56 protein-coding genes, 1 tRNA gene and 1 rRNA gene are annotated in these 55,878 nt (G+C 36.8%); 53 read left to right on the top strand and 5 right to left on the bottom strand.

Features of this window, described 5'->3' with window-relative positions; all coding sequences use genetic code 11:
• The first annotated feature begins 162 nt into the window (after positions 1 to 162).
• The 12 genes from rrf to rsmI all read left to right on the top strand — a co-directional run bounded on the left by rrf (position 163) and on the right by rsmI (position 8,234).
• Positions 163 to 278: ribosomal RNA gene (gene rrf / locus DES48_RS14740) — 5S ribosomal RNA — on the top strand.
• A 196-nt stretch (positions 279 to 474) separates the two neighbouring features.
• Positions 475 to 666 carry a sigma factor G inhibitor Gin gene (locus DES48_RS14735; protein WP_079707592.1) on the top strand — a complete coding sequence of 64 codons (192 nt, stop codon included), beginning with the start codon at positions 475 to 477 and terminating at the stop codon, positions 664 to 666.
• A gap of 122 nt (positions 667 to 788) precedes the next feature.
• A complete protein-coding gene (locus DES48_RS14730) occupies positions 789 to 2,240 on the top strand; it encodes an aminotransferase class I/II-fold pyridoxal phosphate-dependent enzyme (RefSeq protein WP_113870075.1) in 1,452 nt (483 codons plus the stop codon).
• A gap of 94 nt (positions 2,241 to 2,334) precedes the next feature.
• Complete coding sequence (gene tmk / locus DES48_RS14725) at positions 2,335 to 2,985, top strand: dTMP kinase (protein ID WP_113870074.1); 651 nt, start codon at positions 2,335 to 2,337, stop codon at positions 2,983 to 2,985.
• 13 nt (positions 2,986 to 2,998) lie between these two features.
• Complete coding sequence (locus DES48_RS14720) at positions 2,999 to 3,328, top strand: cyclic-di-AMP receptor (RefSeq protein ID WP_079707589.1); 330 nt, start codon at positions 2,999 to 3,001, stop codon at positions 3,326 to 3,328.
• 52 nt (positions 3,329 to 3,380) lie between these two features.
• Positions 3,381 to 3,821 carry a YaaR family protein gene (locus DES48_RS14715; RefSeq protein WP_079707588.1) on the top strand — a complete coding sequence of 147 codons (441 nt, stop codon included), beginning with the start codon at positions 3,381 to 3,383 and terminating at the stop codon, positions 3,819 to 3,821.
• Positions 3,822 to 4,016: 195 nt separating this feature from the next.
• Positions 4,017 to 5,003, top strand: a complete 987-nt coding sequence (gene holB, locus DES48_RS14710; RefSeq protein ID WP_113870073.1) for a DNA polymerase III subunit delta' — start codon at positions 4,017 to 4,019, stop codon at positions 5,001 to 5,003.
• A gap of 4 nt (positions 5,004 to 5,007) precedes the next feature.
• A complete protein-coding gene (locus DES48_RS14705) occupies positions 5,008 to 5,835 on the top strand; it encodes a PSP1 domain-containing protein (RefSeq protein WP_113870072.1) in 828 nt (275 codons plus the stop codon).
• Between the two features lie 15 nt (positions 5,836 to 5,850).
• Positions 5,851 to 6,198: a DNA replication initiation control protein YabA gene (yabA, locus tag DES48_RS14700; RefSeq protein ID WP_079707585.1), complete on the top strand. Its 348-nt coding sequence runs from the start codon at positions 5,851 to 5,853 to the stop codon at positions 6,196 to 6,198.
• 153 nt (positions 6,199 to 6,351) lie between these two features.
• Complete coding sequence (locus DES48_RS14695) at positions 6,352 to 7,092, top strand: tRNA1(Val) (adenine(37)-N6)-methyltransferase (RefSeq protein ID WP_113870071.1); 741 nt, start codon at positions 6,352 to 6,354, stop codon at positions 7,090 to 7,092.
• Positions 7,082 to 7,372: a GIY-YIG nuclease family protein gene (locus DES48_RS14690; protein WP_079707601.1), complete on the top strand. Its 291-nt coding sequence runs from the start codon at positions 7,082 to 7,084 to the stop codon at positions 7,370 to 7,372. Before DES48_RS14695 ends, DES48_RS14690 begins: the two co-directional genes overlap by 11 nt.
• A complete protein-coding gene (gene rsmI, locus DES48_RS14685; protein ID WP_113870070.1) occupies positions 7,350 to 8,234 on the top strand; it encodes a 16S rRNA (cytidine(1402)-2'-O)-methyltransferase in 885 nt (294 codons plus the stop codon). The genes DES48_RS14690 and rsmI overlap by 23 nt, the downstream gene beginning before the upstream one ends.
• Before the next feature lie 80 nt (positions 8,235 to 8,314).
• Here rsmI and DES48_RS14680 read toward each other — a convergent pair whose 3' ends face one another.
• Positions 8,315 to 8,593 (bottom strand): transition state genes transcriptional regulator AbrB, encoded by a 279-nt coding sequence (locus tag DES48_RS14680; RefSeq protein ID WP_079707603.1) that lies wholly within the window; start codon positions 8,591 to 8,593, stop codon positions 8,315 to 8,317.
• A 440-nt stretch (positions 8,594 to 9,033) separates the two neighbouring features.
• On the opposite strand from DES48_RS14680, the gene metG reads away from it, so the two are divergent.
• The 29 genes from metG to DES48_RS14535 all read left to right on the top strand — a co-directional run bounded on the left by metG (position 9,034) and on the right by DES48_RS14535 (position 37,554).
• Positions 9,034 to 11,061: a methionine--tRNA ligase gene (gene metG, locus DES48_RS14675; RefSeq protein ID WP_113870069.1), complete on the top strand. Its 2,028-nt coding sequence runs from the start codon at positions 9,034 to 9,036 to the stop codon at positions 11,059 to 11,061.
• 73 nt (positions 11,062 to 11,134) lie between these two features.
• Complete coding sequence (locus DES48_RS14670; protein WP_113870068.1) at positions 11,135 to 11,920, top strand: TatD family hydrolase; 786 nt, start codon at positions 11,135 to 11,137, stop codon at positions 11,918 to 11,920.
• A gap of 197 nt (positions 11,921 to 12,117) precedes the next feature.
• A complete protein-coding gene (locus DES48_RS16465) occupies positions 12,118 to 13,320 on the top strand; it encodes a resuscitation-promoting factor (protein ID WP_113870067.1) in 1,203 nt (400 codons plus the stop codon).
• A gap of 133 nt (positions 13,321 to 13,453) precedes the next feature.
• Positions 13,454 to 14,017: a ribonuclease M5 gene (gene rnmV, locus DES48_RS14660; RefSeq protein ID WP_113870066.1), complete on the top strand. Its 564-nt coding sequence runs from the start codon at positions 13,454 to 13,456 to the stop codon at positions 14,015 to 14,017.
• Positions 14,007 to 14,873, top strand: a complete 867-nt coding sequence (gene rsmA / locus DES48_RS14655; protein ID WP_113870065.1) for a 16S rRNA (adenine(1518)-N(6)/adenine(1519)-N(6))-dimethyltransferase RsmA — start codon at positions 14,007 to 14,009, stop codon at positions 14,871 to 14,873. The genes rnmV and rsmA overlap by 11 nt, the downstream gene beginning before the upstream one ends.
• An 80-nt stretch (positions 14,874 to 14,953) precedes the next feature.
• Positions 14,954 to 15,844, top strand: coding sequence for a sporulation peptidase YabG (gene yabG, locus DES48_RS14650; RefSeq protein ID WP_113870064.1), 891 nt, complete (start codon positions 14,954 to 14,956; stop codon positions 15,842 to 15,844).
• 173 nt (positions 15,845 to 16,017) lie between these two features.
• Positions 16,018 to 16,284, top strand: a complete 267-nt coding sequence (gene veg / locus DES48_RS14645) for a biofilm formation stimulator Veg (protein WP_079707610.1) — start codon at positions 16,018 to 16,020, stop codon at positions 16,282 to 16,284.
• Between the two features lie 134 nt (positions 16,285 to 16,418).
• The gene (locus DES48_RS14640; RefSeq protein WP_079707611.1) at positions 16,419 to 16,598 is read left to right on the top strand and encodes a small, acid-soluble spore protein, alpha/beta type; all 180 of its coding nucleotides are present in this window, start codon (positions 16,419 to 16,421) and stop codon (positions 16,596 to 16,598) included.
• A gap of 127 nt (positions 16,599 to 16,725) precedes the next feature.
• The gene (gene purR, locus DES48_RS14635) at positions 16,726 to 17,547 is read left to right on the top strand and encodes a pur operon repressor (RefSeq protein ID WP_113870063.1); all 822 of its coding nucleotides are present in this window, start codon (positions 16,726 to 16,728) and stop codon (positions 17,545 to 17,547) included.
• Between the two features lie 163 nt (positions 17,548 to 17,710).
• Positions 17,711 to 18,001, top strand: coding sequence for a septation regulator SpoVG (gene spoVG / locus DES48_RS14630; RefSeq protein ID WP_079707613.1), 291 nt, complete (start codon positions 17,711 to 17,713; stop codon positions 17,999 to 18,001).
• 233 nt (positions 18,002 to 18,234) lie between these two features.
• The gene (gene glmU, locus DES48_RS14625) at positions 18,235 to 19,608 is read left to right on the top strand and encodes a bifunctional UDP-N-acetylglucosamine diphosphorylase/glucosamine-1-phosphate N-acetyltransferase GlmU (protein ID WP_113870062.1); all 1,374 of its coding nucleotides are present in this window, start codon (positions 18,235 to 18,237) and stop codon (positions 19,606 to 19,608) included.
• Between the two features lie 22 nt (positions 19,609 to 19,630).
• Positions 19,631 to 20,584: a ribose-phosphate diphosphokinase gene (locus tag DES48_RS14620; RefSeq protein ID WP_079707615.1), complete on the top strand. Its 954-nt coding sequence runs from the start codon at positions 19,631 to 19,633 to the stop codon at positions 20,582 to 20,584.
• A 107-nt stretch (positions 20,585 to 20,691) separates the two neighbouring features.
• The gene (locus DES48_RS14615) at positions 20,692 to 21,318 is read left to right on the top strand and encodes a 50S ribosomal protein L25/general stress protein Ctc (RefSeq protein WP_113870061.1); all 627 of its coding nucleotides are present in this window, start codon (positions 20,692 to 20,694) and stop codon (positions 21,316 to 21,318) included.
• 270 nt (positions 21,319 to 21,588) lie between these two features.
• On the top strand, positions 21,589 to 22,152 hold the full coding sequence (gene pth, locus DES48_RS14610; RefSeq protein WP_113870077.1) for an aminoacyl-tRNA hydrolase: 564 nt from the start codon (positions 21,589 to 21,591) through the stop codon (positions 22,150 to 22,152).
• 68 nt (positions 22,153 to 22,220) lie between these two features.
• Complete coding sequence (gene fin / locus DES48_RS14605; protein ID WP_113870060.1) at positions 22,221 to 22,451, top strand: anti-sigma-F factor Fin; 231 nt, start codon at positions 22,221 to 22,223, stop codon at positions 22,449 to 22,451.
• A gap of 148 nt (positions 22,452 to 22,599) precedes the next feature.
• Positions 22,600 to 26,142: a transcription-repair coupling factor gene (gene mfd / locus DES48_RS14600; protein WP_113870059.1), complete on the top strand. Its 3,543-nt coding sequence runs from the start codon at positions 22,600 to 22,602 to the stop codon at positions 26,140 to 26,142.
• A 113-nt stretch (positions 26,143 to 26,255) separates the two neighbouring features.
• On the top strand, positions 26,256 to 26,789 hold the full coding sequence (gene spoVT / locus DES48_RS14595; RefSeq protein WP_079707619.1) for a stage V sporulation protein T: 534 nt from the start codon (positions 26,256 to 26,258) through the stop codon (positions 26,787 to 26,789).
• A gap of 224 nt (positions 26,790 to 27,013) precedes the next feature.
• The gene (gene glcT / locus DES48_RS14590) at positions 27,014 to 27,859 is read left to right on the top strand and encodes a glucose PTS transporter transcription antiterminator GlcT (protein ID WP_113870058.1); all 846 of its coding nucleotides are present in this window, start codon (positions 27,014 to 27,016) and stop codon (positions 27,857 to 27,859) included.
• Between the two features lie 241 nt (positions 27,860 to 28,100).
• Complete coding sequence (gene ptsG / locus DES48_RS14585; protein ID WP_113870057.1) at positions 28,101 to 30,128, top strand: glucose-specific PTS transporter subunit IIBC; 2,028 nt, start codon at positions 28,101 to 28,103, stop codon at positions 30,126 to 30,128.
• Between the two features lie 162 nt (positions 30,129 to 30,290).
• Entirely contained in the window at positions 30,291 to 31,868 is a 1,578-nt protein-coding gene (locus DES48_RS14580; protein WP_113870056.1) for a putative polysaccharide biosynthesis protein, read from the top strand.
• A gap of 5 nt (positions 31,869 to 31,873) precedes the next feature.
• Positions 31,874 to 33,325, top strand: coding sequence for a bifunctional methyltransferase/pyrophosphohydrolase YabN (gene yabN / locus DES48_RS14575; protein ID WP_113870055.1), 1,452 nt, complete (start codon positions 31,874 to 31,876; stop codon positions 33,323 to 33,325).
• A 24-nt stretch (positions 33,326 to 33,349) separates the two neighbouring features.
• Positions 33,350 to 33,607, top strand: a complete 258-nt coding sequence (locus DES48_RS14570) for an RNA-binding S4 domain-containing protein (RefSeq protein ID WP_079707624.1) — start codon at positions 33,350 to 33,352, stop codon at positions 33,605 to 33,607.
• A gap of 64 nt (positions 33,608 to 33,671) precedes the next feature.
• Positions 33,672 to 33,974 carry a sporulation protein YabP gene (yabP, locus tag DES48_RS14565; RefSeq protein ID WP_113870054.1) on the top strand — a complete coding sequence of 101 codons (303 nt, stop codon included), beginning with the start codon at positions 33,672 to 33,674 and terminating at the stop codon, positions 33,972 to 33,974.
• On the top strand, positions 33,971 to 34,570 hold the full coding sequence (gene yabQ, locus DES48_RS16655) for a spore cortex biosynthesis protein YabQ (protein WP_113870053.1): 600 nt from the start codon (positions 33,971 to 33,973) through the stop codon (positions 34,568 to 34,570). Before yabP ends, yabQ begins: the two co-directional genes overlap by 4 nt.
• Before the next feature lie 7 nt (positions 34,571 to 34,577).
• Positions 34,578 to 34,961 (top strand): FtsB family cell division protein, encoded by a 384-nt coding sequence (locus tag DES48_RS14555; protein WP_079707627.1) that lies wholly within the window; start codon positions 34,578 to 34,580, stop codon positions 34,959 to 34,961.
• Between the two features lie 75 nt (positions 34,962 to 35,036).
• A complete protein-coding gene (locus tag DES48_RS14550; protein WP_079707628.1) occupies positions 35,037 to 35,447 on the top strand; it encodes a S1 domain-containing RNA-binding protein in 411 nt (136 codons plus the stop codon).
• Positions 35,448 to 35,836: 389 nt separating this feature from the next.
• Positions 35,837 to 36,400: a hypothetical protein gene (locus DES48_RS14545; protein WP_079707629.1), complete on the top strand. Its 564-nt coding sequence runs from the start codon at positions 35,837 to 35,839 to the stop codon at positions 36,398 to 36,400.
• A gap of 222 nt (positions 36,401 to 36,622) precedes the next feature.
• On the top strand, positions 36,623 to 36,853 hold the full coding sequence (locus DES48_RS16300; RefSeq protein WP_113870052.1) for a hypothetical protein: 231 nt from the start codon (positions 36,623 to 36,625) through the stop codon (positions 36,851 to 36,853).
• Between the two features lie 392 nt (positions 36,854 to 37,245).
• Positions 37,246 to 37,554 carry a HesB/YadR/YfhF family protein gene (locus DES48_RS14535; protein ID WP_113870051.1) on the top strand — a complete coding sequence of 103 codons (309 nt, stop codon included), beginning with the start codon at positions 37,246 to 37,248 and terminating at the stop codon, positions 37,552 to 37,554.
• Between the two features lie 25 nt (positions 37,555 to 37,579).
• On the opposite strand, the gene DES48_RS14530 is transcribed toward DES48_RS14535, so the two are convergent.
• The 3 genes from DES48_RS14530 to DES48_RS14520 all read right to left on the bottom strand — a co-directional run bounded on the left by DES48_RS14530 (position 37,580) and on the right by DES48_RS14520 (position 41,310).
• Positions 37,580 to 38,560 carry a polyprenyl synthetase family protein gene (locus DES48_RS14530; RefSeq protein WP_079707634.1) on the bottom strand — a complete coding sequence of 327 codons (981 nt, stop codon included), beginning with the start codon at positions 38,558 to 38,560 and terminating at the stop codon, positions 37,580 to 37,582.
• A gap of 31 nt (positions 38,561 to 38,591) precedes the next feature.
• Positions 38,592 to 39,128 carry a Gx transporter family protein gene (locus DES48_RS14525; RefSeq protein WP_113870050.1) on the bottom strand — a complete coding sequence of 179 codons (537 nt, stop codon included), beginning with the start codon at positions 39,126 to 39,128 and terminating at the stop codon, positions 38,592 to 38,594.
• A gap of 313 nt (positions 39,129 to 39,441) precedes the next feature.
• Entirely contained in the window at positions 39,442 to 41,310 is a 1,869-nt protein-coding gene (locus DES48_RS14520) for an NAD(P)/FAD-dependent oxidoreductase (RefSeq protein WP_113870049.1), read from the bottom strand.
• Between the two features lie 389 nt (positions 41,311 to 41,699).
• Between DES48_RS14520 and DES48_RS14515 the strand changes: the two genes are divergently transcribed.
• From DES48_RS14515 to DES48_RS14495, 5 genes are read left to right on the top strand one after another with little or no spacing between them, the layout of a single operon-like run.
• The gene (locus DES48_RS14515) at positions 41,700 to 42,746 is read left to right on the top strand and encodes an FAD:protein FMN transferase (RefSeq protein WP_113870048.1); all 1,047 of its coding nucleotides are present in this window, start codon (positions 41,700 to 41,702) and stop codon (positions 42,744 to 42,746) included.
• 15 nt (positions 42,747 to 42,761) lie between these two features.
• Positions 42,762 to 43,703: a 1,4-dihydroxy-2-naphthoate polyprenyltransferase gene (gene menA / locus DES48_RS14510; RefSeq protein WP_113870076.1), complete on the top strand. Its 942-nt coding sequence runs from the start codon at positions 42,762 to 42,764 to the stop codon at positions 43,701 to 43,703.
• A 25-nt stretch (positions 43,704 to 43,728) separates the two neighbouring features.
• Positions 43,729 to 44,547: an energy-coupling factor transporter ATPase gene (locus DES48_RS14505; RefSeq protein WP_113870047.1), complete on the top strand. Its 819-nt coding sequence runs from the start codon at positions 43,729 to 43,731 to the stop codon at positions 44,545 to 44,547.
• Positions 44,538 to 45,395 (top strand): energy-coupling factor transporter ATPase, encoded by an 858-nt coding sequence (locus DES48_RS14500; RefSeq protein WP_245911485.1) that lies wholly within the window; start codon positions 44,538 to 44,540, stop codon positions 45,393 to 45,395. The genes DES48_RS14505 and DES48_RS14500 overlap by 10 nt, the downstream gene beginning before the upstream one ends.
• On the top strand, positions 45,392 to 46,204 hold the full coding sequence (locus DES48_RS14495; RefSeq protein ID WP_113870045.1) for an energy-coupling factor transporter transmembrane component T family protein: 813 nt from the start codon (positions 45,392 to 45,394) through the stop codon (positions 46,202 to 46,204). Before DES48_RS14500 ends, DES48_RS14495 begins: the two co-directional genes overlap by 4 nt.
• Positions 46,205 to 46,352: 148 nt before the next feature.
• Here the strand turns inward: DES48_RS14495 and DES48_RS14490 are convergent.
• A tRNA-Met gene (locus tag DES48_RS14490) sits at positions 46,353 to 46,429 on the bottom strand.
• 106 nt (positions 46,430 to 46,535) lie between these two features.
• Between DES48_RS14490 and DES48_RS14485 the strand changes: the two genes are divergently transcribed.
• From DES48_RS14485 to ftsH, 7 genes are all read left to right on the top strand, one after another.
• Positions 46,536 to 47,102, top strand: a complete 567-nt coding sequence (locus tag DES48_RS14485; protein ID WP_113870044.1) for a histidine phosphatase family protein — start codon at positions 46,536 to 46,538, stop codon at positions 47,100 to 47,102.
• Positions 47,103 to 47,312: 210 nt separating this feature from the next.
• Positions 47,313 to 49,751 (top strand): stage II sporulation protein E, encoded by a 2,439-nt coding sequence (gene spoIIE, locus DES48_RS14480; RefSeq protein ID WP_079707658.1) that lies wholly within the window; start codon positions 47,313 to 47,315, stop codon positions 49,749 to 49,751.
• Between the two features lie 104 nt (positions 49,752 to 49,855).
• On the top strand, positions 49,856 to 50,596 hold the full coding sequence (locus tag DES48_RS14475; RefSeq protein ID WP_113870043.1) for a VWA domain-containing protein: 741 nt from the start codon (positions 49,856 to 49,858) through the stop codon (positions 50,594 to 50,596).
• A complete protein-coding gene (locus DES48_RS14470; RefSeq protein ID WP_113870042.1) occupies positions 50,565 to 51,515 on the top strand; it encodes a serine/threonine protein kinase in 951 nt (316 codons plus the stop codon). Before DES48_RS14475 ends, DES48_RS14470 begins: the two co-directional genes overlap by 32 nt.
• Before the next feature lie 115 nt (positions 51,516 to 51,630).
• Positions 51,631 to 53,031 carry a tRNA lysidine(34) synthetase TilS gene (tilS, locus tag DES48_RS14465; RefSeq protein WP_113870041.1) on the top strand — a complete coding sequence of 467 codons (1,401 nt, stop codon included), beginning with the start codon at positions 51,631 to 51,633 and terminating at the stop codon, positions 53,029 to 53,031.
• Positions 53,032 to 53,047: 16 nt separating this feature from the next.
• Positions 53,048 to 53,590, top strand: coding sequence for a hypoxanthine phosphoribosyltransferase (hpt, locus tag DES48_RS14460; RefSeq protein WP_079707644.1), 543 nt, complete (start codon positions 53,048 to 53,050; stop codon positions 53,588 to 53,590).
• Positions 53,591 to 53,765: 175 nt separating this feature from the next.
• Positions 53,766 to 55,748 (top strand): ATP-dependent zinc metalloprotease FtsH, encoded by a 1,983-nt coding sequence (gene ftsH / locus DES48_RS14455; protein WP_113870040.1) that lies wholly within the window; start codon positions 53,766 to 53,768, stop codon positions 55,746 to 55,748.
• Positions 55,749 to 55,878: the final 130 nt, after the last annotated feature.

The following is a 55,878-nucleotide window of genomic DNA, read 5'->3' as shown; positions in this document are numbered from 1 at the left end:
GTGACACGTGCAGCTGACGAATACTAATCGATCGAGGACTTAACTAAATAACAAAAGTGGAAACGACCACAACAGTGGGAGTTGAAACTGGATGATATTCTAACGTTTGATACCCTTGTCTTTCTTATCTAGTTTTGAAGGTACATGCCTTTAAAACAAAGGTTTAGTGACAATAGCGAAGAGGTCACACCTGTTCCCATGCCGAACACAGCAGTTAAGCTCTTCAGCGCCAATGGTAGTTGGGGCTTTGCCCCTGCGAGAGTAGGACGTCGCTAAGCAAATGACAAAGCCCGTTGGATATTAATTCAATGGGTTTTTTTGTTTATTATAAAATGAACTGATCTTTATACCATTCAAACACAATTACTCTCTACATCTCTATTTTTACAAGCATAACAAAATAATAGAATCTTGATTTAAGAATGAATAAAAATTCTATTAATGGGTAAGCTAGAGGTATTGGAGGTGGAGCTAATGGAAGAAATAGAGAAATTGGAAACATGCGATGTTTGTCACAAAGGGCAGAAGGCCGGCATTCATCTTTATCATCTATTTATTTGTGAATCTTGCGAGCAAAAAATAATTAAAACCAACCCAGAAGACCCTTCCTATGCTTACTTTGTTAATAAACTAAAACAATTGAAAAAGAGAAAACAATATTCATAATCTATAAAACTCGTATGTTACTAAATACGAGTTTTTCTTTTTAATTTGATTTTTCCTAGGGCAATATTTGATAAGATATAGAAATAAAGATATAAAAAGAAAAAACTAAGGATGAACAAATAATGGATATGAACCAAGAGAAGACCCCCTTATTTAATAAATTAATGGAATTCCAAAAGCACAAACCAATTTCCTTACATGTACCTGGTCATAAAAATGGAACGGTTATTCCAACAGGATCAAAAGAGATCTATCAACGTATTATGTCGATTGATATGACAGAGCTAAATGGCTTAGATGATCTCCATGCACCAGAAGGAATTATTGCGGAAGCCCAAGATTTAGCGAGTGATTACTTTCAATCGCAAAAAACGTTTTTTTTAATCGGAGGTAGCACAGTAGGTAATTTAGCAATGATTTTAGCTACCTGTGGTGAGGGAGATAAGGTTATCATTCAACGAAATTGTCACAAATCTGTATGGAATGGACTGGAACTAAGTGGGGCAACACCAATTTTAGTTTCACCAGCTTTTGATAACGAAGTTGGGAGATATACTGTACCTAACAAAGGACAGCTCATAAAAGTGATTAACCAAAATCCAGAAGCTAGAGCAATTCTTTTAACTTATCCTGATTACTTTGGTCGCACCTATGATTTAAAGCCTATCATTGAAGCTGCTCATGAACAGCAAATCGCTGTGTTAATTGATGAAGCGCATGGTGTTCATTTTTCCATACCACATTCTTCTGTTCCTAAATCAGCTTTGGAACTAGGAGCAGACGCTGTCGTTCAATCAGCACATAAAATGGCACCTGCAATGACGATGACGGCTTTTCTACATATTGGTTTATCTACCAAATTACTGAATAGCGCTACCATCAGTCACTATTTAGCGATCCTACAATCAAGCAGTCCATCTTATCCATTACTAGCAAGTTTAGATACCGCACGGCATTATTTAGCAACACGAACCACAGAAGATATTGATTTCGTGTTAAATAGTGTGTTATCCATGCGTTCTATTCTGGCTACCAACGATGTTTGGAAACTGTTACCGTTTCATATTACAATTGATGATCCATTAAAAATTACGATTGAAGTTAGATCAGGATATGATGTCAATCAAGTAATCCGTTTGTTTGAAGAAAATCATATCTATGCAGAATTACAGACAGAAAACCAAATTCTGTTCATTCATGGTCTTGAAGTATTCAATGAATGGAGAAGACTTAAAACTACTGTAGAAAAAGTGACAAGGGAATTAAAAATAAATGAAAAACATGCTACAATAGAAAAGCATACAAATATATTTCCAAAACAAATTTCAAGTCTCCATTATTCGTATAAACAAATGAAGGAGTTAAATCAAGTATTTGTTTCTTGGGAGGAATCAATAGGAAAAGTTGCTGCCCAGCACATAACTCCCTACCCTCCGGGTATCCCAATCATTGGGAAGGGTGAGGTTATTGAAGTGGCCCATGTCCACCATATTAAGCAGTTACTAAATGCAAAAATCAAATTTCAACAACATAACATACAGCACATACAGCAAGGATTATATGTCTTTCTGTAACCATAGATGACTAGATATAAACGAATGTACAACAACAATACAGCGTGAATCAATTGTATCTGGGGCACATTGGCGTTTTTAAAGGAGAATGAACGTGGCAGGACTTTTTATCACATTTGAAGGTGGAGAAGGTGCAGGTAAAACCTCTGTTTTACAAGAAGTAACCACTAAACTAAAACAACATGGCTATAAAGTAGTAACAACAAGGGAACCAGGTGGTATTGCAATTGCCGAACAAATTAGAAATATTATTTTAGATCCTACTCACACAGAGATGGATGCACGAACAGAAGCATTGCTTTATGCAGCGGCAAGAAGGCAGCACTTAGTAGAAAAAGTGATTCCTGCTTTATCAGAAGGTAACATTGTTTTGTGCGATCGATTTATCGATAGTAGTTTGGCTTATCAAGGATACGCACGTGGTATAGGTATGGATGAAGTATGGAAGATCAATCAATTTGCAATTGATAATCGAATGCCTGATCTAACATTATTTTTTGATATTAAACCAGAAGACGGTTTAAAGCGAATTGGGCAAAATGAAAATAGAGAGCAAAACCGTTTGGATCTAGAAAACGTAACTTTTCATCAGTCCGTATATCAGGCGTATCAAATATTGCTTGATCGTTTTGCTGACCGAATGATAGTTATGGATGCCAATCCAACGTTAAATATTGTAGTAAATAACACTTTGCATGTTATTTTAGAAAAGATAAAAGAAAAACAAGCTAGTCACAATCGATAGGAGGAATAGGAAAATGAAATTAATCTTAGCTGTTTTACAAGACAAAGATAGTAATCGATTAACCGACGCCTTAGGTGAAAAAGACTTTAAAACAACCAAGCTATCGACGACAGGCGGTTTTTTAAAAGAAGGAAACACCACTCTAATGATAGGTTGTAATGACGATGCAGTAGATGATGCCTTAGAGATCATTAGAGATAATTGTAGTCAACGGGAACAAATGGTGGCACCAATTTCACCGATGGGTGGCAATGCGGATTCATATATACCAAGACCAATCAATGTAGAAGTTGGTGGAGCTACTGTATTTGTCTTACCAATCGACTCTTTTTTCCAGTTTTAAATGAAAACAATTGTACCTTTTGGCCAAATAAGCTATGAAGGAGCTAATATAGGTGAAAATTAATCAAGAAATGCGTGCGCAACTAGAAGCTACGAAAACAAAAGCAGTCACCAATCAAACGAATGGAAAAAGTTTTGATGCCATGGTTATTTCGCAAACACAAAAGCTACAACATGGGCAACTAACCGAATTGGTCAAAAACATTACCTTACAAGGTGAGCGATTAGCACGCTATCGCTCATTTAAGGACTTAGCAAAGTATAAACGCTTAGTAAAAGATTTTGTAAAAGAAGCGGTTCAGTACGGTATGGATCTTAATCATTCCCACAGTTTTAATTTCCACGGTAATAATCGAAAGTTAACACTTGTCAAAGAAGTAGATGAAAAGTTAGTACGTTTAACAGAAGTTGTATTGGAACAAGAAAAACGTTCGATTGATATTCTTGATTTAATTGGAGAAATTAAAGGATTACTAATTAATTTATATTCGTAATCGTATTCCGATAGCGAGCATGTTAATATGTAGGAGAAAACAGAGTTGAAATTCATTGAATTTCACTCTTTTTTTAGGATTTAAACTACATTAACACACTTTGATATCAGAAGTACGTTTTTTCTAGCATGTATTTAAATTATATAAATGCGTTTTTACACACTATTAATTCTGATAATGAAAAGGAAGTACACTATGGAGACTTGGAAGCAATTAGCAGCTGTTCAACCAGTGGCTACAAAAATGATGATGAATATGATTAACCAGGAACGAATTTCTCACGCTTACTTATTTCACGGACAAAAAGGAACAGGCAAGCAAGCTGTTAGTACACTCCTGGCAAAAAGCATATTTTGCACCAATAAAGTAGGGGAAGAACCTTGTCACACGTGCAAGAATTGTGTTCGAATTGCATCAGGAAACCATCCTGATGTTCATCACATTATTCCTGATGGAGCTTCGATTAAAAAAGATCAGATTTTGCATTTACAAAAAGAATTTACTTACACTGGATTAGAGTCAAATAGAAAAGTATATATTATTACGGATGCTGACAAAATGACGGTAAACGCGGCTAACCGTTTGTTGAAATTTTTGGAAGAGCCCAGTAAACAAACAACAGCGATCTTGTTAACGGAGAATGTTCATGGAATAATAAATACCATACGTTCTAGATGTCAAATTATTGCATTACGACCGCTTGACGAAAAGCAGATGCAATTATTGTTACAACGCAAGGGAATTTCTGAATTAAATGCTCGTTTATTTGCTGCACTCACGCATAATTTAGATGAAGCAGAAGCGTTGGATCAAGATGAGTGGTTTGCGCAGGCACGAAATTTAGTGGTACAATTAATTGACTTGCTTCAATTTAAAAGTGAGGAAGCACTATTGTTTATTCAAAAACAATGGATGCCTCATTTTGCAAATAGAGAGCAATTACAGCTAGGCTTAGACTTATTAGTTTTATGGTTTAAAGATATGATCTATCTTCATGTAGGGAAGGAAGAAAGCCTTGTTTACACCTCCTATAAAGAAAAAGTAGAAAAAAGTGTCATGTACTGGTCAAAAGACGATACAACAGAAGTGCTTTATGCTATGATGGAGGCAAAGAAAAAATTGGAACAAAATATCCATCCTACATTGTTGATGGAGCAACTAACACTGCGAATGCAGAGGTGAAAAAATGGTAGTAGTTATCGGAGTTCGCTTTAAAAAAGCGGGTAAAATATATTATTTCGACCCAGGAAAATTGACGATAGCAAAGGATGATTATGTTATTGTCGAGACGGTAAGAGGGGTTGAGTTTGGTAAAGTTGTTATTGCCAATAAGGATGTGGATGAAGAAGATGTAGTGCTTCCTCTAAAAAAAGTGATCCGTACGGCAACGGTAAAAGACAAACGCACGGTTGCAGAAAATCAAGAAAATGCTGCGGAAGCCTATCAAGTATGTGATACTAAAATTCAAGAGCATGAATTAGATATGAATTTGGTCGATGTAGAATATACGTTTGATCGTAATAAAGTCATTTTCTATTTTACTGCTGATGGGCGAGTGGACTTTCGTAACTTGGTGAAAGATCTAGCGGCCGTGTTTAAAACACGTATTGAATTACGTCAGATTGGTGTAAGAGATGAAGCCAAGTTATTAGGGGGCATTGGCCCTTGTGGTAGAATGCTTTGCTGTTCCACATTTTTAGGAGATTTTGAGCCGGTCTCAATTAAAATGGCCAAAGACCAAAACTTATCTTTAAATCCTGCCAAAATATCTGGTTTGTGTGGTCGTTTGATGTGCTGTTTAAAATACGAAAATGACGACTATGAAACAGCAAAAAAAGAACTTCCTGACTTGGGACAAACAATTAAAACACCACATGGAAGAGGAAAAGTAGTAGGTTTGAATATTTTAGAACGTATGATTCAAATAGAAATTCCCGAAAAAGAAAGAGTCATTGAGTATACGTTAGATGAGCTAATCGATGAGGGAGTTATTCATACGGAAGCCACGAAGTAATGGGGTGGAGGTAACGTGAATAAGAAAGAAGTATTTGAGCAAGTGTCTGATATGGAAGAACAGATTGGCCAACTCTATCAACAACTAGGGGATTTAAAAAATCATATGAGTGAGCTTTTAGAAGAAAATCATCGATTATCACTAGAAAATCATCACCTGCGTAATCGTTTAGATCATGAAATAGCAAACGAACAGGCTGGAGATGGCGAAGATGCAAATGGTGAAGTTTCTATTGGTGAAGGATATGATAATTTAGCCCGTCTATATGAAGAAGGATTCCATATTTGTAATGTTCATTTTGGGAGCCCTAGGCAGGATGAAGACTGCTTGTTTTGTTTATTGTTTCTAAACAAAACAAAATAATCGCAAGCAAAGGCTGATCATTTTAGGTAGATAACCTTAAAAGGTCAGCTTTTTTTATATGATAATATGTTCAATCGCTAAGTTGAAAAAGATAATAAAAAATAAAGCAGGATTAGACCTTCAGTTGTTTGCTTTAGAGGGGATGGAGAAAGAATGCAATTGAAAGCTGATGAACGAATGGATTATTTAACAGCTGATGGATCAATGCGAATTATTCAGAGCCCAACCGTATTTTCTTACTCTATTGATGCCATACTTCTAGCTGATTTCGCTCGAATACCATTGAAAAGAGGGAAAATTTTAGATTTATGTACGGGGAATGGCGTGATCCCTTTATTATTGAGTAATCGTTCGCAAGCGACTATTACTGGTGTAGAGTTGCAATCACGTCTATATGATATGGCCGAACGAAGTGTAGCAATGAATCAAAAGGAAGAGCAAATTGGGCTTATTCATGGTGATTTAAAAGAAATGCCAGCACGATTTGGCAATGATAAATTTGATACGGTTACGGTAAATCCACCGTATTTTCAAACAGAACATACGGCGCATCACAATAAAAATGAATATTTAACAATTGCCCGCCATGAAGTATATTGCTCCCTAGAGGATGTGATCAAGGCTTGTAGCAAGTTGGTCAAATCAGGTGGTAAACTAGCCATGGTTCATCGTCCCAATCGACTGGTTGAAATTTTAACGTTACTTAAAATGTATAAATTAGAGCCAAAGCGAATGCAACTTGTCTATCCGAGAGAAGGAAAAGAAGCAAATATATTATTAATTGAAGCAATCAGAGATGGCAATCCCGACTTACATATTCTATCTCCTCTTTATACTTTTGATCAACAAGGCCAATACACAAAGGAGCTCCATCGAATTATTTATGGAAAATAAACACGTAGTCTACATACTGGAGTGTAAAGATGGTACATTGTACACCGGTTATACCAATAACCTTATGCGTCGATTAGCGATGCACAAAGCAGGTAAAGGTGCTAAATATACCAGAGGAAGAGGGCCGCTCAAGCTTCGATATTATCAAGAATATGTAAGCAAACAAGCGGCAATGCAAGCGGAGTATGAGATGAAACAATTGAATCGTTTAGAGAAATTAAAACGAATCCGTGCTTTTGAAGAGAAGGAGGGGTATGATGCAGATACAGAAAAGTTTTGATCCAGTCGTCCGTACCATAGGGACTTTATATGTAGTACCGACGCCAATTGGTAATCTTGAGGACATCACAATCCGTGCATTGAATATCTTGAAACAAGTAGATTTGGTTGCAGCAGAGGATACAAGAAATACAAGAAAAATATTAAACCATTATGAGATCAGCCAGCCACTTGTTAGTTATCATGAGCATAGTGGGGACAAAAAAGAGCAAAAGGTAGTCCAAGAGCTATTAGCAGGAAAGCACGTAGCACTAGTAAGTGATGCTGGTATGCCAGCTGTTTCCGACCCTGGGAATCCATTAATAGATACAGCTATCAATGAATCGATTCCAGTAGTTGTATTACCTGGAGCAACAGCAGGATTATGTGCATTAGTGGCATCCGGATTGGATACGAGTCATTTTTATTTTTATGGCTTTTTACCAAGAAAAAATAAAGACAAGAAAGAAGCACTATCTTGGTTGGGCAAACTCCCAGATACGATTGTATTGTATGAATCACCTTATCGCATAAAAGATACATTAGCTGATTTATACACCTATTGTGGCAATCGACAAATAGCCATTGGAAGAGAGTTAACCAAACGATTTGAAGAATATATTCGTGGTAGTTTGGAAGAAGCAATGACCTGGGCAGAAACAGGTACGCTAAAGGGTGAGTTTTGTATCGTTATTGAAGGAAACGTCGGCACCGAAGAACTACTCAACAACGATACTTGGTGGGAAGGTCTTTCGTTAGTTGAACATGTACAACATTACATCAATCAAGAAGAATTATCTAGTAAAGCAGCAATAAAACAAGTTGCTGCCGAACGTGACCTCCCAAAGCGTGAAGTGTATCAAGCGTATCATGTCGAAAATTAGCAAAGCATAAGCGTTTCATTTTATATAAGCAAACAAAAAGAAGATGCCTTATCATAAGGCATCTTCTTCGTCTCTAGCATTTACTTGTTTAAGCGAGAGTTAATTTCATCAACAAGTGCTTGGGCACCTTCTGGGCTTAATACAAGTTTACCATCAGCTAATGATAGGTTATCATCAGAGATTTCTCCAGTAACTTGGCAAGTCATGCTTGGTTTATATTTTTGAAGGATGATTCTTTCATCATCAACGTAGATTTCTAGTGCGTCTTTTTCATTGATTCCTAGTGTGCGACGAAGTTCAATTGGAATAACTACGCGTCCTAATTCGTCAACTTTACGTACAATACCTGTAGATTTCATATTATTTCTCCCCTTATTCAAAAATGATTTCGTCATTATTCGACAATTTCTATATTAAACATACCAGGAATTTCTATATGTGTCAATTGATTTATTAAAAAAAGTAAGAAATAAGGAAAAACACTTAATGAAATATAGTTTTTATTTAAATATTAGTGGTTTCTTTTCTTTTATATATAAAAACAACACAAATTTTACGCTTTTTAATTTTACATAGCAAATAATTGAATTGGAAATTTTTTAAATAGATAAAACAGTTTTGTAATTATTTATATGTCGATATATGCGCTTTTTCCTATTCGAAAACCGTTTAGTGATGGAAAAATCATTTTAAAACCGATACAATAGGAAGAAATGATTATTACAGACAAAAAATAACCATCTGTTTTGCATGACAAATAAAAATGGTGGATAAGCTGTAGAATTAGGAGGTAGTGTACATGGCCGAAGAAAAAAATACATTTTATATTACAACACCCATTTATTATCCTAGTGGGAAATTACACATTGGAAATGCCTATACAACGATCGCGTGTGATGTTGTTTCGCGTTATAAACGTATGAAAGGATTTGACACGTTTTACTTAACAGGGACAGATGAGCATGGACAAAAAATTGAGAAGAAAGCGCAAGAGCTTGGTCAATCTCCACAAGAATATGTGGATGGAATGGCGCAAAACATTCAAGATCTTTGGAAGTTATTGAAGATCTCTAATGATAAATTTATTCGAACAACAGATAGCTATCATAAAGAGGTTGTAGCTAAAATCTTTGAAAAATTGAAAGCACAAGGGGACATCTATTTAGATCATTATGCTGGTTGGTATTCGGTGTCAGATGAAGAATTTTTCACTGAAACTCAACTCGCTGAAGTTTACCGTGATGAAGCGGGAAATGTCACTGGCGGTGTAGCACCAAGTGGACATGAAGTAGAATGGGTAAAAGAAGAATCGTATTTCTTCCGCATGAGTAAATACGCAGATCGGTTACTGCAATATTATGAAGATCACCCACACTTTATTCAACCAGAATCTCGTAAAAAAGAAATGATTAATAACTTTATTAAACCAGGATTAGAAGATTTAGCTGTTTCTCGTACAACCTTTGACTGGGGGATTCCGATCTCCTCTAATCCAAAACACGTCATCTATGTTTGGATTGATGCATTAACCAACTATATTACAGCACTTGGTTATGATCCTGATCTAGGTGGTTTTGAACATCAACCAGAATCATTTAAAAAATATTGGCCAGCAGATGTACAAATGGTTGGAAAAGAAATCGTTCGTTTCCACACGATTTATTGGCCAATTATGTTAATGGCGTTAGATTTGCCACTGCCTAAAAAAGTGTTTGGGCATGGTTGGCTATTGATGAAAGATGGGAAAATGTCCAAATCTAAAGGAAATGTCATGTATCCTGAATTTTTAGTGGGGCGTTATGGAATTGATCCAATGCGTTATTACTTAATGCGTGAAGTGCCATTTGGAAATGATGGTATTTTTACGCCAGAAGATTTTGTTTCGCGTATGAACTATGATCTATCCAATGATTTAGGAAACTTATTAAATCGTACAATTGCGATGATTAACAAGTACTTTGATGGAAAAGTCCCTACCTACAACGGAAATGTGACTGCTTATGATCAAGATTTGCGTCAGCTAGCAGAAGAAACAGTGAATACGTATGAAACAGAAATGGATACGATGCAATTCAGTCAAGCACTAGCAGCAGTGTGGAAGTTCATTTCACGTACCAACAAATATATTGATGAGACCCAACCATGGATGTTAGCGAAAGAGGAAGATAAGCGTGAGGAGTTAGCAAGTGTGATGGCACATCTAGCTGAAAGCTTGCGTATCGTAGCGACACTATTACAACCTGTCTTTATAGAAACATCAGAAAAAATCTTTCACCAATTAGGTTTGGATCCAGCACAAGATGGCGTGTGGGATAGGCTGTCATTTGGAGCGTTTCCAGCTGATACTACTGTGGTAGCTAAAGGAGAGCCCGTGTTCCCTCGATTAGATAAAGAAGAAGAAGTAGATGCAATTCAAAATGCAATGACAGGTGGAAGTGGATCAGGACAAGAAAAAGAATGGAAACCCGAAGAAGTAGAGCTTTCCATAAAAAAAGAAATTAAATTTGATGCTTTTGAACAAGTTCAATTGAAAACTGCGGAGGTAATTACTTGTTCGAAAGTAGAAAATGCCGATAAATTGTTGAAATTCCGCTTAGATGCTGGTGACAAAGGCGGACATCGTCAAATTTTATCTGGAATTGCAGAGTACTATAAAGATCCTGAAGCACTAGTAGGCAAAAAAGTAGTCATTGTAGCTAATTTGAAGCCGCGCAAAATACGAGGTGAAATTAGTCAAGGGATGATCTTATCTGCAGAAGATGAAGATGGAAACCTGTCAGTTGTTACTGTTTCTAAAGAACTTCCAAATGGATCAGCTGTAAAATAATAACGACACAAACGCTTATCGATACCAATGGATGAGCGTTTGTTTTTCGAAATGAACTTATAGGAGGGGTAGCGTGTTATTTGATACGCATGTACATTTAAATGTCGAACAATTCGATGAAGATCGAGAAGTCGTTATCCAACGTGCTAAGGAAACAGGCGTGGAGCATATGGTAATTGTCGGTTTTGACCATGAAACAATTCCAAAAGCGATTGAGTTAGCAGAAACATATGAACAGTTTTATGCAGCGGTAGGTTGGCATCCAGTAGATGCGATTGACTTTACTGAAAAAGAGTTAGCATGGCTTGAGGAGTTAGCCAAGCATCCAAAAGTAGTTGCTTTAGGAGAGATGGGATTAGATTACCATTGGGATAAATCCCCGCATGATGTCCAAAAAGAAGTATTTAGAAAGCAAATTCGCTTAGCGCGTAAAGTAGGGATGCCAATTATTATTCATAACCGCGAAGCCACCGAGGATATTATTGCTATTTTACAAGAAGAGAATGCAAAAGAAGTAGGTGGAATCATGCACTGCTATAATGATTCACCAGCATATGTTCCTGCTTGCTTAGATATGAACTTTTACATTTCGTTAGGGGGACCCGTCACGTTTAAGAATGCTAAGTTGCCAAAAGAAGTAGCAAAAATGGTTCCGTTAGATCGACTACTCATTGAAACAGACTGTCCGTTTTTAGCTCCTCATCCCAATAGAGGGAAAAGAAATGAGCCAGCCTATGTTGCATTAGTAGCAGATCAAATTGCTTCTTTACGTGGAATAACAGTCACTGAAGTACAGCGTGCAACAGAAGAAAATGCAAAGCGTTTGTTTGGCATAAAAGATAAGAATGCCACAGGTTGATTTGCTTATTTTACTGAAATGTTACGGAAAAACCGATGTGTAACCTTTTTTTAATATAGATGAAATAAAAGAATGTTTAGCTAGTATAAAGTCTGTTATAGAGCGGTTTTTCCTTGTTACAATGCCGTTTTTGCCTATTTGACTCCCTTTTGTATCGTATATATAATACAACAGCGGGTATGAAGGAGGCAAAAAGCATGAAACACATTTCAAAGCAATTGCCAACGATGATCAATAAAAAGTTGGTAATACCTGTTGTTTCTGTCATGTTGTTGTTTGCGTTTGTAGCGTATGTAACTTATGAAGCAACGAAAGTGCAAGTTGAAGTTACATTAAATGGTGAGACGCAAACAGTAGAAACACATGCTAAAACAGTTGCAGATTTAATGCAAGAACTTGATGTAACCATCGGAAAACACGACGCAATTTCACACAAAAAAGATGAAACGTTAACAACCGATATGAATATAGAATACAAAAAAGCAAATAAGATTGTGTTAACAACAGGAGATCAATCAAAAACTTATTACACAACGGAAGATACCGTTGCAGCGTTTATGAAACAAAAAGGTATTTCTGTAGGTGAACATGATCAATTATCTGTAGATCCATCTGAATCTATTGAAGGTGGAATGGAAATTAATCTTGACAAAGCGATTCAAGTAACGATTAACGATGGTGGAGAAGAATCTAAAGTATGGACGACAACAGATACTGTTGGAGATTTACTTAAAGAAGCATCCATTACGTTAAATGACCTTGATCGTTTAAAGCCTGAAAAAACAAAAGCTGTTACAGCTGATTCAACTGTAACAATCACCCGCGTAGAAAAAGTGACGGATGTTGTAGAAGAAAAAACAGATTATGCAACCGTTAAGAGAAACGACAACTCATTATCAAAAGGGAAAGAGCAAGTCGTTGAATCTGGAAAAGAAGGCTTAGTCGAGAAGAAGTATGAGGTTACCCTAGAGAATGGGAAAGAAGTAGGCAGAGAATTACTTTCTGAAGAAGTAAAAAAAGAAAGTGAAAACCAAGTAGTTGCGGTTGGAACAAAGGAAATTCAAAATACCAAACAAAATACGGTGTCTCGTGGAGATAGTAACACAACAAAAACGTTATATATGCATGCCACAGCCTACAATTGGGACTGTAAGACATGTAGTGGTTCTGGTAAAACAGCTACCGGATATAATTTAAAAGATAACCCTAATGGCGTTATTGCGGTTGACCCAAGTGTTATTCCATTAGGTACAAAAGTTTACGTAGAAGGCTACGGTTATGCAGTAGCTAGAGATACTGGTGGAAACATCCAAGGAAATCGTATTGATGTTCATATGCCATCGCAATCTGCTGCAAGAAACTTTGGGTCCAAAGAGGTAAAAGTTAAGATATTAGATTAATTCGTTAAAGGAGTTGCCGATAAAGGCAGCTTCTTTTTTATATGATGCTAATGTATTTTATGTGAGGGATACTTGCTTACTCATTACTGAGAACACTATAATATAACAAGATAATGTGATGGGAGAATAAGTTGTGCAAATTAAAGAAATTATTGTGGTAGAAGGTAAAGATGATACAGCTAAAATTAAACAGGCAGTAACTGCAGATACCATTGAAACAAATGGCTCAGCAGTTAATCAGAAAACAATTGATTTAATCAAGCATGCGCAAGAAAAGCGAGGGGTGATCATATTCACCGATCCGGATTATCCCGGTCAACGTATAAGACACATTGTTTCGCAATCGGTACCAGGTTGTAAGCATGCATTCTTAACAAAGGAAGAGGCGCGAGCCAAGCGAGATAAGGGGATTGGTATTGAGCATGCATCAGTTGATGCTATTCGTGATGCTTTAGGTGCGGTATATGAATTAACAGAGGTGCAGCCTATAGCCATTACGAAAGAAGACTTAATTGCACTTGGTTTAGTGGGAGGCCCTCAAGCAAAAACACGAAGAGAAAAGCTGTCCCAAATGCTACGCATAGGCTATACCAATGGAAAGCAATTATTAAATAGATTACACATGTTTCAAATTTCAAAAGATCAATTAGCAAAAGAAATGTCAGGCATTTTTCAGGAGGAACAAAATGAGTCTTAAGGCAATTGCTACACCAACAAGAACAAAAGAAATATTAGCGAAATACGGCTTTTCATTTAAAAAAAGTCTTGGTCAAAACTTCATTATCGACGTCAATGTATTAAAGAATATTATTGAAACAGCAGAAATTGATCAACAAACAGGTGTGATGGAGATCGGACCAGGTATGGGAGCTCTGACGGAACAGTTAGCACTTTATAGCAATCATGTAGTTGCATTTGAAATTGATCAGCGGTTAACACCAATCTTAGAAGAGACATTAAACCCTTATCAAAACATCTCCATTGTTTATCAAGATGTGTTGCAAGCAGATGTAGCTAACATTATTGCTACTCACTTCTCACCTGAACAAGATGTTAAAGTAGTCGCTAACTTACCGTATTATGTAACAACACCGATATTGATGCGATTATTAATGGATCGGTTACCAATCTCCAGTATAACGGTAATGATTCAAAAAGAGGTAGCAGATCGTATGGCAGCCAGGCCAAATACGAAAAGCTACGGTTCATTATCAATCGCTGTGCAATATTATACAGAGGCTAAAGTTGCTTTAAACGTACCAAAAACAGTTTTTATGCCGCAACCAAATGTTGATTCTGCAGTATTACACTTACAAATTCGCACAACGCCATTAGTTAAGGTGAATGATGAGTCGTTCTTTTTTGATCTTGTGCAGGCCTCCTTTGCGCAAAGAAGAAAAACATTACGAAATAACCTTTCACGTCATTTTTCTGAGCAATATACCAAAGAGGAACTAGAAAATAAAATGCTTCAAGCAGGAATTGATGGCACTCGACGTGGGGAATCATTATCTATTCAGGAATTTGCTAATTTAGCTAATGTATTTGTGTAAGACATGACCATATGCACAACTCGCCGACTTTCACATAGGCTATAGTTATAAAGCCTATCGGAATATGAGGTGAGTGAAGAATGGTTTTTGTCGTTGGGGACATTGTCACCAGAAGTTCTTATGATCATGATATTCTTTTTCGAATAAATACGATAAATAATAATACGGCTATCCTTCACGGAGAAGATATCCGTTTAGAGGCAGATGCACTATTATCCGATTTAAGAAAAGCGCAAGAACGGGATATTTTAAGTTGGAAAGAGCAAGAAAAGATGAAACAGGATTATTCATTTCGTTTATTTCGTCAAGACTACCAGTTAATGAAAGATAAACGTCATTATGAATCAACAGGCGGGTACTATCAGACTGAGAATTATTTTCAGCTTCCTGCGCGTGTATTGCATTTAGACGGCGATCGTATGTATTTAAAAAAATGCATTGAGTTATATCAACGTGTTGGTTTGCAAGTCCACGGTCTTTATTGTGACGAAAAAGAGATGCCCCAGGAGGTTGGTCGTTTAATTAAGAAGATACAACCAGATATGATTATCATTACAGGTCATGATGCCTTTTCACGTAATAAAGGTGGAAAGAACGATCTACAAGCATATCGCCACTCCAAATATTTTGCAGAGACAGTAAGAGAAGCGAGAACTATTATACCAAACGTAGATCAATTAGTTATTTTTGCTGGTGCCTGTCAATCACACTTTGAATCATTAATTAGAGCAGGAGCCAATTTTGCAAGCTCGCCATCCAGAATTAATATTCATGCATTAGATCCCGTTTATATTGCTGCTAAAGTGGCGTACACATCGTTTATGGAAAAAGTCAGTGTATATGATGTACTTCGTAATACGCTAACTGGTGAGAAGGGATTAGGGGGCATCGAAACGAAAGGTTTACTTCGGACTGGCATGCCTTATATTGAAGAAGATTTAACAGAATTACGTAAAAAAGAAGGCAAGTAAGAAAACCTTCTTTTTTTGTACATAATTTTAACATTTTTGTGAAACAATAAAAAACAACCAACCCAGTTAGAAAATATTTAGTTGACAAGAAAAACAATGTATTGTTATAATAAAATATTTTATTGACTGTTATACAAGCATGTGGTACACTATATGTAGTGAGGTGGAGTATATTGGCAAAAACATTAGTCGAAATTAAACAAGGTCTTGATTGTCGAATTGGTAAACGTTTAAAATTAACGGCCAATGGTGGAAGAAGAAAGACGGTTGAACGATTTGGCACACTAGCCGAAACCTATCCAGCAGTATTTATTGTTGCTTTAGATCAAGATGAGAATGCGTTTGAACGTGTCTCATATAGTTATGCAGATATTTTGACGGAAACAGTAGAATTAAACTTCATCGAAGACAGAAATGCTATAGCAGTAGGAGAGCAGTAAACCTTGTTTGCTGCTTTTTTTATTACTCAGATATAACTCTAAGCAACCTTACCTTTTATTTTCATAATAAATCTTAACGTGTTGGTCATACTATAGATGTCGGCCTAGTTATTACAAGAAGGGAACGATCTCTAGTGAGCAGACGTCGAGGCATTATGTCCGATCGATTGAAGGAAGAGATTGCCAAAGAATTAGGTTTTTACGACACCGTTCAGAAAGAAGGTTGGGGCGGTATTCGAGCAAGAGATGCTGGTAATATGGTGAAACGAGCAGTGCAAATGGCAGAAGAACAACTAGCAAGAGACAAATCCTAACGGGTTTGTCTCTTTTTATCTTGATAAAGTAAATGAGATAAGAACAGGATATTGTTAACTAGAAACTTGAAAGAAAACGTATGTAATGATATATTTAGTGGAAAACATTCGGTTCTGAGGTGTAGGTATGAAAAGAAGTGATCGTTTAATTGGTATTACCAATTATATTATAGAACATCCAATGCAATTAATTTCTTTGCCATTTTTCGCAGAAACCTATCAAGCGGCAAAATCATCGATTAGTGAAGACTTAACAATTGTTAATAATATGTTGCAAAACGAAGGATTAGGTTACCTAGAGAGTGTAGCAGGGGCTTCTGGAGGTGTGAAATATGTACCACAGTATGATAAACAGCAAAGTGAAACATATATTGAGTCATTATGTCGCCGTCTAGAAGATCCAGAGCGTCTGTTATCAGGTGGCTATTTGTTTATGAGCGATATCCTCGGCGAACCGATCACTGTTCGCATGATTGGTCGTTTGTTTGCAACAAGATTCGCGTCGCTGAATATTGAAGCGGTAGTAACGGTTGCGACCAAAGGAATCCCGATTGCTTATGCTGTTGCGTCTTTCTTAAATGTTCCAGTTGTGATTGTGCGCCGAGATCCTAAAATTACGGAAGGTTCGACTGTTAGTATTAATTACGTTTCTGGCTCATCAAGAAAAATACAAACCATGGTACTAACCAAACGAAGCTTAGAACAAGGTGCTAAAGTGTGTATTATTGATGACTTTATGAAAGCCGGTGGAACGATAGATGGGATCAAAAGTCTGTTAAAAGAATTTGATGCAGAAGTAGCTGGCATCGGTGTACTAGCAGAAGCGGAAGATGAAGAAGATGAACGCGTTGTAACTGACTATACGTCCCTAATTAAAATCTCCAACGTAGATGTGCGTAGTCAACAGATTGACGTACAAAAAGGTAATTATTTTGAAATGGAAGAATAACTATGTCGTTTACCTTTTTTATATAACTACTCTTTATTATGAAAACGCTACTTTTTTAATGAAAATATAAAATTTAACAATTTTTTTTGAAAAATAGGCAGGAATTCCTGCAGATGTGTGGAATTAAGGTAAGTAAGTTATATGGAAAAAGGTGGTGAGCATAATGGAAGTAACAGACGTTAGATTACGCCGCGTAAATACGGAAGGAAGAATGCGAGCAATCGCTTCTATAACGTTAGATCAAGAATTTGTTGTACACGATATTCGTGTGATTGACGGGAATAATGGTTTGTTTGTTGCTATGCCTTCTAAACGTACACCAGATGGTGAATTCAGAGACATTGCACATCCGATTAACTCTAGTACACGTGGAAAGATTCAAGATGCAGTATTAGAGGAGTATCATCGTGCAGGGGAAATGCAAGTACAATATGAGGGAGCGGGAGCTTCGTAAATCACGCACTGCTGTCTTGAGTCTAATCTACATGATTAGACTTTTTTCTTTGCTCAAAAAGATTTGTTACTAACAATACTAGTATTTTTGTTGAAATAGCTTGTATTTTAAGATATATTCGTTAATGGACAATTTATTTAAATAGAAGACCTATGTACATATAAATTAAACACCACTTTTTTATCCTAAATGGTGAAATCGACTTAGATACAGGAAATGGAGGCAAGTGCCTAATGCAAAATAAATATGCAATTGTTCTTGCTGCAGGGCAAGGAACACGAATGAAATCAAAACTTTATAAAGTGTTGCACCCCGTAATGGGACGTCCCATGGTACAACATGTCCTCGATAATCTCCAAGCGCTTGACTTATCAAAAACAATGACTATTGTGGGCCATGGAGCCGAAAAAGTGAAAGAACAGATAGATACAACGACTCAATTTATTCTGCAAGAAGAGCAATTAGGCACCGCGCATGCAGTGAAGCAAGCGGCACCAATGCTTGAGCAAAAAACTGGTGTCACATTAGTCATATGTGGTGATACGCCATTAATTACCAAACAGACTATTGCGGCATTATTTGATCATCATATGGAGTCAAAAGCAAAAGCGACTGTTTTGACGACTACCATTCCCGATCCAACAGGCTACGGTAGAATTATTCGTGGTGAATCAGGCAATGTCGAAAGGATTGTAGAACACAAAGATGCTACTGCAGATCAGCTTGCTGTAAACGAGGTGAATACAGGGACATATTGCTTTGATAACCAACTTTTATTCGAGGCATTAAACCGTGTATCTAATGACAATGCACAAGGCGAATACTATTTACCTGATGTCCTAGAAATTTTAAAAAAATCAGGTGAAAAAATAGCCGCTTATCAAACCAGCGATTCAGACGAGACCATTGGTGTGAATGATCGCGTGGCACTTGCGAAAGCAGAAAAAATAATGAAGCATCGAATAAACATCCAACACATGAAAAATGGTGTTTCCATTATTGATCCAGATCACACTTATATTGAACCAGATGTCTCCATCGAAGCAGATGTCTTGATTGAACCTGGATGTGTGATAAAAGGGAAGACAACGATTGGCACCGGAAGCCATATTGGAGCGCATACTGAGATTAATAATTGCCAGATCGGGGAAAATACGCTAATAAAACAAAGTGTAGCCGCAGATAGTATTATTGGTGATCGTGTAACGATTGGTCCGTTCGCCCATATTCGTCCACAAGCTGCTATTGGTGATGAAGTGAAAATTGGTAATTTTGTCGAAGTGAAAAAAGCTCGTATTGAAGAAAACAGTAAAGTATCTCATTTAAGCTATATTGGTGATGCTGAAATTGGGAAGAACGTCAATGTCGGCTGTGGAACCATTACGGTAAACTATGATGGTGAAAATAAATTTTTAACTAAGATTGAGGATGATGCCTTTATTGGCTGTAATGCGAATCTAATTGCACCTGTTACGATTGGAAAAGGCGCACTTGTAGCTGCTGGTTCAACCATTAATAAAGATGTCCCAGCAGACGCATTATCAATTGCTCGTAGTAAACAAGAAAATAAAGAAGCTTACGCAAAACGACTGAATAAATTAAAATAGATCACATTGGAGGTTTGACTAAATGTCAACGGGATATCAAGATTCATTTTTGAAAGTATTTACTTTGAACTCAAATCCGACTTTAGCAGAAGAGATTGCAGAACAAATAGGTGTAGCATTAGGAGAGTGTTCGGTTACTACTTTTAGCGATGGAGAAATTCAAATTAATATTGAAGAAAGTGTACGAGGTTGCGATGTATATGTCGTGCAGTCGACCAGTGAACCGGTTAACCAGCATTTGATGGAATTATTAATTATGATTGATGCGTTAAAACGTGCATCTGCAAAAACAATTAATATTGTAATGCCTTATTATGGGTATGCGCGCCAAGACCGAAAAGCAAGAGCTCGTGAACCGATTACCGCGAAATTAGTAGCTGACTTATTACAAGTAGCAGGTGCTCAACGTGTGATATCACTAGATCTACATGCACCACAAATACAAGGTTTCTTCAATATCCCTGTTGATCAATTAGTTGGCGTACCAATTTTATCTGATTTTTGGAGCGAAAAAGGTTTAGATGATGTTGTTGTTGTTTCCCCTGACCATGGTGGCGTGACAAGAGCGCGTCAATTAGCAGATCGACTGAAAGCTCCAATTGCCATCATTGATAAACGTCGTCCGCGTCCAAATGTAGCTGAAGTAATGAACATTGTTGGTAATATCGAAGGAAAAACGGCGATTTTAATTGATGATATTATTGATACGGCAGGTACAATCACATTAGGCGCAAATGCATTAATTAAAAATGGCGCAAAAGAAGTATATGCTTGTTGTACTCACCCAGTATTATCAGGCCCAGCAATGGATAGAATTGGTGATTCACCGATCAAGGAATTAGTAGTAACCAATAGTATTCCGCTTCCTGCTGAGAAACAAACAGATAAAGTGAAAACATTATCTGTTGCTCCACTTATTAGTGAAGCAATTATACGGGTACATGAACAACAATCCGTTAGTGTTTTATTTGATTAATATAAATTTTATGTTTAGTTTTACTGTGAAAAGGGAAAACCTTAATTAGACTACGGTTTTTAGTACTAACAATTTCGTACAAGCAAACTATTTGGAGGTTGATGAACTTGGCAGTAAAACTAAAAGCAAATAAAAGAGAAGATTTACACAAAGGAACAACGAGAAGTATTCGAGAAGCTGGTCGTATACCAGCAGTAGTATACGGTAATAAAAAAGGAAACAAAACCATCTCAGTTGATAGTATTGAATTATTAAAGACTGTTCGGGATGAAGGGAAAAATGCAATTATCTCTCTTGATGTAGAAGGTGAATCAGTGGACGTCATGTTACATGACTATCAAATTGAGCCACTTCGAGATGAACTAGTCCATGCTGACTTTTATATTGTCAATATGTCACAAGAAATGGATGTTCAAGTTGCTATTCATTTAGAAGGTGAAGCAGCAGGGTCGAAAGAAGGCGGTGTCTTGCAACAACCTTTATATGAATTATCCGTACGTGCAAAACCTGCTGATATTCCAGAGCAAATTACAATCGATATCTCTGCTCTAAACATTGGCGATAGTATCATGGTTTCTGACTTAAAAGAAGGAAGAAATTATGAAATTCTAGAAGATGAAAATACTACTATTGCAACAGTTACTGCACCGGACACGGCAGAGGAAGAGACAACAGAAGAAGAAGAAACGGAACCAGAAATAATTAATGAAAGATCTACTGAAGAAGAAGAGTGAGAAAAAAATATATAGAATAATTATCAATTAACATGCTCCCCTTAATATAAACAGGTCACAAACCATCCGTTTATGTTAAGGGGAGCTATTTATGCATACAATGTAAATATAGATATACAAATGGTGTGCTAGTACTAAAAGTATTTAATTTTAGTAATTCCCCTTTATTTTTTAGAGGAATATCAGTAAAATATATAACGAAACTTTTAAAAGATGCAAATTAATTATTTTTTTAACAGATGAACAATCGAGAAGAAAGACGTGAACGCAATGAAATGTATTGTTGGGTTAGGTAACCCAGGAAAAAAATATGAAAAAACACGCCATAATGTTGGTTTTATGGTTATTGATGAATTAGTTAAACGTAACGGTTGGCAATTAAATAAGACAAAATTTAACGGCCTTTACACAATGGAAACAATTGATGAAACCAAAGTGATACTCTTAAAACCACAAACATATATGAATTTGTCCGGTGAGTCATTGCGTCCATTAATGGATTTTTATGAGTTAACGGAAGAAGATGTCTTAGTTGTTTATGACGATTTAGATTTACCGACTGGAAAGATCAGATTGCGTCAAAAAGGCGGCCATGGTGGGCATAATGGAATTAGTTCCATTATTGATCAACTAGGTAGTAAAAATTTCAATCGATTACGTATTGGAATAGACCGTCCTACTGGTGAAAAAACAGTTATTGACCATGTATTAGGAAAGTTTGATAAATCTGTAGCAAGTGATGTACAGCAAAGTGTAGAACGTGCAGCAGATGCTTGTGAATCATGGATGAATAAACCTTTTCCGCAAGTGATGAATGACTTTAATCAATCGTAATTGCGTATAAAATACTTTTTAACGGAAATCCTAACAAATAAAGAATTTTTCCGTTGGAGGGACTTGAAATGGCAATTAGATATACGTGTCGTCATTGTAAGAAATTAGTCGGAACGATCGAACAAAAACAGGTGCATGCCCAAGCATTAGGATTAGATTTTTTATCAACTGAAGACAGAAAAGAGATGATCCGTTACGATCCAAATGGTAACATGAACATTTCTGTTATCTGTGAAGACTGTCAAGAGATATTAGAACATTATCCAGATTACCATGCCTTAGATTCGTTCATTCATTAATAGAAATAACGTTGAAGTAGGTGACAGGATGGATCGACACATACAAAAATAATTTTATGCTAATGAGTAGTAGCTTTGGTTATCTAACCAAGGCGTTTTTGTACGTACAGGAGCTAGTGTAGAAAGTGTACTCATAGGGGGAAAACGAATGCAAGGGGTAAAGAAATACTTATCTAACCAGGATGACATTTATTCGGTTATTAACGGTTTATCATCTGGTTTAAATGAGCAGCTCGTTAGTGGCTTAACAGGGCCTGCACGTAGTATGTTAATCACATTGGTGGAAGATGCGACAATGCGACCAATTCTACTTGTTACCAATCAATTAACACAAGCACAACAATTATACGATGATCTAATCGAATTATCATCTGATGACAATGTTTATTTATATCCAGTCAACGAGCTGATATCAACGGAAATGGCGGTAGCTAGTCCAGAACTGAGGAGTCAACGTATTAAAGCATTAACGGAGTGGAGTCAACGCGAACGAGGTATTTTAGTTGCCCCTGTAGCAGCTTTAAAACGAATCCTACCACCAAAGCATTATTGGAAAACGTATCAACTTTCTTTTCGAGTTGGGGAGGAAATTGACGTTGCTTCCTATATCAACGCTTTAAGCGATATGGGTTATGAACGTGTTGATATGGTAGCTAGTCCAGGTGAATTTAGTATACGTGGCGGAATTTTAGACATGTATCCGATTACAGAATCACACCCAATAAGAGTTGAATTATTTGATGAAGAAGTGGATTCTATTCGTTACTTTGATGTGGATTCACAGCGTTCTTTAGAGAAACAAACAAGTCTAACGATTCAACCTGTCACAGAATTACTACTAACTGACCAAGACTTAGTTGCTAGTGCACAACGACTTGAGAATGCGTTAGCAGAAGATTTACAAAAGCTTCATGATCCAACTGCTAAAGAAAAATTATTACAAGTCATTGGGCATGATATTGAACGAATGAAAGAGCAAGAACGATTTCAAGAGTTACTTAAATATAGTAGCTTTTTGTATGAAGAACAGGCTAGTTTGCTAGATTATTTACCAGACAACGGCTGCATTATTTTAGATGAAATGAGTCGTATTCAAGAAACTGCGCTTCATTTGGACCAAGAAGAAGCGACCTGGTATCAGAATTTGTTAGAAGAACACAAAATGATTCGTGATGCGGTCATTTCACACGACTGGCATACGGTTTGGGAAAAGATGGTGCAACCGAAGCTTTACCTGACCGTATTTCTAAAACATATTCCAAATACGACTCCACAAAATATTGTGAATTTTTCCTGTCGAGCGATGCAACAGTTTCATGGACAAATGCACGTGCTACAAAGTGAAATGAAACGTTGGCATAAAGGGGATTATTCGGTCATTGTTTTAACTCCGAATCCTGAGCGAGCAGAAAAGGTTCAATCGATATTACAAGATTATGAGATGGAATCACAAATTGTTGATAATGATACGGCCCTTCCTTTAAAGCAAACATCGATTATGATTAGTGACTTAGCTGGAGGGTTTGAACTCCCGCTTCATAAACTAGCTATCTTAACAGAAAAAGAATTATTTAAAAAAGTAACAAAAAAACCGAAACGCAAACAAAAAATATCGAATGCAGAGCGTATTAAATCGTATCAGGAATTAAAAGTTGGTGATTATGTTGTTCATCTTAACCATGGGATTGGTCGCTTTATCGGTATTGAAACATTAGCTGTCAATCAAGCGCATAAAGATTTTATGCTTATTCAGTATTCTGGTGATGATAAATTATTTGTTCCAATTGATCAAATTGATTTAGTCCAGAAATATGTGGGTTCGGAAGGTAAAGAGCCAAAGTTATACAAGCTTGGCGGTAGCGAATGGAAGAAAGTCAAACGCAAAGTTCAATCAACTGTTGAGGACATTGCAGATGATTTAATTAAGCTTTATGCCGAACGTGAGGCATCAAAGGGGCATGCTTTTTCTGAAGATACCTTTATGCAGCGTGAGTTTGAGGATACTTTTCCTTACCAAGAAACGGAAGATCAATTGCGGTGTATTGAAGAAATTAAGGAGGATATGCAGCGCATTAGACCGATGGATCGGTTGTTATGTGGTGATGTAGGTTATGGTAAAACCGAGGTTGCCATCCGAGCGGCATTTAAAGCTGTAGTTGAGGGCAAACAAGTTGCATTTTTGGTACCAACTACAATCTTAGCGCAGCAGCATTATGAAACGGTGTTAGAACGTTTCCAAGAGTATCCAGTAAATGTAGGTTTATTGAGCCGTTTTCGAACACAAAAGCAACAAAAAGAAACGTTGGAAGGTTTAAAAAAAGGTACGGTAGACTTGGTGATAGGAACCCATCGATTACTTTCTAAAGACGTAATGTATCATGATTTAGGGCTGCTCATTGTCGATGAAGAACAACGTTTTGGTGTTAAACATAAAGAAAAAATAAAACAGTTAAAAGCGAATGTTGATGTGTTAACTTTAACAGCAACACCAATTCCTAGAACATTGCATATGTCGATGCTTGGTGTACGAGATTTATCTGTCATTGAAACACCACCGGCCAACCGATTTCCAATTCAAACCTACGTTATTGAATATAATCCTGTATTTTTGCGTGAAGCAATTGAACGCGAAATGGGAAGAGGGGGACAGGTCTTTTTCCTATACAATCGCGTGGAGAATATTGAGCGAAAAGCACAAGAGATTAGTATGCTTGTGGAAGACGCCCGTGTCGGGGTTGCACATGGTCAAATGAATGAATCTGAACTTGAGAACGTGATGTTAGGCTTCCTTGAAGGAGAGTATGACGTACTAGTTAGTACAACTATTATTGAAACTGGTGTAGACATTCCAAATGTGAATACGTTAATTGTTAATGATGCTGATCGAATGGGGTTAAGCCAACTCTATCAACTGCGTGGACGAGTTGGACGTAGTAACCGCATTGCTTATGCATATTTTACCTATCAAAAAGATAAAGTATTGACAGAAGTAGCTGAGAAACGTTTGCAAGCAATTAAAGAATTTACTGAGTTAGGATCTGGATTTAAAATTGCGATGCGTGATTTATCCATTCGAGGAGCAGGTAATATCCTGGGGGCACAGCAACATGGATTTATCGATTCAGTAGGATTCGATATGTATTCCCAAATGCTTAAAGAAGCTGTTGAAAAACGAAAAGAGGGCAAAACCGAAGAGGAGATCAAGCCGTTTGATCCAGAAATTAACGTCTCCATAGATGCTTACTTACCAGATACTTATATTCCAGATGGTAAGCAAAAGATTGATATCTATAAACGTTTTCAAAGCGCAGACACAGAGGAAGAACTTGATGATATTCGAGAAGAGTTGATTGATCGCTTTGGCGATTATCCAAGTGAAGTAGCCAATTTGTTAGATGTTACACATCTAAGAGTAGAAGCGAAGAATCAGCGAATTGAATCGATTAAAGAGCAAAAGCAAATAATGGAATTGATTATAGAAGAAAGTGCAAGTCAGCAAATTGATGGCGAAAAATTATTCCATTATGCCAACAAATTTGGTCGGATGATGAATCTGGGTACAGATAATCAAAAGTTAAAAATTCGCTTCCAGTGGGATCGAAAAACATATCCTGAGCGTTATCAGAAAACGATTCAATTTATGCGAGAATTAGATAATCTAAAACGCGACGTAGTTAAAAAGAATGTATAGTTTTATTAGTTGGCAACCATACTAACATCACAACTGGTTATTTATGTTTTTACTTTAAGAAAAGTGGAAATACTACCAGCTAACAATCATCAAAGAAAGAGAGGCTGCAGGAAATGAAAGCTACAGGAATTGTTCGTCGTATTGATGATTTAGGAAGAGTGGTTATTCCAAAAGAAATTAGAAGGACCCTGCGTATTCGCGAAGGTGATCCATTAGAAATTTTTGTGGATCGCGAAGGAGAAGTTATTTTAAAAAAATATTCGCCAATAAGAGAATTAAGCACATTTGCAAAAGAGTACGCAGAGGCATTATTTGATTCTGTAGGAAATGTTATATTAATAAGCGATCGTGATACCTTCATTGCAGTTGCAGGAGAACCGAAAAAAGAGTTTATTGGAAAGAACATTGCCCAACCGATTGAGAAAGTAATGGAAGAACGAACAGGTTTGATGAAGCCAGACAAAGTGGCCTTGGAACTAATTGATGATCAAGGTGTTATCGACGCATCTTACGTTATGCAACCGATTGTAGCTAATGGAGATCCGATCGGTTGTGTGATTATCTTTTCGAAAGATGGTGGTGTGTCAACAGTAGAGCAAAAAGCGGCGGAGACCGCAGCAGGATTTTTGGCTCGGCAAATGGAATAGCACTACTATAGCAGTGATAGGCTTGTATGCTTATCACTTTTTTTATGTTAACAAAAAAATAAAAATAGGGACTAGAGCAATTATTATACTTACCTTCAGGTTAGGAGGTGTAGCGCTTTCGTTTGTAGACATATTTTTTTATAATTGTTACTATGTTTGTTATAGTAAGGATATATGCAAAATAATGTATAATGAGTAACATGGCATATCGATGGAGGAGAAAAATGGATCAGAAGGATTTAACAGTGCAAAAAGCCCTAAATAATAATGTCATTATTGCAACACATCCAACCTATCAAGAAGTAGTGCTTATAGGGAAAGGAATTGGTTTTAATAAGAAAAAAGGAGACACCGTTTCATTTGATTCGGCCGATAAAACATTTTTATTAAAAGGACAGCAAGAAAAAGAGCAATATATGCAGTTACTTACTCACATTGATCCTAACATTATTTCCTTTATGAATGATATGCTTGTCTATATTGAAGAGCGCATGGACCAACGTCTGAATGAATATATTCACATTGCCTTAACCGATCATATTGCTTTTGCAATTAATCGAGTGAACAAAGAAATTCAGTTCAATAACCCGTTTTTATTTGAGATTGAATCGTTATATCCTAAAGAATTCCAAATAGCTAGTGAAGTGGTGCAAAAAGTAAAAGAAGAACTTGATGTTGATTTTCCTAGAGGGGAAATCGGGTTCATTGCATTGCATATTCATAGCGCTGTCACAGACCGTTCAGTTAGAGATTTAAGAAAGAATCATACGCTTATTTCACAAATGATTACCGTTATTGAAGACCATTTAGAAATAAGTTTACAAAAAGGGAATGCTGATTATAATCGGTTAATTCAACATTTACATCGTGCTATTGATCGGGTCTATCAAGGAGAAAAATTAGGAAAACAAAAGTCACTGGAAAACGTGCTAAAACAAACTTACCCTTTATGTTATAACTTAGCTTGGAAATTAATTAAAGTGATGCAGAAACAGTTAAATAGGCCTGTAGATGAGACAGAAGTATTATATCTCACTATTCATCTACAACGTTTAACGGATAAAATATAGTTTCATATTACTTTGTGAATATGATTTTCGAATTCGGCATGAGTAGAAAGTTATTTCGTTACTGGAAGGATGGTATAGCCATATCAGTTGCGAAATAACTTTGGTATTCATGCCTATTTATTTGCTAAATTCCAGAATTAATGTGCATGATTTTAAAAAAACAGTATTACGATTAATTATTTTCAGTGTTTTGGCACAAACTACATGCTGTATAACTCGTAAACAGAAGGAGGAAATCGTAATGGCTAAATCAAATGTCTTTGGTACATTACAAAAAGTAGGGAAAGCGTTAATGCTTCCTGTTGCATTATTGCCAGCTGCAGGTATCTTGCTTGCATTTGGTACAAGTTTTGCCCAAGAACAATGGACGGATCAATTTCCGTGGTTTGCTAATCCAGGTGTTTTAAAGGTTCTAGAAGTTATGGAATCAGCCGGGGGGATTGTTTTTGATAACTTACCATTATTATTTGCGGTAGGTGTTGCCATCGGCTTAGCAGGAGGTGATGGTGTAGCAGGCTTAGCTGCAATTATTGGTTATCTCATTATGAATGTAACGATGGGTGTCTTTGCTGGCGTGACACCTGAAATGGCAGCAGATGATCCAGCTTATGCTAATATGTTAGGAATAGATACGGTTCAAACAGGGGTGTTTGGAGGTATTATTGTTGGTTTACTTGCTTCGTATCTCTATAAGAAATTTTTTAATATTCAATTGCCGCAGTTCTTAGGATTTTTTGCCGGAAAACGATTTGTACCAATTATTACGGCATTTAGTTCATTAATTTTAGGAATTATTATGGTATACATTTGGCCGTTTGCACAGGAAGGATTAAATGCATTATCACATGTGATGTTAGAAACAAATCGCACCATTTCTACTTTTGTGTTTGGTGTGATCGAACGTTCATTAATTCCATTTGGTTTGCATCACATTTTTTATTCCCCATTCTGGTTTGAATTTGGGAATTACACAAACGAAGCTGGTGAATTAATACGTGGGGACCAAACAATCTTCTTTGAACAACTAAAAGATGGTGTTCCATTCACAGCGGGTAACTTTATGACTGGTAAATTTCCATTTATGATGTTTGGTCTTCCAGCGGCTGCTTTAGCCATCTATCATACTGCAAAGCCAGAACGGAAGAAAGTAGTTGCAGGTATTATGGGTTCTGCTGCTTTAACTTCTTTTTTAACCGGTATCACCGAACCACTTGAATTCTCATTCTTGTTCGTAGCACCTGTCTTGTTTGGTATTCATGCAGTATTCGCTGGATTATCTTTTATGACGATGTATTTGTTAGATGTGAAGATTGGTATGACTTTTTCTGGTGGGTTAATTGACTTTATCTTATTTGGTATTATGCCCAATCGAACCGACTGGTGGTGGGTTATCTTGGTAGGGCTGGTGTTTGCAGTTATCTACTACTTTGGTTTCCGTTGGGCCATACTTAAATTTAACTTGGCAACGCCAGGCCGTGAAGATGAAGCAGAAGTCGATATAGAAGATGACGTGGAAATAGATGATCGTCCATATGAGATATTACAAGCAATGGGCGGAGAAGAAAATATTACCCATTTAGATGCATGTATTACTCGACTTCGTGTCAGTGTAGATGATAAAAATAGGGTAGATAAAAATCGTTTGAAAAAATTAGGTGCTTCCGGAGTTATGGAAGTAGGTAACAATATTCAAGCCATATTTGGTCCAGTATCCGATACCTTAAGAGGACAAATGCAAGATATCATCAATGGGAAAAAACCACGTAAAAAAGAAGAAGTAGAACAAACGGCAACGGAAGCTTGTGATATACCAACTGGTAAAGTAGATGTAAACAGTCCAATGGCTGGCGAAATTTTATCGATCACTGATGTTCCAGATCAAGTGTTTTCACAAAAAATGATGGGAGACGGATTTGCGATTAAGCCTTCAGATGGAAAAGTAGTTGCACCAGTGAGTGGAAAAATACTTAATATTTTCCCAACCAAACACGCCCTTGGTATGCAATCAGAAGATGGACTTGAAATACTGATCCATATTGGTATTGATACGGTAAAATTAAAAGGAGAAGGTTTTACCCAAAAAGTAGAAGAAGGACAAACTGTGAAACAAGGCGATTTATTAATGGAAGTAGATCTCGATTATATTGCTAACAATGCAGCTTCTACGGTAACACCTGTCATTTTCACAAACTTACAAGAAGGGCAGTCAGTCAATGTGAAAGCTGGAAAGGTCGCTGAAAATCAAGGTGACTTTGTCGAAATCCAATAATATATATCTAAATACATGATAAATGAAATTAGGGAGATAAGATCTAACGGATACTTATCTCCTGATTTTTATGTTAGTCAAAAAAAGCTTTGTAATTTTAGGTAGTAACGTAATCTCCTATGATATAATGGATTACTATCAATCATATGGGAAGGGCTAAACATGAAAGAAAACACAACAAAGGACTTTTTTCAAGGCGCCATGCTATTAACATTAGCTGGTCTGGTTAGCAAAGTGTTAAGTGCAGGTTATCGGATACCATTACAAAATATAACAGGCGATATTGGGTTTTATATCTATCAACAAGTTTATCCATTCTTAGGAATCACAATGATACTTGCGTTGTATGGTTTTCCTTCTGCCATTTCAAAAATGGTTGCAGAAAAGAATGCGCAATCAAACAATCGTGTATCCTCAGCTTTCTTTTATCGTATCTTGTTTGTTATTTTCTTATTTTCTAGTTTTTTAGCAGCAGGTCTCTTTCTATTAGCGCCATTTATTGCGCAACTAATGGGAGATGAGGAATTAACACTTTCGCTGCAGATAGCAGCTTTCGTCTTTTTATTTATTCCATTTGTTTCTAGTTATCGAGGTTTTTTTCAAGGTTTTCACTACATGCAACCAACAGCATTTTCACAAATTGTCGATCAGTTAATTCGTGTATCAGTCATTATTGGACTTTCTATCTATGTGATGAAAACGGGTAATTCTTTATACCAGATAGGCGTTGGAGGAAGTGTCGCGTCGTTATTAGGTGCATTGGGCGCAACCGTATTCTTATATTTTTCTTTTAAACAATCTTCTCTATTACGGCATAACAATGTACCAATGATTTCTTGGCGAGAAGCTTTTCGTGGGATATTGATTTTTGGACTTGTCATGACCATTAATCATATGTTGTTATTGCTATTTCAACTTGTCGATGCGTTTACTTTAGTCGCTGGATTAGAACAGCATGGATATCAATTACAACAGGCAAAAATGTGGAAAGGTATCTTTGATCGTGGGCAACCTTTAATCCAATTGGGCGTTGTATTAGGCTCTTCACTTGCATTAGCGCTACTTCCAACGATTAATTCCCAGCAATTCAAAAATCAATACCAGTTATTTATCAATTATATTCAAGGCACCTGGAAATTTAGCCTATATATATCAAGCGCTGCCGCTAGTGGATTAATTACTATTTTCCCTTACGCAAATCAGCTACTATTCACATCAACTATCGGAACAACAACTTTACAAATACTAGCAATTACAATTGTGTTTGCGGGCTTAAGTATTACGACGGCTTCGATCTTACAAGGACTTGGCTATATGTATCGAACTGCGTTATTTGTTCTTGTTGGTGTCATTGTTAAATTACTATTAAACCTTTGGCTCGTCCCGTTGTTTGGGACAATCGGAGGGGCAATGGCGACGGCGGGTAGTGCATTGTTCGTGTTATTATGTAATGTAGGGCAGTTAAGCTTCATTTTGCGTGGGAAAGTTATTCAAATTCCTTGGATCCGCTTTATTGTTTCATTAACCGGGTTGGTTGCTGTCGTGGCTTTCATCAATCAATTTATTTTTCCATTGTTACATGTGCACTCTAGGTGGGGTTATTGCTTCTATGTTGTAGTAACTATTATGATAGGAGCAAGTATTTACTTTTTATTACTTATTAAACTACGAACATTTACCAAAGAAGAACTAGAATTTTTACCATTTCAAAAGGTAATAAAATACATAGCAGGAGGCTAAGCGTCATGCATACTATTGAAGTAATTGGATTAGGTGCGGGAGATATTAATCAGCTACCTTTAGGTATTTATCGAAAATTAACTAAACAAGAAAATGTAGTTTACGTAAGGACGAAGGATCATCCAGTCATTGAGACGTTAGAGCAAGAAGGTGTGACATTTCATGCATTTGATCCTATCTATGAACAATATGATACATTTGAAGAAGTTTATACCACCATTGCCCAAACGCTTATCACACAAGCGCAAAATAACACGTCATTAGTGTATGCTGTACCAGGGCATCCGATGCTAGCAGAGAAGACAGTGCAATTATTATTGGGAAATTCAGATGTTGAAGTAAAAATATCTGGGGGACAAAGTTATTTAGATCCACTATTCTCTGCGTTAAAAATTGATCCCATTGATGGTTTTCAATTTCTTGACGCAACGAGTTTTACTAGAAATCAAATTGATTATCGGCAACATTTAATTTTTTGTCAGGTGTATGATCGATTTATTGCTTCAGAAGTAAAACTATCCCTGCTCGAAGATTTATCACCGGATCACCCTGTGACAGTTGTAGAAGCAGTTGGCAGTGAACAAGAGAACATCCAAACGATTCCGTTAGTAGCTTTAGATCAAGAAGTAAACTTAAGTAATCTAACTAGTGTTTATGTTCCCCCTGTTCAAGCTGAAGCGTTAAATCATCAATTCTTTCGTCTGCGGGATACTATCGCTATCCTTAGAGGACCAAATGGGTGTCCGTGGGATCAAAAACAAACCAACGTTTCTTTACGAAAGTATTTAATTGAAGAAGCATATGAATTAATTGACGCAATTAATCAAGAAGATGATGATGGCATCATAGAAGAACTCGGAGATGTATTATTACAGGTAATGTTACATAGTCAAATTGGAGAAGATAGTGGTTATTTTACTATTGATGACGTGATTCGTACAGTTACTGAGAAAATGATTCGTAGGCATCCACATGTTTTTGGTACGGCAAACGTGGAAACAGAAGCAGATGTACTAAACAATTGGCAAGCGATCAAAGAAGCAGAGAAAGAGACAGCACAAGCAGTGTCCGTTCTCGATCGAATTCCATCCGCTGCTTCTCCATTAGTAAAAGCAGAAGGATTACAGCGTGAAGCAGCAAAAGTAGGGTTCGATTGGTCAACACCAGCTCCGATATGGGAAAAGATAACAGAGGAGATTAATGAAGTACGAATAGCAATAGAGGAATCGAATGAGATGGAGATAGAAAAAGAATTAGGAGATGTTCTATTTGCTATTGTGAATATAGCGAGATATTATAAAGTTAACGCTAATCTTGCCTTAGAACAAACGAACCAGAAGTTCATTCGTCGATTTCGTTTCATGGAACAAAGAATCGCCATTGAACAGCGTGGAATGAAAGAATTTACGCTTGATGAATTAGATGTACTTTGGAATGAAGCTAAAAAACAAGAATGAGTGCAAAGGAGTGTAGGATAAGTCATGCGATTGGATAAATTTTTAAAGATTTCTCGATTGATTAAGAGACGTACGTTAGCTAAAGAAGTAGCTGATCAAGGAAGAATTACGATTAATGGCAATCAAGCAAAAGCATCGACCAATGTAGCGGTGGGGGATGAATTAACCATTCAATTCGGTCAAAAGCGTCTTACCATTGTAGTTGAATCGCTTAGAGAAACAGTGAAAAAAGATGAAGCTACTACTTTATATAAAATACAAAAAGAAGAAGCAGTTAAGTAATCCTGTTATGTTCTAAACTTGTCCTTCCCGTCATATAGTAGAAATGATAAGGGAGGGATTTTTTATGGTACAAGAACATCAACGTTATCCATCACCAACAATACAAACGGAGCATTTTGTTCGTGTGAATAACCGCCGCACGATCGAGATAAGCGGAGTGAAAGAAGTAGATAGTTTTGATAATGAGGAATTTCTATTACAAACCGTAATGGGTTATATGATGATTCGCGGAGAAAACTTACAAATCAAAAACTTAGATGTTGAGCAAGGAAATGTAGCGATCAAGGGGAAAATTCATGAGTTATCTTACATGGATGAACAACAAGGGGATAAAACTAAAGGGCTCTTTAGTAAGCTGTTTAAATGAGTTTAACTATCCAATTTAGCACGATTATTTCAATGATCGGTGGAGGGTTTTATCTGGGTTGCGCACTTGATACTTTTCGTCGAATAGCAATACATTGGAAAAACCGTTTGCTTATAGCTTATAGTTTAGAAATTTGTTTTTGGCTATTGCAAACTCTTGTGTTATTTTATTTGTTATTCTTAGTGAATCAAGGTACACTCCGAGTCTATATTTTTCTCTCTATTTTTTTGGGTGTTGCCATTTACAAAAGTCTATTTGCTAAGCTCTATCAACGGTTATTGGAGCTCATGCTACAATACATACGTAGAGGGTTCGCTTTTTTAATCCGACTTGTTTATGGTGCAATCATTCGACCGATCAAGGCGCTTCTGCAATTGCTATTAACCATCCTTTTGTTCTTTTTAAGAGTTGTATTTTCTGTTTTACAAATAATCATGCACATAGTAGGTTTTCCATTTCGGTTATTAGGGAAAGGTTTAAAACGGATACTACCAGAAAATGCGAAAAAATACTTAGTTTCATTAAGAGGATTTTATAGTAAAATAGAGAATATTATAATAAAAAGATGGAAGTCTATTTGGTATAAAAGGAGGTAGTAAATTAGTGGGGGCGAAACATCAACGTAATGTATCACGAATCGATTCTACTTATGTAAAAAAATATGATGCCTATGTAGAAAGACAACGAAAAAAGAAAAAGCGGTTAAAACGCCGCCTAGCCCTGTTTGCTATCATTGTTTGTGTGACCTTTGGCGTTATTATTACGTACCACATTAATCAACGGGTGCTTTATGCAGATAAAAAAGCAACTTATCAAGCAAAACAAGAAGAGTTGCAATCGCTGCAAACAGAAGAAGCAGATCTAACGCAAAAAGTTAATCTCCTTAACGATGAAGATTATGTGTTACAAATAGCCAAAACAAACTATTTCTTTACTGAAGAGGGTGAAATTGTGTTTAAACTGCCCGAAACAGATCCGTCTTATTGACACGCTTTTCATTGCTTATATATAATATAACTGTAGTATATCTTTTTTTAAAATCTAAGGAGGAGCATTACTTTTATGTCAATCGAAGTAGGCAGCAAGTTGCAGGGTAAGGTAACAGGAATTACTAATTTTGGGGCATTTGTCGAATTAAAAGAAGGAACGACTGGACTTGTCCATATTAGTGAAGTTGCCGATAATTATGTAAAGGATATTAATGAACATTTAACTGTTGGAGATGAAGTAACCGTTAAAGTCATTAATGTTGAAAAAGATGGTAAAATCGGATTATCTATAAAAAAAGCAAAAGATAATCCAAATCAAGGACAAGGGCGTCGCAAGAATAATAACCAAAAAAATAATCGCGAGCGTACTGAGTCATTTGAATCAAAAATGAATCGATTTTTAAAAGATTCAGAAGATCGTTTAGCAACATTGCGTAAGCATACCGAATCCAAACGTGGAGGTCGAGGTGCTAAGAAAGGTTAAACTTGCTGTCTAACGTATCCAACCCGAATGAAAAAGAATACAGGGTTTGCACTTTATTTTATGGTGTAAACAAACGAGAAAGCTTTTGTTATTATAAATATTATATAAATAGAAGATGTAGTTGCCACTATGAACGATAGTGGCTTTTCTATGCTATACACTGTGCATAACTGATCAAAGTAAAATTGTTATACTTTGTAATAAAAATATAAATTAAAGCGATTTATTTGCGCGTTTTATCTAAAATTTTTTAAAAACAAGGTAAGTTTATTCAAATTTTTTGTTCAATTTTTCACAAAATATACACACATTCCCTTCAAATAAGTCTTTAAAGTATGTTAATATTAACAATGTAAGATACAGTACTAAATAAATAGGGGGAAACAATAATGAAATTTAAATTGTTTTTAGCAATGATTCTTTCTGTATCACTTTTAGCAGCATGTGGATCTGATGATTCTGGAGATAACGCTTCTGGAGATGATACAGCAACAGAAGAAGAGCCAGCAGCAGATGAAGAAACTGATGCCGTAACAACAGCATCAATCGTTGACGAATCACAAGCATTTGTTGATGCAGTATCAACAGAAGGTACTTGGATTATTGCTACACTTAATGATATCACATTAGAAGATGAAGTAGTAGTAGCAGGCGATTTCCATGACAAAGGTGACGAAGCAAACGATCTATATCGTAAAATTGCTCCTTACACACAAGACGAAGACCATAACATTACTGAAGCATTTACAATTACTACACCAAAAATGACCGTACAAAGCCCGAACTTAAACTTTGCTGGTGGTACATTAGCTGGTGATGTGTATGTAGAAGCTGAAGGTTTCCAACTTGGATCAGAAGCAACAATTGATGGAAACTTAACATTTGCAAGTCAAGAATTACAAGATTCAGCTACACTTGAAGGTACAGTTACTGGTGAAACTTCAGCTGAATAATGAATACAAAAAAAGCTATCTTTAAAAAGATAGCTTTTTTTGTATTTATAACAAACAAGATGTAACTTTAGTCTATTATCTTAAAAATGTTTGCTCTATAAGGAATGTGGTGGTGTCTTCTATCACAACGGAGTTTCTACAGTGGGCAAAAAAACATACTCATGCACCTCTCTTTTGTTAACCTAAAGTTGTTGAGATAAAAGGTCAAAGGAGAGGGAAAGAGTGCAAAATCATTTTATTATAGAAATGTTGGGATTAAAGACAAGCATGTGGGTGTTTGGGATATGCATAGTGAATGAGATGTTTTCTTTGTGGTGCTTTGCTTTATACCAAGGTGAAAAAGCAGAAGTGCCCATCTTTATGTATCTTTTTAACAATGGATACATAGAAAATGTCAATAACACGATTAAAGTGGCAAAGCCTTTGTCATATGGCAGTAAAGATTTTGAATGATTGAAAAAGAAAATATTGTGGCGACAAGAGGTTAGAAAGGCTTTAGCGTAAAGGAACTTAGCAGAGAAAATATTCGAGACTCCTGCGGAAAAACGGGTGATCCGAGACCCCACAGCGGGTTTTGCGAGGAGGCTCGGGCGTTCGTCCGCGGAAAGTGAGTATATTCCCTTCTGCGGTTTATGCATAATCCTATTGCCTTTTAGCAAAAGAGATGGTGGAGTGAGATTCACACCACCACATTTGACAGAGAACCTAAATGTTCACTGATACGTTTACCACGTTTGAACGAGCCAAGTACTACGCAAACATAACGGTTGTATTCCAATAGTAAAAAGTGCAGAATAATACTTAAGGAAAACTACACTTTGCATAAGCAAAAAGGGGTGACATAAATGGCAATGCATATGACAGAAGAAGCTGCTAAGTGGTATCAAGAAGAAATGGATTTAGATTCAGGTGATTATGTTCATTTTTATGTGAAATTGTATGGTGGCATACCTACAGCACACCCGAATTATTTCTTGGGAGTATCTATTGGAAAAGATGGAGAGATGAGCCATTATCAAAACTTTGATGGGGTGACCTTTTACTTTAGTGAACAAGATGCTTGGTTTCTAAACCAATATGATTTAGCGATAAAGATGGGGCAAGAAGAAGCGGTTTTTGAATTCACTCCAATTAATAATGATAATGCTAAATAAAAAAATCGGGATTAGATCCCGATTTTTAAAATAGCCGTGTTAATAGTTTCATAGTAATGGTATATAAATAATCTTTATAAGTGCCCTCAGGTAATTTTTTCATTTCTTTTAATGCTTTGTTTGTATAACGTTCAGCTAATTTTCTTGATTTTTCTAGACCTTTTTCTTGTTTAATTGTAGCTAATATCATTTCCATATCATTTGAAGATAGGTCTTCATTTTTTTGTAATAGCGTTTGGAGTTGTTTTGGATTGCTTTGCATGGCATAGATTAATGGCAATGTATATATCCCCTGTTTAACATCGGCCATGATTGGTTTTCCTACCGTTTGTTCTTGTCCTTGATAATCTAAAATGTCATCCATAATTTGAAAAGCCATACCAATATAATGTCCCATATTCCAAGCATTGCGTGCTTGTTTTTTTGTTGCTTTACTTTCTATAGCTCCAGAGTAACAGCTAACTGCAAATAATTGTGCTGTTTTTCCAGATATCCGTGACAGATAACCTTTTACACTCGTTGGCGGTTGAAAACGGGCATTTAATTGGTCTAATTCCCCACTCAAAACTTTTTCCATACTTCGCGAATTAAATTCTAAGTGTGCTAATGATGTCGCATGTCGAGAAAGAATGGTAAAACACACAGAAAATAAATAGTCGCCAGCATAAATGGCAAATTTACTTCCTTCGCTAGTGTGTAACGTTTGTTTCCCATGTCTGGTGGAAGCACCATCAATAACATCATCATGGATTAATGTTGCCATGTGCAACGTTTCTAATGCGGCAGCTACTGCAATAGCACGATCTTTGTCCTTGTCGGGTCCAATATTTGAACATAGTATCGAGTATATCGGGCGTAAGAGCTTACCTCCACCAAAAATTCTATCTTTAATGATCGCATTGACGTTTTTGTCACGCACACGAATATGTTTGTTAATCAATTCTAATACATTGCTTAAGTCTTCTCTTAGCTCAGGATAGCTATCCCACATCGGATGTACTTGCATCATGATAACCTCTTTCTAATAAAAGTAAGTGTCATAGTTGTTTTAGTTCCCGTAAATCCTTATAGTATTGTAGCTTTTCTATATGTGTTAGGAGGTAATTTGCTGCTATTCCAATCGCAATACCTGATAAAATACCAATAAACGATAAAACCGGTAAATAAAGCATCACTGTCCATGTTTGTGCAATCCAGCTGGCGACAACTAGTTGCCCAACATTATGCAAGACTGCCCCAGTTGTACTAACACCAATTAAGCTTACATGGGTACGACCAAGATTCTTAACCAGTAGCATACCAAAGAAACTAAGAAGAGCTCCAGCAGCACTATACATGAAGGTTGATATTGTACCACCTAGTAAGGTTGCTAATACTAAACGAATGCTAACTACCTTAAACGCATCCTTTACGGGTAGGGTGTATATCGCCATACAAGTAATCATGTTTGCAAGCCCCAGTTTGGCTCCTGGTGCAACAGCAAAAGGAAAAGGGATGGCGCGCTCCAATAAACTGATAATCACTGCTTGAGCTGCTAGTAAGGCAATATATACAAGGCGTTGATTTTTCGTCATGCGCTGAACTCCCCCTTTTCTCATAGATAGTTGTTAATCCGACAAACAAGTTGTCTTATTGATTAGAAGATAATAGTATTCTCGCTTCATTACATGGCAATGAATGGCGAGATTTCAAATTGTGATCGGCCAGTATCGGCGATTTTTTTTTTAAAAAACAGCAAAGGGAAAAAAAGAAATGTCTTTCCTTCAATTTTAACATACTAAGAAATTGAGATAGTTTCATTTCTTATCTTCCATTTACTGTTTTATTGCTAAAAAAGAGGATAGCGAAAGGCTCTATTAGGAGCCAATCGCTGTTTTCTCTTATACCTTATTTATCTTGATAGATTGAACGTTCTTTTCCGTACCACCAGTGACCAAGTTTTTGTTGAAGGAATGGAATCACCCAGTAGTCAAGACCGAATGTACGTCCAGAACCATTCATTAATGCAATCGATGCAGGTAATGCCCATACTTTATCCCAACCAAGCATAGCGGAAAGGGTAAACATTACAAGGAATCCAGCACTTGCAGCATTTGCTAACCAAGTAAATAATCCACCTAAGATAGCTAAACCGATTGCTAATTCAATGAATACCATCATTTTCTGCATAAAGATCGCCATATCAGGTGTAGGAAGAACGATTTTCATAAACCATTCAAAAATACCAGGCATTTTACTTAAGATTGGTGTTGACCATTCAGTAGTAGACGCAGCTTCACTTGCCCCACTTGTCGTTGTTTGTAGCCACTCAAACGGCAATCGAACTGTATCGCCAACTAACCAAGAACCTTCGCCTAATCCTTTGAATAGGTTAGGAACAGTTGACCAACTTGAAATTGCGCTTTCAAACGTTTCTTTCCCCCAAATTTTAGAACCGGCCTCAATTAGCCAAAACCCTCCGACAAATACACGCAAAGGTAAGCTCCAAAGTACATTACCGTGTCGAGTTAAGAAATCACGGAAAATATTTCGCTTATCTTTGGTTTCGAAAAATTCATGACGGATATATTGCACCATATAATAGCCACTAAAAATACCCATGAAGTAGTATAAGTTAACCATGTGTTTCATGAAGTTGGCAAACCAACCGCTTAAAGAAACACCCATTAAGTTTGCGACACCGTATCGAGCTCCAATAGAAACCATTGTTCCGTGGTACTTTCCTTCATACGCAACTTTTTCTCCACCACTCATAGCTGCAATAATATTTTTAGCAGCAGTTGTACCTGTTTGCTCTGCAGCTTCAACGATCTGTGGCGTTGGCTTTCCTGGTTCTTCTTCAAAGTAAGCCAAATCACCGATAACATAAACATTCTCGAATTCTTCTGATTCCATGTACTGGTTTACTTTTAATCGGCCCGCACGAGCTGTTTCCATCCCATAATCTTTTGTATCCGAATTGGCTCTAACTCCAGCTGTCCAGATTAGGGTATGAGTTGCAAGTGTATCGCCAGATTTAAGCACAATCTCATCAGCTTTTACTTCAACAATTGGAGAATTTTTAAGTATTTTAACACCTTTTTTATTCAAATATTTCTCTGCTTTGTCTGCATCTTTTCTTTCTAGCATGTTCAAGATGGTTGGCGCGGCTTCGACCACGTAAAGTGAAATCTCCTCAGCATCTAGTTTGTTATCTTTGGCTAAGCGTTCTTTCCATTCAATTAATTCCCCAACCATTTCGATTCCTGTAAAACCAGAACCACAGACAGTAAAACGTAACATTGCCCGGCGTGTTGCTTCGTCGCGAACAGTTGCAGCTTTAGCAACAATATTTTCAATATGTTCGCGCAGTTTAACAGCATCTTCCCAAGACCACAAAGTAAATCCATGTTCGCCTACACCAGGAGTTCCAAAATCGTTCGGTTCTCCTCCCATACCTAGGATTAGGTAATCAAAGGCATATTCTCCATGTTCTGTGGTTACTTTTTTTGCATCGTGGTCAACCTTTGTTACATTATCTGTAACTAAATTCACTTTTGTACGGTTGAAAAGTTTACGTAAGTCAAATTGAATTGCGTCAGGCTCAACGCGATGCGCAGCGACTTCGTGCAACTCAGTCATCATCGTGTGGTATGAGTGACGATCAATTAACGTAATTGTAACTGAATCATCTTTTTTGTACTTCTTGGCAAGTTTTTTCGCTGCGTGTACGCCAGCATAACCAGCACCAATAATGACGATGTCTTTGTTTGCCATAATATAACTCACTCCTTGATAGAATAATAAAATTATAATTGCTTCGTTGTGAAATATTGAACAACCGAGTATAATTGTACCGCTAGTTTCCCGGTGTGTCTATAGTTTTTAAAGATTATATATATTAAATTCTAAAAAGTTCACAAGTTAGTAATAAAATTTATTAAACCAAAAAGTTCAATAAGTTTTCACAACTTGGAAATAATACCTATACAAGTAGTTCAAAGCCATGATATGGTGGTTTTAATACTAGTTACCTTATCTAGACACTTTTTAGTAATGAGTGCTATACTTACATCGACTTAATGTGAATTACATCACATTCACTGGGTAATTGGTTAATGACTAATTCATTTTTATTATTTCATGTTAGAAAGGTTTTGACAACAATGAAAAGAAACTATGTACTGGTAATCGTTGTTTTTTCCTTACTCTTAACAGCATGTGGAAAGAGCAATGCTGTGATGGAAAGCCCGTATAAAAGAACTGAATTTTTAATGGGCACAGTGGTTACCATGAAGATTTATGACGAGGGTAAAGCAGATGTATTAGATCTTGTATTTGATGAAATAGAAACCCTAGCAAATCAGATTGGTGTAGAAGAAGTTGAATCACAAATCGATCAGGTCAATGCTGCAGCTGGTAAACAACCGGTAGAAGTATCTAGTGATATCTTTTCCTTAATACAGGCAGGAAAAGATTACAGTGAAAAAGCGGAAGGCTCATTCGATATTACGATCGGACCATTAACTTCCCTATGGCACATCGGATATGATGATGCGAAGAAGCCTACTCAAAAAGAGATTGATGACGTACTCCCGTTAATTAATTATCAAAAAGTAATATTAGATGAAGACAAGGAAACGGTTTACTTAGAGAATGAAGAAATGCAACTTGATTTAGGTGCAATTGCCAAGGGTTTCATAGCTGATAAAGTTAACGTGTTGCTAGATGAGAATGGAGTTACGACCGCTATTATTGACTTAGGTGGAAACATCTATGTGAAAGGCAACAATCCATCAGGGCGCGAATGGACCGTTGGGGTTCAAGACCCTTTTTCTGAACGAGGCGAAACGGTTGGTAAAATTAATGCAAGTAACAAGTCGATTGTTACATCCGGTATCTATGAACGATATTTAGAAGTGGATGGAAAAAGGTATCACCATATTCTAAATCCACTCGATGGTTATCCATATGAAAATGAAATCGCTGGTGTTACCATTGTTAGTGACTTTTCAATGGATGGAGACGCCCTATCTACATTGATTTTTTCCAAAGGTCTACAAGAAGGTTTGCAATATATTGAGAACCAAAAAGGGGTAGAAGCCATATTTGTCGATAAAGATAAGCAAATATTTATTACAACTGGTCTAGATGATGAATTTGAGTTAACGAATGATCGTTTTACATTAGGTAACCGTGAATCAATTAAATAGGGAGGGGAGACAATGATGTCTTTTTCTACATTTTTAAAGCTTGTTGAGATTCAAACAAAAATTGCAAGTGTGTTCCCATTTTTAGTTGGTTGTTTATTTGTATATTATCGCTATGATACGTTTCATCCATTAAATACAGTAATTTTTTTCGTAGCAATGTTAATCTTTGATTTAACAACAACTGCAATTAACAATTATATGGATTATCGGAAAGCATCCTCCGATGCGTACCGAAAACAATATAATGTAATTGGGCAGCATAATATTACTGAAAAAACTGTTATCATTATTATCATAAGTATGCTAATGTTAGCGACAGGATTAGGCATTTGGTTAGTTTTCCGTACGGATTTATTTGTGTTATTGATAGGTATGGTTTGTTTTGGTATTGGAATTTTTTATACATTTGGTCCAATTCCATTATCAAGAATGCCATTAGGAGAACTTTTTTCTGGTGTAACGATGGGATTTGGAATCGTGTTTTTAGCTGTGTATGTGAATGCTTTTGATCAGGGAATAATTCAATTAGTTTGGGAAGGTCGCATGATTAATTTAGAAGTTGATATCTTACTATTATTAGAGATTGTATTAATATCTGTTCCTTGTATGTTTACGGTTGCTAACTTAATGTTAGCAAATAATATCTGTGATCTTGATGAAGATATTCGCAACCATCGATTCACATTACCTTACTATATTGGTAAAAAGTATGCGGTGTGGTTATTTAATAGTTTGTATATCTTGTCATTTACTGCCATTGTGGTAGCGGTTATCTTAGGCCTGTTACCAGCAATTATGTTAATTGTTTTATTGGTAAGTTATCCTGTTTATCAGCATGTGCGTAAGTTTAATAAAAAACAAGTTAAAGGTGAAACATTTAATGTTGCTGTTAAGAACTTGGTATTAGTAAACGGGTCGCTTGTTGCGATGCTAATTATCATAGTTTTTATTTATTAAGGTTTCAGAGAAGGAGAGAGTGCTAGTGCAAGCTGATCAGTCAATCTTAGAAGTAAATAATCTTACTTTCCGTTATGATTTACGGAAGGATGACAAAACATTATCAGCTGTTTCCTTCTCTATAAAAGAAGGAGAATGGGTAGCGATTGTAGGAGATAATGGGTCAGGTAAGTCCACGTTAGCTCGCTTATTGGTGGGTTTGTTAGAAGCTGAATCTGGTGAGGTTAAGGTTGCTGGAGTCCAGTTAACGGAACAGACTAAGTGGACCATTCGTCAACAAATGGGGCTGGTTTTTCAAAATCCAGAAAATCAATTTATTGGAGCCACTGTACAAGATGATGTGGCTTTCGGTTTAGAAAATAATAATGTATCGTATCAAGAAATGAAACAGAGGGTAAATGAAGCTGTGCAATTGGTCAATATGGAAGCATTCATGGAACATGATCCTTCAAGACTATCTGGTGGTCAGAAACAACGTGTAGCATTAGCGGGTATACTTGCGTTTCAACCAAAGATAATTATTTTAGATGAAGCGCTTGTAATGCTTGACCCTAAGAGTCGAAGACAGGTAATGCGTACATTACAACAACTTCAAGATGAACAAGGTCTTACAATTATCTCGATTACGCATGATATGAATGAAGCAGCGGTAGCAGACCGGCTGTTGGTAATGGACAAGGGGAGATTAAAACAAGACGCTACTCCTGCAACTATCTTTATGGAAAATCCACACTTAGAAGCTCCATTCGCAGAACAACTACGTCGAAAATTAACGGCAAAGGGTAGTGGCATAACTTCCACCTATATGACAGAAGATGAAATGGTGAAATGGCTATGCAAGTAAATTTTAAAACTGTGTCAGCAGATTATCAGATTGGACCAATTCGAAGTGCTAATATTTTGCAAAATGTAAACTTACACCTGCCTAGCCAATCGTTCACGGCTGTGGTAGGTCATACTGGTGCTGGTAAATCAAGCCTACTAAAGACAATCAATGGTTTGTTGCTACCTAAAGAGGGAGATATTCAGGTAGGCGAATTAGAGATACATAAAGAACCGTCAAAACAAGTGTTGAAACAAGTGCGAAAGTCTGTAGGAATGGTGTTTCAATTTCCAGAAGCACAGTTGTTTGCAGAAACCGTAGAACAAGATATTTGTTTTGGCCCGCTTAATTTCGGGGTATCTCGTCAAGAAGCTAAGCAACTCGTTAAAGATGTTTTGCCTTTGGTAGGCTTAACTGAAGACATCTTACAAGCATCCCCCTTCGCTTTATCAGGTGGACAACAACGTAGAGTAGCTATTGCTGGCGTATTAGTAATGAAGCCAGATGTGTTAGTGCTAGATGAACCTGGAGCAGGACTCGATCCTAATGGAAAAGAAGAGATATTAACTTTATTACAAGCACTTCATAATAAGAATGGAACAACCATCATTTTAGTTACCCATGATATGGGTGATGTTGCCCGTTTTGCTGAAGACGTTGTAGTCATGGGGAATGGGACAATTACTACCCATCAGCCAGTCCGTACTTTTTTTGAAGATGTGAAGCAATTACAAGCATGGTCGCTAGATGTACCGGAAGCAAGAAGGTTCCAGCTTCGAATCGAACAAGAAACAAATATACAATTACCATGGACTTGTTTGACCATCGACGATCTAGCAACAGCATTGATTGAGGTGGGACTAGCATGAATAAGTTAATTTTGGGTCGATATTTCCCGGGAAATTCGTTGATCCATCAACTTGACCCAAGGGCAAAGCTACTAGCGGCGATTGGTTTTATTGCTCTGTTGTTTGTTGCGATTAATTGGCAAAGTTACTTGTTGCTTATTGTATGTGCGCTTATCGTTATGCGTATGTCTGGTATCGCCATAAAGATGTACATTCGTGGTGTACGGCCACTTATATGGTTGATTTTGTTTACCGTGACCTTGCAAGTATTGTTTACAGCTGGAGGAACAATTTATTTAGATTGTGGACCAATAACCATATCAAAGTATGGGTTAATTAATGGTGTCTTTATTTTTTGTCGATTTGTGTTGATTATATTTATTTCAACGGTTGTTACGTTAACAACGAAACCTATTGATCTAACGGATGGAATAAATAAACTGCTCTCTCCGCTACGTTTTTTAAAAGTACCAGTTGATGATATTTCCTTAATGCTGACCATCGCTCTGCGTTTTATACCGAATCTTTTAGACGAAACGCAAAAAGTAATGGACGCACAAAGGGCACGTGGTACAACGTTTGGTGAAGGATCACTGGTGGAGCAAATGAAGAAACTTGTACCAATCATCATGCCGCTGTTTGTTAGTTCATTAAACCGCGCGGAAGATATGGCGGATGTGATGGAAGTGCGGGGCTATCAATCTACTAGACCACGGACAAGCTTCCGAAAATTGGCCTGGAAGAAACAAGATACAATAGCGATCGTAATAATGATTATCTTAACAGGCATCATCGTGGTATTGCGTCAATTAGGGGGATATTACCCGTAAAGGCTAACTTTTTTGGAAGTAGATAGGTTTTACAGTGTGTATAAGGCAAGCTAGAGGTTCTCTTTTTAACCAATAAAAAATGGTAGAAACGAATTTTCGTTTCTACCATTTTCTCGCTTATATTTATAATGAAAAAAGGTTTGTAAAATGGTAGCGGTGGAGTGGATCGAACCCACGACCTCACGGGTATGAACCGTACGCTCTCGCCAGCTGAGCTACACCGCCATATACATTTTTTAAAAGTCACAACTGATATATTACAATAGCACTAATAAACTGTCAATAGATAACGCATATATTTTTGCTATACTATCCTAAAAGGGGGAGTAATATGATTTGTTTAATTCGTCACGGAGAAACGGATTGGAATCGGGTGGGTAGAATTCAGGGAAAGACAAACATTCCATTAAATCAAACTGGTATCGAACAGGCAAAAGCTTGTCAATCCTATTTAGCAGGATCGCGATGGGATGTATTAATAACAAGTCCTATGTTACGAGCAAAGCAGACAGCTGAAATAATTAATGAAGTGTTACAAATGGAACTGGAAGAAATCGATGTATTTGAAGAAAGAGGATTTGGGGATGCAGAGGGTTTAACCTTTGATGAAAGAAATCGGTTGTTTCCTGATTTTAATTATCCGAATCAAGAATCGAAGCAGGCCCTAGAAGACCGTGTGATGAAAGGGATGCAAGAAATTGTAGAAAGGTATCCGGATAAAAAAGTACTACTTGTGACACATGGCGCGGTAATTCATGCCGTTTTACGGTATATGACACAAGATTCAATTGATTTTACCAATACTAAACTTCAAAACGCTTGCTTCAATCATGTGCAATTTCTTGATGGTCAGTGGCACGTGCACAACTATAATCAAATCACGCATTCAGATAAATGACTGACAGAGACCCCCTCTGTTGGTTTTTTTATAGCTAAAAACAATTTTAAATTAAAAACTCTAGCTTACGGCTGACTTATTTTTATCATATTGATTTAACAGAAAAACGTCGAACATTTTGATACGGTTGGTGGGAGGTTTTGACAAAAAAATGCATGAAGGTGTGGTTTAATAAACAGCATACTATACAGGGAGTGAAGTGTGTTGGATATGTTATCAGAACCTAAAGTGATCGATAATGATGAAAAAAAAGCCAAACAACTAACTGTACAATGGAAGGACAATATACGTAAATTAATGCTAGAACAGGGTGGGCTGCTATATATCGTTGCATTTCTATTGGGGCGAGCGGTTGTTCTTGAAGTATTGTCTCCATTTGTACTAGCTTTCCTCGCATCCATTTGGCTTTTGCGTCGTGAAAAGATACGTCCGATAATGATTATTGTAGTGGCCAGTAGTTTGACGATTAATGCGCAGCACAGTTTTTATATTGCGATAGCTTCGATAACCTTTGTTTTCTTTGCTGGCTTGAGCAAATCATGGAAGAAACAACAAAAAATCATTCCATTACTCGTCTTCCTTTCAAGTTTATTACCTAGGCTATCAACTTATGCCTTGTTTGAAGAATTAAACTTATTTGGCTGGACACTTGCAGCTACAGAAGCTGTTTTGAGCGCGATTTTAGTATTAATATTTATGCAAAGTGTTCCGCTATTATCACCCAAACGTTATAATCCAACCTTAAAACATGAAGAGATTATCTCGCTAATTATTTTACTGGGTTCTTTACTAACAGGAATGATCGGATGGGAAATTCAAAATATCAGTCTCGAACAAATTGCTTCTCGCTATCTTGTTTTGTGGCTTTCTTACGTTGGAGGTGCAGCTATTGGCTCCACGGTCGGAGTAGTGGCAGGGCTGATCTTAAGCCTTGCAAGTGTAGGTAGCATCTTTCATATGAGTTTGTTAGCCTTTGGTGGGTTATTGGGTGGTTTGTTAAAGGAATGGAAAAAACTTGGCGTTAGCGTCGGTTTAATTATCGGAACCGTTTTGTTAGGTATCTACGGAAGCGGATCAATTATTTTTACTTCTTCTTTATTTGAAACAAGTATTGCTGTCGTATTGTTTATCTTGACCCCAGAGCAATGGATTCGGTTTATGGCAAGATACATACCAGGGACGAATGAACATGAACAAGAACAACAAATCTATGTCCAAAAAGTCCGAGATGCAACAGCGAATCGAATGGAACAGTTTTCCCATGTCTTTGAAGCGTTATCCAAAAGTTTTGATGCGCAAAAAAACAGTAATCATCCAACCACCAAAGAAGAAAAAGAGACAGATTATTTCTTAAGTAATGTCACCGAGCGGACGTGCCAGAGTTGTTTTAAAAAAGAATATTGTTGGGCGAAAAACTTTGATAAAACGTATGGTTTGATGAAAGATGTGAAGCAAGATTTGGAGAAGGGACAAGCGCCTAATAAATTGTTGGATGCAAAGTTTTCGAACCATTGTGTTAAATCAAGCAAAATGTACGGCGTAATGAAAGAAGAATTATCTTATTTTGAAGCAAATCAACGCTTAAAAAAACAAGTTGGTGATAGTCGACGGTTTGTTGCTGATCAACTGTTAGGTGTTTCTGAAGTTATGGGAGATTTTGCAAAAGAAATTGTTAAGGAACGAGAGAACCATGAACAGCAAGAAATTGAAATTATGTCAGCTTTAAAACAAATGGGATTTGAAATTTTAAAATTGGATATTTTCAGCTTGAAAAAAGGTAACATAGATATTGAAATGAATTTGTCAGTCTATCAATATCATGGAGAAGGACAGAAAATAATTGCGCCACTATTATCTACTATCCTACAAGAAACGATCGTCGTGAAAACAGAAGAAGTATCCCCTTTGCCAAATGGGTATTGCCATTTTTGCTTTAGTTCTGCTAAAAAATTTGTTGTTGAGGTGGGAGCTGCCCACGCTGCAATGGGAGGGGGTTTTATTTCTGGCGATAGTTATTCCACGATGGAACTTAGTTCTGGAAAACATGCACTTGCTATTAGTGATGGTATGGGTAATGGTACTCGTGCGCATGAAGAAAGCACTGAAACATTACGATTACTACAACAAATTTTGCAATCTGGTATTGATGAACATTTAGCAATAAAATCAATCAATTCGATTCTTTCCCTACGTACAAATGATGAAATTTTCTCTACCCTTGATTTGGCAGTGGTCGATCTACAGCATGGCGGTGTACAATTTTTGAAGATTGGTTCTACTCCTAGCTTCATCAAACATTCTGATCAGATCCGTATGATTCAAGCAAGCAACCTACCAATTGGAATTATTCAAGATGTGGATGTTGAGGTAGTACATGATCAATTGAAAGACGGGGATATTTTAGTTATGGCTAGTGATGGTATTTTTGATGGCCCTAAACACATTACCAATATGGATACATGGTTCAAACGAAAGTTAAAAGAAATTGAAACAGATGAACCACAAGCAATAGCAGATGTGCTTTTAGAAGAAGTGATTCGAGCAACAGAAGGGGAAATTGTTGATGACATGACATTAATTGTTGCTAAAATTGTTAGTTTTCAACCTAAATGGGCGACTATTCCGCTTTATCAAAAGCACGCGAATTAGTAAACTTCTGAATTAAAGGTATAAACTTCTATGAATTCGTCGAAAATGATGCTAACTATAAGAAACGTCGATATCTGATAAAGGCATAGGAGGAGTATCTAAAGATGAAAAAAGGTACACTAAAGCAAATACTATTAATTACAGATGGTTGTTCGAATCAAGGTGAAGATCCATCCATGGTTGCAAGTCTTGTTGCGAGACAAGGGATAACAGTAAATGTGATTGGTATATTAGAAGACGACCAACAAGAGGATCCCATGGGATTAGAGGAAGTAGAAGAAATTGCACAAGCAGGCGAAGGTGTCAGTCAAATTGTCTATCAAAAAGCGTTATCACAGACTGTTCAATCTGTTACGAAGCAGGCAATGACACAAACACTTCAAGGTGTAGTTAACCAAGAACTAAAACAGATATTAGGACCAAATCAAACGATTGAAAACTTACCACCTGATCAACGCGGGGAGGTAATGGAGGTTGTTGAAGATCTTGGAGAGAAAAGCAACGTCGAAGTTCTTGTCCTTGTAGACACAAGCGCAAGTATGCAAAATAAATTACCTACAGTAAAAGAGGCGTTAATTGATTTATCGGTAAGTATGAATGCGCGTATCGGCAAAAATAGTTTTTCTATTTATACCTTTCCAGGCAAACGTAAAACAATTCAGCGTGTGATTGACTGGTCAGAACAATTAGATAGTATCTCATCGATCTTCCCAAAACTTACAAGTGGTGGTATTACACCAACCGGGCCAGCTTTAAAAGAAGCGATGTATCAGTTTAGTAAATCAAAGCTATCAAGGAGCATGAAACGAGAAGATGAGTCAAATATCGAAGAAACAGGATACTAGTTTTGTGCCTGGTTCCACTATTCAAGGTAAATGGAATAAACAACATTACATTGTGGTACGGAAGTTAGGTAAAGGGGCAATCGGATCCGTCTATCTATGTAAACGACAAGATGGAAAACAAGTAGCGCTTAAAATTAGTGAGAAAGGCGCTTCAATCACTACAGAAGTTAATGTATTAAAAAAATTGTCTAAGGTTCAAGGTAAGCCACTTGGGCCTTATTTATTTGATGTGGATGATTTTTTGCAAGCAAATGGAGGGAGACTATCCTTTTATGTGATGGAATACGTAAATGGGAAGCAATTACCGCGCTATTTAAATGAAAAGGGAGCAGATTGGTTGGGTGTGTTTTTGCTCCAATTATTAGCTGATTTAGAGCGACTGCATCAACATGGATGGGTCTTTGGCGATCTTAAACTAGATAATGTTATGGTGACAGGTACACCACCACGATTACGATGGATTGATGTGGGTGGTACGACACAAATTGGTCGGTCTATTAAAGAGTATACAGAATTCTATGACCGAGGCTATTGGAAATTGGGCTCGAGAATTGCGGAACCTAGTTATGATTTATTTGCTGTCGTGATGATGGCATTGCACTGTGCTTATCCAAAACAATTTAAACGAGGTGAGTACCCTGAACAAACATTAAAAAGAAAACTTAGACATACCAGAATGCTAGCTGCCTACCAACCTTGTCTAGAAAAAGCAATGAAAGGATATTATCGATCTAGCGCGCAAATGCAGCAGGAACTTAATCAGTTAATAACAAAAAGAAAAATATCTTATCTGCGTGCTCAACCACAAACACCTAGACACAAAGGGAAAACAGACCAAGTAACCCTTCCTTTATTAGAAACTGCAGTAATTGGCTTTATTTCGATGCTACTTTTTTTAATCTATTACTTCTTTATATGAAAATATTTTATAAGCGCAAAGGGATCTTAATGTTATCCTTTTGGTCATGTTCATCTAATCATAAACATGATAGGATAAATATGATGATAAAGGGTAGAAAGAAGATGAAAACATAATGTTACAGTATAAAGTAGACCAATTTATTAAACAGCATCAATTATTCCACCATGGTGCAACAGTGATGATTGGTGTGTCCGGTGGACCAGACTCAATGGCATTACTGCATTATTTAAATAAACAACGACACAAATGGGGTTGGAAAATCATTGCCGTGTCAATTGACCATAGCTTGCGGAATGAAGAATCAGCAGCAGATGTGCAATATGTGAATCATTTTTGTACTACAAATGGCATATTGTTTGAAGGTGGGAAAGTAGACACACCTAGACTGAAAAGAGAGCAAAGCTTGGGTACACAAGAAGCGGCAAGACAATTGCGATATGATTTTTTCAAGAAAAAAATGGAACAATATCGAGCGGATTACTTAGTGTTAGGACATCATGGTGATGATCAAATTGAGACAATGGTTATGCAGCTTACACGCAGTGCTAACCCTAATGCGATGAAGGGAATTCCTGTCCAACGTCGATTCGCAACTGGTTACATTGTTCGACCATTTTTAGCTGTAGATAAACAAACAATTGAGGCATATTGTGTAACGAATAACCTTACACCAAGAAGAGACCCATCGAATGAAGATGATGTGTATACACGTAACTATTTCCGCAATCACGTGTTACCGTTATTGAAAAACCAAAATCCTAACATGTTTCAATCAGTTCAGAAGTTAAGTGAAGCTATTCAGGCCGATAATGAATACTTAGATCAACAAGCAAATCAAGCACTAAACCAAATGATAGGTGCCAACCCCAATACATCCCATGTCCAGCTTTCAATAAATCTTTTTAAAAAGTATCCGTTTGCTTTACAAAGACGTATGTTTCATCTAATATTAAATTGTCTATATAATACAATACCTTCTGGTTTACATTACGGACATGAGCAACAATTTTTTAACTTATTACATAGTGATCGAGCAAATGCTTCGATTGATTTACCAAAAGACTTGCAAATACATAAATCGTACAAAACTGTTCAATTCCAGATTGATCAAGATGACCCACCTTTCTTTTCTAAGACCCTACCTGTTCCTGGCGAGGTGACCTTGCCATCTGGAGCTCTTGTGACCGCATCCATTGTGTCGGGGGATCAAATAACGGAAGATGGTGAGCATAGATTGCTGATTTCTGCAGATAATTGGGATAAGCATTTCCCGTTATCGATTCGATATCGCAAGAATGGTGACAGAATATTTGTCAAAGGACTAGGTGGAAGAAAGAAAGTTAAAGATATCTTTATTGATAAAAAAATTCCTTTGAAAGAAAGAGATTCATGGCCGTTACTGGTCGATCAAGAAGGAACTGTATTATGGATTATTGGTTTGTCTAAAGGGAGTATTCCAAACCAAGGACAAATAACACAATGCATTCAATTGGAATATCAAGAAGCAGAATAATTCTAGGAGGATCAAGATGCATAACGACATCGAAAAAATATTGGTTTCTCGGCAAGAAATTGAAGAAAAGTGTAAAGAGTTGGGGAACCAATTATCGGAAGAATATCAAGACCGTTTTCCATTAGCCATTGGCGTTTTAAAAGGTGCCCTACCTTTTATGTCAGACATTTTACGTTGCATGGATACGTACTTAGAAATGGATTTTATGGACGTATCTAGTTATGGTGGAGAAATGCGCTCATCTGGGGAAGTGAAAATTGAGAAAGACCTTAACACAAAAGTGGAAGGTAGAGATTTACTAATTATTGAAGATATTATTGATAGTGGCTTAACATTAAAATACTTAGTGGACCTCTTTAAGTATCGCAAAGCTAATTCAATTAAGATTGTTACCTTATTAGATAAACCGGAAGGACGAACAGTAGATATTAAAGCAGACGTTGTAGGTTTTAAAGTTCCAAATGAGTTTGTTGTTGGATATGGATTAGACTATCAAGAAAAATACCGTAACTTACCTTATATTGGGGTGCTGAAACCACATGTATATGGTGGAGAGTAAAAATAAGCAGTAACAAATGAAAAATAAGTTTGAATGATGTATGATTAGTGGTACATCAAATAACATATTAGGAAGATTGGTAGCATATTGGGAAAGGTAAATGCAATTAGTTGTAATCCCCCTTTTACATATGGTACGATTTAATATAGTTTTCTCGCTTGGGAGGAGGTAGGCAATGAGTCGTATAGTACGTAACGTAATTTTTTATTTTGTGATTGTTGTCGTGATTATTACTATTATGGGAGTGTTCACAGGACAAAACAATCAACAAAAAGAGTATAATGTAAGTCAATTTATGGAACAATTTAATAATGGTAATATTGCAGAAATGCAAATCAGACCATCTAATGGGGTTATGCGAATAACAGGAGAATTGTCAAATGAAGAAAATACATCATTTGTAACTAATGTTCCTAATAATCCACAGATAGTAGCTAATATTTTTGAACAAGGTAAAGAACAAGGAATACTTGATGTAAAAGAAGAAGAACAGCCAAATGCATGGGTTCAAATCCTTACCTCATTAATTCCGTTTGTGATTATCTTTATCTTATTCTTCTTCCTTCTTAACCAAGCACAGGGCGGCGGAAGTCGTGTGATGAACTTTGGTAAGAGTAAAGCGAAGATGTATAGTGAAGATAAGAAAAAAGTACGATTTAAAGATGTTGCGGGTGCAGATGAGGAAAAACAAGAACTTGTAGAAGTTGTTGATTTCTTAAAAGATCCACGTAAATTTGCTGCAATTGGTGCGAAGATTCCAAAAGGTGTTCTATTAGTTGGACCTCCGGGTACAGGTAAAACATTGCTAGCGCGAGCAGTTGCTGGTGAAGCGGGAGTTCCTTTCTTCTCCATCAGTGGTTCAGATTTCGTTGAGATGTTTGTCGGTGTTGGTGCTTCACGTGTTCGTGATCTTTTCGAAAACGCGAAAAAAAATGCACCATGTATTATTTTTATTGATGAGATTGATGCAGTTGGACGTCAACGTGGTGCCGGCGTTGGTGGTGGACATGATGAGCGTGAGCAAACATTAAACCAACTACTAGTTGAAATGGATGGATTCGGTGAAAATGAAGGAATTATTATTATCGCTGCAACAAACCGTCCAGATATTTTAGACCCTGCATTATTACGTCCGGGTCGTTTTGACCGTCAAATCACCGTAGATCGTCCGGATTTACGTGGTCGTGAAGATGTGTTGAAAGTGCACGCACGTAATAAACCACTTGCTGATAATGTGGAAATTAAAACAATTGCTATGCGTACACCTGGTTTTTCTGGTGCCGATCTAGAAAACTTGTTAAACGAAGCAGCCTTAGTTGCAGCACGAGCAAATAAACAAAAAATTGACATGGAAGATGTTGATGAAGCGATTGATCGTGTGATTGCAGGTCCAGCTAAGAAAAGTCGTGTTATTTCTGAAAAAGAAAAAAATATCGTTGCTTATCACGAAAGTGGACATACCATCATTGGTATGGTGTTAGACGATGCGGATATGGTACATAAGGTTACGATTGTACCTCGTGGTCAAGCAGGCGGTTATGCTGTTATGCTACCTAGAGAAGATCGTTACTTTATGACGAAGCCAGAATTATTAGATAAGATTACTGGTCTGCTTGGTGGTCGTGTTGCGGAAGAAGTTATCTTTGGTGAAGTAAGTACTGGTGCGCACAATGACTTTGAACGTGCAACAAATATTGCGCGTAAGATGGTCACTGAATACGGAATGAGTGACAAAATTGGTCCACTTCAATTCGGTAGTTCAGGCGGTCAAGTTTTCCTTGGTCGAGATATGCAAAATGAATCTAATTACAGTGATGCAATTGCATACGAAATCGATCAAGAAATTCAAAACTTTATTAATCAGTGCTATACTAGAGCGAAAGAAATTCTTACCGAGAATAAAGATAAACTTGAGTTGGTTGCGCAAACGTTACTTAAAATTGAAACACTTGATGCAAGCCAAATTAAGTCTTTATTTGAAAAAGGTACACTTCCAGATGAAGTGGTTTCTGAACAAGATGGTACAAATACATCAGAAACAACGTTATCTTCAGATGATCAAGACGTGAAAGTAAATATCCAGTCGAAGTCATCAGATGAAGCAACATCAACTTCTGAAAATGAATCAAATGATTCGGATTTAGATAAAAAAGAATAAGGGAAAAAGGAAGGTGTAAACACCTTCCTTTTTTTATTAATGCTTTTAAAACCACAGGCTATGCCTGTGTGAAAATAAACCTTTAAGGGATGTAACAAAAGAATCTCCAATCGTATAATAGAGATGGCCG

The sequence above is a fragment of the Paraliobacillus ryukyuensis genome (assembly GCF_003315295.1).
In the GTDB taxonomy this organism is placed as follows: Bacteria; Bacillota; Bacilli; order Bacillales; family Amphibacillaceae; genus Paraliobacillus; species Paraliobacillus ryukyuensis.
This window is presented reverse-complemented; position numbering and strand designations above follow the sequence as displayed.

Coding starts and splice junctions, on each gene's coding strand:
- hpt (WP_079707644.1), top strand. CDS start 53,048: ATGCATAACGACATCGAAAAAATATTGGTTTCTCGGCAAGAAATTGAA.
- DES48_RS14475 (WP_113870043.1), top strand. CDS start 49,856: ATGAAAAAAGGTACACTAAAGCAAATACTATTAATTACAGATGGTTGT.
- metG (WP_113870069.1), top strand. CDS start 9,034: ATGGCCGAAGAAAAAAATACATTTTATATTACAACACCCATTTATTAT.
- DES48_RS14495 (WP_113870045.1), top strand. CDS start 45,392: ATGAATAAGTTAATTTTGGGTCGATATTTCCCGGGAAATTCGTTGATC.
- yabQ (WP_113870053.1), top strand. CDS start 33,971: ATGAGTTTAACTATCCAATTTAGCACGATTATTTCAATGATCGGTGGA.
- DES48_RS14735 (WP_079707592.1), top strand. CDS start 475: ATGGAAGAAATAGAGAAATTGGAAACATGCGATGTTTGTCACAAAGGG.
- spoVT (WP_079707619.1), top strand. CDS start 26,256: ATGAAAGCTACAGGAATTGTTCGTCGTATTGATGATTTAGGAAGAGTG.
- tilS (WP_113870041.1), top strand. CDS start 51,631: ATGTTACAGTATAAAGTAGACCAATTTATTAAACAGCATCAATTATTC.
- fin (WP_113870060.1), top strand. CDS start 22,221: ATGGCAATTAGATATACGTGTCGTCATTGTAAGAAATTAGTCGGAACG.
- purR (WP_113870063.1), top strand. CDS start 16,726: ATGAAAAGAAGTGATCGTTTAATTGGTATTACCAATTATATTATAGAA.
- DES48_RS14620 (WP_079707615.1), top strand. CDS start 19,631: ATGTCAACGGGATATCAAGATTCATTTTTGAAAGTATTTACTTTGAAC.
- mfd (WP_113870059.1), top strand. CDS start 22,600: ATGCAAGGGGTAAAGAAATACTTATCTAACCAGGATGACATTTATTCG.
- DES48_RS14500 (WP_245911485.1), top strand. CDS start 44,538: ATGCAAGTAAATTTTAAAACTGTGTCAGCAGATTATCAGATTGGACCA.
- spoVG (WP_079707613.1), top strand. CDS start 17,711: ATGGAAGTAACAGACGTTAGATTACGCCGCGTAAATACGGAAGGAAGA.
- DES48_RS14515 (WP_113870048.1), top strand. CDS start 41,700: ATGAAAAGAAACTATGTACTGGTAATCGTTGTTTTTTCCTTACTCTTA.
- glmU (WP_113870062.1), top strand. CDS start 18,235: ATGCAAAATAAATATGCAATTGTTCTTGCTGCAGGGCAAGGAACACGA.
- pth (WP_113870077.1), top strand. CDS start 21,589: ATGAAATGTATTGTTGGGTTAGGTAACCCAGGAAAAAAATATGAAAAA.
- DES48_RS16465 (WP_113870067.1), top strand. CDS start 12,118: ATGAAACACATTTCAAAGCAATTGCCAACGATGATCAATAAAAAGTTG.
- menA (WP_113870076.1), top strand. CDS start 42,762: ATGTCTTTTTCTACATTTTTAAAGCTTGTTGAGATTCAAACAAAAATT.
- DES48_RS14535 (WP_113870051.1), top strand. CDS start 37,246: ATGGCAATGCATATGACAGAAGAAGCTGCTAAGTGGTATCAAGAAGAA.
- DES48_RS14545 (WP_079707629.1), top strand. CDS start 35,837: ATGAAATTTAAATTGTTTTTAGCAATGATTCTTTCTGTATCACTTTTA.
- DES48_RS14570 (WP_079707624.1), top strand. CDS start 33,350: ATGCGATTGGATAAATTTTTAAAGATTTCTCGATTGATTAAGAGACGT.
- DES48_RS14720 (WP_079707589.1), top strand. CDS start 2,999: ATGAAATTAATCTTAGCTGTTTTACAAGACAAAGATAGTAATCGATTA.
- DES48_RS14690 (WP_079707601.1), top strand. CDS start 7,082: ATGGAAAATAAACACGTAGTCTACATACTGGAGTGTAAAGATGGTACA.
- DES48_RS14705 (WP_113870072.1), top strand. CDS start 5,008: ATGGTAGTAGTTATCGGAGTTCGCTTTAAAAAAGCGGGTAAAATATAT.
- rsmA (WP_113870065.1), top strand. CDS start 14,007: ATGAGTCTTAAGGCAATTGCTACACCAACAAGAACAAAAGAAATATTA.
- DES48_RS14680 (WP_079707603.1), bottom strand. CDS start 8,593: ATGAAATCTACAGGTATTGTACGTAAAGTTGACGAATTAGGACGCGTA.
- yabG (WP_113870064.1), top strand. CDS start 14,954: ATGGTTTTTGTCGTTGGGGACATTGTCACCAGAAGTTCTTATGATCAT.
- spoIIE (WP_079707658.1), top strand. CDS start 47,313: ATGTTATCAGAACCTAAAGTGATCGATAATGATGAAAAAAAAGCCAAA.
- DES48_RS14580 (WP_113870056.1), top strand. CDS start 30,291: ATGAAAGAAAACACAACAAAGGACTTTTTTCAAGGCGCCATGCTATTA.
- yabP (WP_113870054.1), top strand. CDS start 33,672: ATGGTACAAGAACATCAACGTTATCCATCACCAACAATACAAACGGAG.
- DES48_RS14530 (WP_079707634.1), bottom strand. CDS start 38,560: ATGCAAGTACATCCGATGTGGGATAGCTATCCTGAGCTAAGAGAAGAC.
- DES48_RS14485 (WP_113870044.1), top strand. CDS start 46,536: ATGATTTGTTTAATTCGTCACGGAGAAACGGATTGGAATCGGGTGGGT.
- ftsH (WP_113870040.1), top strand. CDS start 53,766: ATGAGTCGTATAGTACGTAACGTAATTTTTTATTTTGTGATTGTTGTC.
- DES48_RS14550 (WP_079707628.1), top strand. CDS start 35,037: ATGTCAATCGAAGTAGGCAGCAAGTTGCAGGGTAAGGTAACAGGAATT.
- DES48_RS14520 (WP_113870049.1), bottom strand. CDS start 41,310: ATGGCAAACAAAGACATCGTCATTATTGGTGCTGGTTATGCTGGCGTA.
- ptsG (WP_113870057.1), top strand. CDS start 28,101: ATGGCTAAATCAAATGTCTTTGGTACATTACAAAAAGTAGGGAAAGCG.
- DES48_RS14730 (WP_113870075.1), top strand. CDS start 789: ATGGATATGAACCAAGAGAAGACCCCCTTATTTAATAAATTAATGGAA.
- rsmI (WP_113870070.1), top strand. CDS start 7,350: ATGCAGATACAGAAAAGTTTTGATCCAGTCGTCCGTACCATAGGGACT.
- yabN (WP_113870055.1), top strand. CDS start 31,874: ATGCATACTATTGAAGTAATTGGATTAGGTGCGGGAGATATTAATCAG.
- DES48_RS14525 (WP_113870050.1), bottom strand. CDS start 39,128: ATGACGAAAAATCAACGCCTTGTATATATTGCCTTACTAGCAGCTCAA.
- glcT (WP_113870058.1), top strand. CDS start 27,014: ATGGATCAGAAGGATTTAACAGTGCAAAAAGCCCTAAATAATAATGTC.
- DES48_RS14470 (WP_113870042.1), top strand. CDS start 50,565: ATGAGTCAAATATCGAAGAAACAGGATACTAGTTTTGTGCCTGGTTCC.
- DES48_RS14695 (WP_113870071.1), top strand. CDS start 6,352: ATGCAATTGAAAGCTGATGAACGAATGGATTATTTAACAGCTGATGGA.
- holB (WP_113870073.1), top strand. CDS start 4,017: ATGGAGACTTGGAAGCAATTAGCAGCTGTTCAACCAGTGGCTACAAAA.